This is a genomic window from Enterobacter cloacae complex sp. P2B (genome assembly GCF_014895985.1).
GTDB classification, from domain to species: domain Bacteria; phylum Pseudomonadota; class Gammaproteobacteria; order Enterobacterales; family Enterobacteriaceae; genus Enterobacter; species Enterobacter bugandensis.
The window spans coordinates 57672-115342 of sequence record NZ_JADBQQ010000006.1 but is presented as its reverse complement, the minus strand read 5'-3'; the positions used below and the strand labels follow the sequence as shown (position 1 = coordinate 115342).

The 57671-nt window shown below is 54.8% G+C and carries 50 protein-coding genes and 1 pseudogene (2 of these 51 cut by a window edge); 20 read left to right on the top strand and 31 right to left on the bottom strand.

Features of this window, described 5'->3' with window-relative positions; genetic code table 11:
* From hofC to nadC, 4 genes are all read right to left on the bottom strand, one after another.
* Positions 1-176, bottom strand: the 5' portion of a protein-coding gene (gene hofC / locus IM313_RS05750) for a protein transport protein HofC (protein ID WP_192971609.1). It extends 1009 nt beyond the left edge of the window; 176 of the gene's 1185 nt are visible here — the first part of the coding sequence; it begins with the start codon at positions 174-176; its stop codon lies beyond the left edge, outside the window.
* A complete protein-coding gene (gspE, locus tag IM313_RS05745; RefSeq protein ID WP_192971610.1) occupies positions 166-1548 on the bottom strand; it encodes a type II secretion system protein GspE in 1383 nt (460 codons plus the stop codon). The genes hofC and gspE overlap by 11 nt, the downstream gene beginning before the upstream one ends.
* A gap of 10 nt (positions 1549-1558) precedes the next feature.
* A complete protein-coding gene (ppdD, locus tag IM313_RS05740) occupies positions 1559-1996 on the bottom strand; it encodes a prepilin peptidase-dependent pilin (RefSeq protein ID WP_045259464.1) in 438 nt (145 codons plus the stop codon).
* Between the two features lie 174 nt (positions 1997-2170).
* Positions 2171-3064, bottom strand: a complete 894-nt coding sequence (gene nadC, locus IM313_RS05735) for a carboxylating nicotinate-nucleotide diphosphorylase (RefSeq protein ID WP_192971611.1) — start codon at positions 3062-3064, stop codon at positions 2171-2173.
* A gap of 87 nt (positions 3065-3151) precedes the next feature.
* Between nadC and ampD the strand changes: the two genes are divergently transcribed.
* Both ampD and ampE read left to right on the top strand, forming a co-directional pair.
* Positions 3152-3703, top strand: coding sequence for a 1,6-anhydro-N-acetylmuramyl-L-alanine amidase AmpD (ampD, locus tag IM313_RS05730; RefSeq protein WP_116342530.1), 552 nt, complete (start codon positions 3152-3154; stop codon positions 3701-3703).
* A gap of 9 nt (positions 3704-3712) precedes the next feature.
* Complete coding sequence (gene ampE, locus IM313_RS05725; RefSeq protein ID WP_041911235.1) at positions 3713-4567, top strand: beta-lactamase regulator AmpE; 855 nt, start codon at positions 3713-3715, stop codon at positions 4565-4567.
* A gap of 18 nt (positions 4568-4585) precedes the next feature.
* Here ampE and IM313_RS05720 read toward each other — a convergent pair whose 3' ends face one another.
* The 4 genes from IM313_RS05720 to IM313_RS05705 all read right to left on the bottom strand — a co-directional run bounded on the left by IM313_RS05720 (position 4586) and on the right by IM313_RS05705 (position 8753).
* The gene (locus tag IM313_RS05720; protein WP_049000513.1) at positions 4586-5536 is read right to left on the bottom strand and encodes a family 43 glycosylhydrolase; all 951 of its coding nucleotides are present in this window, start codon (positions 5534-5536) and stop codon (positions 4586-4588) included.
* Between the two features lie 10 nt (positions 5537-5546).
* Entirely contained in the window at positions 5547-6944 is a 1398-nt protein-coding gene (locus IM313_RS05715) for a glycoside-pentoside-hexuronide (GPH):cation symporter (protein WP_049000515.1), read from the bottom strand.
* A gap of 164 nt (positions 6945-7108) precedes the next feature.
* On the bottom strand, positions 7109-8479 hold the full coding sequence (aroP, locus tag IM313_RS05710; RefSeq protein ID WP_028015528.1) for an aromatic amino acid transporter AroP: 1371 nt from the start codon (positions 8477-8479) through the stop codon (positions 7109-7111).
* Between the two features lie 46 nt (positions 8480-8525).
* A complete protein-coding gene (locus IM313_RS05705; protein WP_192971635.1) occupies positions 8526-8753 on the bottom strand; it encodes a hypothetical protein in 228 nt (75 codons plus the stop codon).
* A gap of 263 nt (positions 8754-9016) precedes the next feature.
* Here IM313_RS05705 and pdhR point away from each other — a divergent pair, with 263 nt between their 5' ends.
* The 4 genes and pseudogenes from pdhR (at position 9017) to lpdA (ending at position 15778) form a co-directional block, all read left to right on the top strand.
* Positions 9017-9781 (top strand): pyruvate dehydrogenase complex transcriptional repressor PdhR, encoded by a 765-nt coding sequence (pdhR, locus tag IM313_RS05700; protein WP_006173806.1) that lies wholly within the window; start codon positions 9017-9019, stop codon positions 9779-9781.
* Between the two features lie 123 nt (positions 9782-9904).
* A complete protein-coding gene (gene aceE / locus IM313_RS05695; protein WP_028015529.1) occupies positions 9905-12568 on the top strand; it encodes a pyruvate dehydrogenase (acetyl-transferring), homodimeric type in 2664 nt (887 codons plus the stop codon).
* Positions 12569-12591: 23 nt separating this feature from the next.
* Positions 12592-14178, top strand: a pseudogene (gene aceF, locus IM313_RS05690) (pyruvate dehydrogenase complex dihydrolipoyllysine-residue acetyltransferase); the annotation flags it as partial.
* 175 nt (positions 14179-14353) lie between these two features.
* A complete protein-coding gene (gene lpdA / locus IM313_RS05685) occupies positions 14354-15778 on the top strand; it encodes a dihydrolipoyl dehydrogenase (protein WP_023332094.1) in 1425 nt (474 codons plus the stop codon).
* Between the two features lie 52 nt (positions 15779-15830).
* Here lpdA and IM313_RS05680 read toward each other — a convergent pair whose 3' ends face one another.
* Complete coding sequence (locus IM313_RS05680) at positions 15831-16622, bottom strand: DUF2950 family protein (protein ID WP_192971612.1); 792 nt, start codon at positions 16620-16622, stop codon at positions 15831-15833.
* Between the two features lie 10 nt (positions 16623-16632).
* Positions 16633-18189, bottom strand: coding sequence for a DUF3300 domain-containing protein (locus IM313_RS05675; RefSeq protein ID WP_192971613.1), 1557 nt, complete (start codon positions 18187-18189; stop codon positions 16633-16635).
* Positions 18190-19082: 893 nt separating this feature from the next.
* On the opposite strand from IM313_RS05675, the gene acnB reads away from it, so the two are divergent.
* Positions 19083-21680: a bifunctional aconitate hydratase 2/2-methylisocitrate dehydratase gene (gene acnB, locus IM313_RS05670; RefSeq protein WP_192971614.1), complete on the top strand. Its 2598-nt coding sequence runs from the start codon at positions 19083-19085 to the stop codon at positions 21678-21680.
* A 190-nt stretch (positions 21681-21870) separates the two neighbouring features.
* The gene (yacL, locus tag IM313_RS05665; protein ID WP_041911228.1) at positions 21871-22233 is read left to right on the top strand and encodes a protein YacL; all 363 of its coding nucleotides are present in this window, start codon (positions 21871-21873) and stop codon (positions 22231-22233) included.
* A gap of 31 nt (positions 22234-22264) precedes the next feature.
* On the opposite strand, the gene speD is transcribed toward yacL, so the two are convergent.
* The 3 genes from speD to IM313_RS05650 all read right to left on the bottom strand — a co-directional run bounded on the left by speD (position 22265) and on the right by IM313_RS05650 (position 24392).
* Complete coding sequence (speD, locus tag IM313_RS05660) at positions 22265-23059, bottom strand: adenosylmethionine decarboxylase (RefSeq protein WP_028015535.1); 795 nt, start codon at positions 23057-23059, stop codon at positions 22265-22267.
* A complete protein-coding gene (speE, locus tag IM313_RS05655) occupies positions 23060-23929 on the bottom strand; it encodes a polyamine aminopropyltransferase (protein ID WP_028015536.1) in 870 nt (289 codons plus the stop codon).
* A gap of 115 nt (positions 23930-24044) precedes the next feature.
* A complete protein-coding gene (locus IM313_RS05650) occupies positions 24045-24392 on the bottom strand; it encodes a YacC family pilotin-like protein (protein WP_014882582.1) in 348 nt (115 codons plus the stop codon).
* A 145-nt stretch (positions 24393-24537) separates the two neighbouring features.
* Here IM313_RS05650 and cueO point away from each other — a divergent pair, with 145 nt between their 5' ends.
* Complete coding sequence (cueO, locus tag IM313_RS05645; RefSeq protein ID WP_192971615.1) at positions 24538-26097, top strand: multicopper oxidase CueO; 1560 nt, start codon at positions 24538-24540, stop codon at positions 26095-26097.
* Between the two features lie 74 nt (positions 26098-26171).
* Here cueO and IM313_RS05640 read toward each other — a convergent pair whose 3' ends face one another.
* Complete coding sequence (locus tag IM313_RS05640) at positions 26172-28562, bottom strand: glucose/quinate/shikimate family membrane-bound PQQ-dependent dehydrogenase (protein ID WP_049000524.1); 2391 nt, start codon at positions 28560-28562, stop codon at positions 26172-26174.
* Positions 28563-28770: 208 nt separating this feature from the next.
* Between IM313_RS05640 and hpt the strand changes: the two genes are divergently transcribed.
* Entirely contained in the window at positions 28771-29307 is a 537-nt protein-coding gene (gene hpt / locus IM313_RS05635) for a hypoxanthine phosphoribosyltransferase (protein WP_032644976.1), read from the top strand.
* A gap of 61 nt (positions 29308-29368) precedes the next feature.
* On the opposite strand, the gene can is transcribed toward hpt, so the two are convergent.
* Positions 29369-30031 (bottom strand): carbonate dehydratase, encoded by a 663-nt coding sequence (gene can / locus IM313_RS05630; RefSeq protein WP_014882586.1) that lies wholly within the window; start codon positions 30029-30031, stop codon positions 29369-29371.
* A 107-nt stretch (positions 30032-30138) separates the two neighbouring features.
* On the opposite strand from can, the gene IM313_RS05625 reads away from it, so the two are divergent.
* The 4 genes from IM313_RS05625 (at position 30139) to IM313_RS05610 (ending at position 33688) form a co-directional block, all read left to right on the top strand.
* Complete coding sequence (locus IM313_RS05625; RefSeq protein ID WP_028015540.1) at positions 30139-31065, top strand: ABC transporter ATP-binding protein; 927 nt, start codon at positions 30139-30141, stop codon at positions 31063-31065.
* Complete coding sequence (locus tag IM313_RS05620) at positions 31062-31832, top strand: ABC transporter permease (protein ID WP_023334536.1); 771 nt, start codon at positions 31062-31064, stop codon at positions 31830-31832. Before IM313_RS05625 ends, IM313_RS05620 begins: the two co-directional genes overlap by 4 nt.
* Positions 31833-31936: 104 nt before the next feature.
* Entirely contained in the window at positions 31937-32377 is a 441-nt protein-coding gene (locus tag IM313_RS05615) for a PTS sugar transporter subunit IIA (protein ID WP_049000526.1), read from the top strand.
* A 63-nt stretch (positions 32378-32440) separates the two neighbouring features.
* The gene (locus IM313_RS05610; protein ID WP_047367341.1) at positions 32441-33688 is read left to right on the top strand and encodes a polysaccharide deacetylase family protein; all 1248 of its coding nucleotides are present in this window, start codon (positions 32441-32443) and stop codon (positions 33686-33688) included.
* 1 nt (position 33689) lies between these two features.
* Here IM313_RS05610 and IM313_RS05605 read toward each other — a convergent pair whose 3' ends face one another.
* The 16 genes from IM313_RS05605 to thpR all read right to left on the bottom strand — a co-directional run bounded on the left by IM313_RS05605 (position 33690) and on the right by thpR (position 47981).
* Positions 33690-34772, bottom strand: a complete 1083-nt coding sequence (locus IM313_RS05605; RefSeq protein ID WP_192971616.1) for a fimbrial protein StkG — start codon at positions 34770-34772, stop codon at positions 33690-33692.
* A gap of 34 nt (positions 34773-34806) precedes the next feature.
* Positions 34807-35409 (bottom strand): fimbrial-like protein, encoded by a 603-nt coding sequence (locus tag IM313_RS05600; protein WP_192971617.1) that lies wholly within the window; start codon positions 35407-35409, stop codon positions 34807-34809.
* 29 nt (positions 35410-35438) lie between these two features.
* The gene (locus IM313_RS05595) at positions 35439-35996 is read right to left on the bottom strand and encodes a fimbrial protein (protein WP_047367344.1); all 558 of its coding nucleotides are present in this window, start codon (positions 35994-35996) and stop codon (positions 35439-35441) included.
* A gap of 23 nt (positions 35997-36019) precedes the next feature.
* Entirely contained in the window at positions 36020-36598 is a 579-nt protein-coding gene (locus IM313_RS05590) for a fimbrial protein (RefSeq protein ID WP_047367345.1), read from the bottom strand.
* 13 nt (positions 36599-36611) lie between these two features.
* Positions 36612-39191, bottom strand: coding sequence for an outer membrane usher protein (locus IM313_RS05585; RefSeq protein WP_063943796.1), 2580 nt, complete (start codon positions 39189-39191; stop codon positions 36612-36614).
* A 65-nt stretch (positions 39192-39256) separates the two neighbouring features.
* A complete protein-coding gene (locus IM313_RS05580) occupies positions 39257-39994 on the bottom strand; it encodes a fimbrial chaperone (protein ID WP_047367347.1) in 738 nt (245 codons plus the stop codon).
* A gap of 62 nt (positions 39995-40056) precedes the next feature.
* Positions 40057-40644 (bottom strand): fimbrial protein, encoded by a 588-nt coding sequence (locus tag IM313_RS05575; protein WP_047367348.1) that lies wholly within the window; start codon positions 40642-40644, stop codon positions 40057-40059.
* Between the two features lie 399 nt (positions 40645-41043).
* Positions 41044-41424 carry an aspartate 1-decarboxylase gene (gene panD / locus IM313_RS05570; RefSeq protein WP_003856284.1) on the bottom strand — a complete coding sequence of 127 codons (381 nt, stop codon included), beginning with the start codon at positions 41422-41424 and terminating at the stop codon, positions 41044-41046.
* A gap of 32 nt (positions 41425-41456) precedes the next feature.
* Positions 41457-42308 (bottom strand): pantoate--beta-alanine ligase, encoded by an 852-nt coding sequence (gene panC / locus IM313_RS05565; protein WP_008501942.1) that lies wholly within the window; start codon positions 42306-42308, stop codon positions 41457-41459.
* An 11-nt stretch (positions 42309-42319) separates the two neighbouring features.
* Positions 42320-43111 carry a 3-methyl-2-oxobutanoate hydroxymethyltransferase gene (gene panB, locus IM313_RS05560; protein ID WP_045259479.1) on the bottom strand — a complete coding sequence of 264 codons (792 nt, stop codon included), beginning with the start codon at positions 43109-43111 and terminating at the stop codon, positions 42320-42322.
* A 123-nt stretch (positions 43112-43234) separates the two neighbouring features.
* Complete coding sequence (gene folK, locus IM313_RS05555; RefSeq protein ID WP_047367349.1) at positions 43235-43714, bottom strand: 2-amino-4-hydroxy-6-hydroxymethyldihydropteridine diphosphokinase; 480 nt, start codon at positions 43712-43714, stop codon at positions 43235-43237.
* Positions 43711-45108 carry a polynucleotide adenylyltransferase PcnB gene (gene pcnB / locus IM313_RS05550; RefSeq protein ID WP_028015552.1) on the bottom strand — a complete coding sequence of 466 codons (1398 nt, stop codon included), beginning with the start codon at positions 45106-45108 and terminating at the stop codon, positions 43711-43713. Before pcnB ends, folK begins: the two co-directional genes overlap by 4 nt.
* Positions 45109-45150: 42 nt before the next feature.
* Complete coding sequence (gluQRS, locus tag IM313_RS05545) at positions 45151-46041, bottom strand: tRNA glutamyl-Q(34) synthetase GluQRS (protein WP_182035193.1); 891 nt, start codon at positions 46039-46041, stop codon at positions 45151-45153.
* A 59-nt stretch (positions 46042-46100) separates the two neighbouring features.
* On the bottom strand, positions 46101-46556 hold the full coding sequence (gene dksA, locus IM313_RS05540) for an RNA polymerase-binding protein DksA (protein ID WP_013095632.1): 456 nt from the start codon (positions 46554-46556) through the stop codon (positions 46101-46103).
* Between the two features lie 176 nt (positions 46557-46732).
* Positions 46733-47437, bottom strand: coding sequence for a DNA/RNA nuclease SfsA (gene sfsA / locus IM313_RS05535; protein ID WP_126817814.1), 705 nt, complete (start codon positions 47435-47437; stop codon positions 46733-46735).
* Complete coding sequence (gene thpR, locus IM313_RS05530) at positions 47427-47981, bottom strand: RNA 2',3'-cyclic phosphodiesterase (protein WP_059357885.1); 555 nt, start codon at positions 47979-47981, stop codon at positions 47427-47429. Before thpR ends, sfsA begins: the two co-directional genes overlap by 11 nt.
* Positions 47982-48054: 73 nt before the next feature.
* Here thpR and hrpB point away from each other — a divergent pair, with 73 nt between their 5' ends.
* The 6 genes from hrpB to IM313_RS05500 form a co-directional block, all read left to right on the top strand.
* A complete protein-coding gene (gene hrpB / locus IM313_RS05525; protein WP_049000581.1) occupies positions 48055-50484 on the top strand; it encodes an ATP-dependent helicase HrpB in 2430 nt (809 codons plus the stop codon).
* A 101-nt stretch (positions 50485-50585) separates the two neighbouring features.
* On the top strand, positions 50586-53111 hold the full coding sequence (gene mrcB, locus IM313_RS05520) for a bifunctional glycosyl transferase/transpeptidase (protein WP_192971618.1): 2526 nt from the start codon (positions 50586-50588) through the stop codon (positions 53109-53111).
* A 333-nt stretch (positions 53112-53444) separates the two neighbouring features.
* Positions 53445-54017, top strand: coding sequence for a fimbrial protein (locus tag IM313_RS05515; RefSeq protein ID WP_049137781.1), 573 nt, complete (start codon positions 53445-53447; stop codon positions 54015-54017).
* 43 nt (positions 54018-54060) lie between these two features.
* Positions 54061-54774 (top strand): molecular chaperone, encoded by a 714-nt coding sequence (locus tag IM313_RS05510; RefSeq protein WP_028015559.1) that lies wholly within the window; start codon positions 54061-54063, stop codon positions 54772-54774.
* A 19-nt stretch (positions 54775-54793) separates the two neighbouring features.
* Positions 54794-57274, top strand: a complete 2481-nt coding sequence (locus IM313_RS05505) for a fimbria/pilus outer membrane usher protein (RefSeq protein ID WP_192971619.1) — start codon at positions 54794-54796, stop codon at positions 57272-57274.
* 8 nt (positions 57275-57282) lie between these two features.
* A protein-coding gene (locus IM313_RS05500; protein ID WP_192971620.1) for a fimbrial protein crosses the window boundary here: on the top strand, positions 57283-57671 show its 5' portion. Its footprint extends 616 nt past the window's final position; 389 of the gene's 1005 nt are visible here — the first part of the coding sequence; its start codon is at positions 57283-57285; its stop codon lies beyond the right edge, outside the window.

Below are 57671 nucleotides of genomic sequence, written 5' to 3'. Positions count from 1 at the left end.
CAGTGATATGGACGCCAGCGGTGCCTTTGAGCGCATCGGGTCAGGGCCAGAGGATGGAGGTCGTTACGCATCAGCCTGGTGAAGGCTGCGTTGCGGTCGGTGGCCCAGAGTACCCCGTTTCGGGGTTCTCCTTCAGCGGAGATTGCTCGCCAGCGCCAGAGTTGATTAGCAGCCATCGGGCATACCCAGAACACGCACTAACTCTTCAAGCGTGGTCATCCCTTGTTCAACGGCCATGCAGCCGTGTTCAAACAGCGAGATGAGTCCAGCCTGTCGGGCGCTGGCTTCAATCACCTCGGTGCCTGCCCCGCTGGCAATAGCCTGGCGCAGGGGATTATCGATCGCAAGTACTTCAAAAATGGCCACGCGCCCGTAAAAACCGTGATAACAACGATCGCAGCCTGCAGGCTGCCAGCGAGGAAGTTGCTGCGGCCAAACCGAGCGCGGCAGGTCCGTATGCTCCCCTGTTTTCTGTCGGCAGTGCGGGCAAAGGCGCCGAACCAGCCGCTGGGCAATCACCATCGAGAGCGCGGAAGATATCATCCAGCGCGCCACGCCCATCTGCTCCAGACGAATGAGGGTTTCCGTCGTCGAGTTGGTGTGCAGCGTCGACAATACCAGATGCCCGGTCTGCGCGGCTTTAAGGGCAATTTCTGCCGTTTCACCATCGCGAATTTCCCCTACCATAATGATGTCCGGATCCTGACGGAGCAGCGCTCTCAGTACGCTCTGGAATGTTAAGCCCGCGCGGGGGTTAACCTGCGTCTGATTTAACCCCGCAAGCGGGATCTCGATGGGATCCTCCACGCTGCAGATGTTGACGTCAGGGGTGTTACGCGCCTGCAGCGCGCTGTAGAGCGTTACGGTTTTGCCGCTGCCCGTCGGGCCGGTGACCAGAATTAGCCCCTGAGGCTGGTGGAGTACCTCATTAAAACAGGCCAGCTGTTTAGCGCTCATGCCAAGAGCGTTCGGCTCCAGCGCCTGCTGAACCTGATGTAGCAAACGCAGCACAATTTTCTCACCGCCATTGCAGGGAAGCGTGGCGATACGAAACGAGACCGGCTCGTTTGTCAGCTCAATCGTAAACTGGCCGTCCTGCGGCAAGCGTCGTTCCGCAATATCCAGATTACCCAGCACTTTTAACCGGGCGCTGAGCATCGTCGCCAGCGCGGCGGAAAGAGGAGGCTGCGGATAAAGAACCCCGTCGATACGTAAGCGGATCTGGCACGCGTGCTCCATTGGTTCGATATGGATGTCAGACGCGCGCTGGTTTACTGCCTGCTGCAGCGTGTGGTTGAGGATATCCACCGCGGAGTGGGGTTGCGAAACGACGGGCAGATGCGATTGCGCGGTTAACTGCCGGTGCTTTTCCATGCGTTCAGCGCTCCAGCATTCGATATCAATCCGCTTCTGGGTCGCGAAGCGCAGGGCCTCCATCAGTTCAGGCGCGGGGGTTCCCACGACGGCGATGCTAATCATGTCGCTGTCACTGGTGAGCAGCAGGGCATGGTGGCGAAGACAAAGCGCCACGAGTTGATCGGTGTTCATTATCCGCCCCTTAGTTAGTGTCGAAGCGGAAGACGTCTTCGCAGGCCTGCTTAAGCGCGCTGTCAGCACTGATATTGCAGTCACGCGTCCAGCCCGTCATACCGTTGCCGTTGCTCCACTGCGGCGTCATGGTTACCGTCAGCCCGTTCAGGCTCTCCTGGCCTGTTAAGGTCACGATCCCTTTCGCCACGCTCATTCCTGAAACGTAACGCGTCGTGGCAGGAGAGGGTATACCGTTACTGCCGGCATCGCAGCTTTCCACGCCGCCGCGATCGAGCGCGCAAAGCTCAATGGCAGTGCGATAGGGAACGAAAGTTTGCAGCATATCGGTGAGGGCTGCTTTACGCAGGTAGTTCTGATAGGCGGGAACGCCGATGGCGCTCAGAATCGCAATAATGCCAATGACCACCATCAGCTCAATGAGTGTGAATCCTTGTTGTCTGTCCATATCTGCTCCTTATGCAAAGTGGCGCTAGTTTGTCAGCGGGACAGGGCAGAAACGAGGGGCAAAAAAGAGAACGAGAAAGGAGCTTCAGAGAATTCATTCCGTGTTGCAGAGAAGGACAATGGATTTGCGAGCGAGGCTGAAATTCCCCTCTCCGGACAGAGAGGGGAGCGTGCGTTATTTGAAGCGCATTGAGAGATCGAGGGCGCGCACGTGCTTGGTCAGCGCGCCAACGGAGATGTAATCCACGCCGGTTTCGGCGAACTCACGGATCGTCTCGAAAGTGACGTTTCCGGACACTTCAAGCTGGGCCCGGCCGTTGGTCAGTTTCACCGCCTCGCGCATCTGCTCCGTTTCGAAGTTATCGAGCATGATGATATCGGCCCCGGCCTTAATCGCCTGCTCCAGCTCTTCCAGGCTTTCGACCTCCACCTCAACCGGCACATCCGGATGCAGCCAGAAGGCCTTTTCCACCGCCTGACGCACGGAGCCAGAAGCAATAATGTGGTTCTCTTTAATCAGGAAAGCATCGGACAGGCCCAGACGATGGTTTGCGCCGCCGCCGCAGAGCACCGCGTACTTCAGCGCAGTGCGCAGGCCCGGCAGCGTTTTGCGGGTATCAAGCAGTTGGGTACGGGTGCCGGCCAGCAGGTCAACGTAGCGGCGCACTTCACTGGCGACGCCAGAGAGCGTTTGGACAAAATTGAGCGCGGTACGCTCGCCGGTCAGTAATACGCGGGAAGGACCGTCCAGCTCGAACAGCGGCTGATTGGCGGTCACTGCATCACCATCATCAACGTGCCATGTCACCTGTACATCGTCACCCGCCAGCTGAGTAAAGACCTCTTCAACCCAACGCTTGCCGCAGAAAACGCCCTCCTCACGGGTGATAGTGACCGCGTGCGAGCGTGTCTCTTTTGGCAACAATTGTGCGGTAATATCTTTATCGGCGTTAACGTCACCCCCCAGGTCTTCTTTCAACGCATGGGCGACGCTTGCCGGAATATCCATATTAATACGTTCCAGAAGCGCTTCACGTCGGTGGTCGGGGTTGTAGCGGCGAGGCGGCATGATAAAACTCCAAATTGGTAACGAATCATAATATTGAAACATGCTACTCTGAACCGAGTCATTGCACCATACAGAAGGAGTTCCAGCATGTTGTTAGAAAACGGATGGCTGGTGGATGCGCGGCATGTGCCCTCGCCGCACCACGACTGCCGCCCGGAGGATGAAAAGCCCACACTGCTGGTGGTTCATAATATTAGCCTCCCGCCGGGTGAGTTTGGCGGCCCGTGGATCGATGCGTTATTCACGGGAACGATAGATCCCAATGCTCATCCCTTCTTCGCTGAGATTGCGCATCTGCGCGTGTCGGCTCACTGCCTGATTCGCCGTGATGGTGAGGTAGTTCAGTATGTTCCTTTTGATAAGCGCGCCTGGCATGCCGGGGTATCGATGTATCACGGGCGCGAACGGTGCAACGATTTCTCGATTGGGATTGAGCTGGAAGGCACGGATACTACCCCCTACACCGATGCCCAGTATCAGCAGCTGGTTGCTATTACCCACACGCTTATCGGACTCTACCCGGCAATCGCCGACAATATTACCGGGCACAGCGATATCGCTCCGGCGAGAAAAACCGATCCCGGCCCGGCATTTGACTGGTCGCGGTTTCGCGCCATGCTTGCCGCGTCGTCAGAATAAGGAGATACCATGACGTTGTTTACCATGCTGCTGGTTATCATCGCTGAACGCCTGTTCAAGCTCGGCGAGCACTGGCAACTGGATCACCGGCTGGAGGTGTTGTTCCGCCGCATCAAGCACTTTTCCATGCTGCGCACGCTGCTGATGATGGCGGGCGTCATGCTGATTACCTTCCTGCTGCTGCGCTCGCTGTACGGACTCTTTTTCAACGTGCCGCTGCTGGTGGTGTGGATCCTGCTCGGCGTGCTGTGCATTGGTGCGGGCAAGGTGCGTTTGCACTATCACGCCTACCTGAAAGCCGCCTCCCGTGACGATGCCCACGCGCGCGGCGCGATGGCGAGCGAGCTGACGATGATCCACGGCGTGCCACCGGACTGCGACGAGCGCGAGTTCCTGCGCGAGCTGCAAAACGCGCTGCTGTGGATTAACTTCCGCTACTACCTTGCTCCGCTGTTCTGGTTTGTGGTGGGCGGCCCGTGGGGGCCGGTACTGCTGATGGGCTATTCGTTCCTGCGCGCCTGGCAGACCTGGCTTGCCCGTTATCTGACGCCGCATGAGCGTTTGCTCTCCGGCATTGATGCCATCCTGCACGTGCTCGACTGGCTTCCGGTGCGTCTGGTGGGCGTGGTGTACGCCTTAATTGGCCACGGTGAAAAAGCGCTGCCCGCATGGTTCGCTTCTCTTGGGGACCGCCATACGTCCCAGTACCAGGTGTTGACGCGCCTGGCGCAGTTCTCGCTGGCGCGCGAACCGCATACCGACAAGATCGAAACGCCAAAAGCCGCCGTTTCAATGGCGAAGAAAACCTCGTTTGTGGTGGTGGTGATTGTGGCGCTGCTGACGATTTACGGCACGCTGGTGTAACCCAGCGCGCCGCAGACGCTATAACGTATCCGCAGGCGGGATGCCGAAATCAGGCATCCCGTTTTCGTCCCAGCGGACAAGCTTCAGGCGAGTATGACGGTTCGGATCGTAAAGCGGATCGCCTTCAATTTCGGTGTAATTTCTTGCGTGGTATACCAATACATCTTCCCCTTCCGGCGTTTGCGTAAAGCTGTTGTGGCCTGGCCCGTACTGGCGGTTCTCGTAGCTGGTGACGAAAACCGGGCGAGGGGATTTGTGCCAGTTTGCCGGGTTTTGCGGATCGGCGTTCAGGTCTATCCACAGTAATCCCATGCAGTAGTTCTCATCGGTGGCGCTGGCGGAGTAGCTGATAAACAGCTTATCGCCGTGAACCAGCACCGCCGGACCTTCGTTGACCCAGAAACCACGGCATTCCCAGTCGTATTCTGGCTTGCTGAGCATCACCGGCTCGCCTTTCAGCGTCCACGGGTTCTCCATTTCGCACAGATAGAGGTTAGAGTTACCGGAAATATCCGGGGCTTTTTGCGCCCACAGGTACCAGCGTTTGCCCTGATGAACAAAGGTGGTGGCGTCCAGGGCGAAGGTGTCGAACGGGGTGTTGATTTGCCCTTTCTCGATCCAGGTACCGCTGAGCGGATCGCGGTCCGCACACTCAATCGCAAACATGCGGTGCTGGAACATCCCGAGCGCGTCGAGCGCCTGGGTGTGCGTGGCGGCAAAATAGATGTACCACTTTCCGTCAATGTGGTGCAGTTCTGGCGCCCAGATTAGCTGGCTCATCGGGCCGGTCTCGGGTTTGCGCCAGACCACCACTTCTTCGGCATGACGTAAGCCTTCCAGCGAGTCTGCGCGGCGGATCGCCAGCCTGTCGTACTGCGGCACGGAGGCAATAAAATAGTACTGTCCCTCATGGCGTAAAATGTACGGGTCGGCGCGTTGTTCGATAAACGGGTTTGGCCAGTTATGCATGCGGCTTTCCTTATTTAGTCTCAGCGGCTTTGAGTTCCTGATAGTCATTCAGCTCGCGGTAATTGTTGCGGCGTTTTTCCAGATCGGACTGGATCTGCTTCATGGTCTCACGGTCCACTTTCAGCAGACGTACCACCCCAGCGGTAATTAAGTATCCAATGCCCGGAATGACGGTAAAGAGCAGCACGATCCCGTTAATGGCGTCCGCGCTTTGCGCTTTTGCGCCCGCGTCATAACCGTACCAGGAGAGCAGGAAGCCGACCATCGCACCGGCAATCGCCAGGCCCAGTTTCAGGAAGAAGATGTTACCCGAGAAGCTGATCCCGGTGATGCGTTTTCCGGTTTTCCACTCGCCGTAGTCGTCCACATCGGCCATTAGCGACCAGTGCAGTGGAGACGGGATCTGGTGCAGGATGTTCAGCAGGAAATAGAGCACCACGATGGTAACGGTGGCTTTCGGGTCGAAGAAATAGAAGGCGCAGGAGAATGCCGCCAGCACGATATTGGTCCAGAAGAAGACCTTCAGCTTACACCAGCGGTCGGTCAGCACTTTCGCCAGCACGCTGCCAAGCATCATGCCGACAACGCCCAGGCTGATAAACAGCGTGGCGAAGTGGGTGCTCTGGCCCATCACCCAGGTGACGTAATACATGGTCGCCGCCATGCGGATAAAGCCCGGGCAGACGTTGCACAGCGTGAGCAGCAAAATGCGCACCCACTGGTCGTTTTTCCACACGTCTTTCAGGTCGTTTTTCAGTTCGTCGTTGGTTTGCACTGCCGGACGCACGCGCTCGCGCACGGTGGCGAAGCAGAACAGGAACATACAGGTACCAATCAGCGCCAGGACAGTCATCGCCATCTGGTAGCCTTTGGCTTTGTTATCCCCGCCAAACCAGTCGGCCATCGGCAGCAGCGTTAAGGAGAGCAGCAGCGTGGCGATGCCGACCAGCACGAAGCGATACGACTGGCAGGCCACGCGCTCTTTTGGATCGTTGGTGATCACCCCACCTAACGAGCAGTAAGGGATGTTGATGGCCGTATAGGTTAACGAGAGCAGGAAGTAGGTGACAAACGCATAGATAACTTTGCTGTTATAGCTCCACTCCGGGGTGGTGAACATCAGAATGCTGAACAGCGCGTAGGGGAACGCAATCCACAGCAGCCATGGACGAAACCGGCCATATTTACTGCGGGTACGGTCGGCAATCGCCCCCATAATCGGGTCCGTTACGGCATCAATTACGCGGACGGACAGCAGCAGCACGCCGACCAGCGCAGGCGCCAGGCCAAAAATATCCGTATAGAAATAGTTAACAAACAGCATGATGGCGCCGAAGATGATGTTGCATCCCGCGTCGCCCATCCCATAGCCGATCTTTTCTTTTACTGACAGTTTGTTGTTATCCATCGACAGCTCTCCGGTTTACGGTATGGGGAGAATTATTCGCTGGCAAAGGAATATATGCGTTGCAGTATCAGGGCGGTGATATGGATAAATGTGCTGTTGGCGTGAAAGTGTGAAGGAGGTAACAACGCGCAGCACCCGCAAAAACAGGTGCCGCGGCGAGAGGTTTAGTGCGCCTTCATGGCATTACGGCTTTTCTGGCTGAAGAGATAGCCAACGCCAAGGATCGCAATCCAGACCGGGATCAGGTAGACGGAAATCGCCATGCCCGGCGTGATCAGCATGATCACCAGCACGGCCGCCATAAACAGCAGGCAAATCCAGTTACCCAGCGGATAGAGCAGGGCAGGGAAGCGCGTGGTGACGCCCTGCTGCTGTTTCGCGCGGCGGAACTTCATGTGCGCCAGGCTGATCATCGCCCAGTTGATAACCAGAGCGGAGACTACCAGCGCCATCAGCAGGCCAAACGCCGATTCCGGTGCCATGTAGTTAATCAGCACGCACAGCGCGGTCACGATGGCTGAAACAATGATGGTATTCACCGGCACGCCGCGTTTATCCACGTTGAGCAGCATCTTCGGCGCGTTGCCCTGCTGGGCCAGGCCGAACAGCATACGGCTGTTGCAGTATACGCAGCTGTTGTAAACGGAGAGCGCTGCGGTCAGCACCACGATGTTCAGGGCGTTGGCGACAAAGGTATCGCCCAGCTCGTGGAAGATGAGAACAAACGGGCTGGTGTCAGCGGTAACGCGCGTCCACGGCAGCAGGGAGAGCAGCACGGCCAGTGAGCCCACATAGAAGATCAGAATACGGTAGATAACCTGATTTGTGGCTTTCGGGATGCTTTGCTCCGGGTTATCGGCTTCGGCGGCGGTAATACCCACCAGCTCCAGGCCGCCGAAGGAGAACATAATGATTGCCATCATCATCACCAGACCGGTCATGCCGTGAGGCAGGAAGCCGCCCTGTTCCCAGAGGTTACGCACGGTAGCCTGCGGGCCGCCGTTGCCGCTGAACAGCAGCCAGCCACCGAAGATAATCATCGCCACAACGGCAATGACTTTGATAATGGCAAACCAGAACTCCATCTCGCCGAACACTTTTACGTTGGTCAGGTTAATGGCGTTGATAATCACGAAGAAGGCTGCAGCAGACGCCCATGTTGGGATCTCCGGATACCAGAACTGAATGTACTTCCCGACAGCGGTCAGCTCGGCCATAGCAACCAGAACGTACAGCACCCAGTAGTTCCAGCCGGAGGCGAAGCCCGCAAAACTGCCCCAGTATTTATAGGCAAAGTGGCTGAACGAGCCTGCGACCGGCTCTTCAACGACCATTTCGCCAAGCTGGCGCATGATCAGAAAAGCAATGAAACCCGCAATCGCGTAACCCAAAATAATACCCGGACCGGCTGACTGGATAACGGATGCGCTGCCCAGAAACAGGCCGGTACCAATCGCACCGCCCAGTGCGATGAGCTGTATATGGCGGTTTTTAAGTCCGCGCTTTAGCTGATCGCCGTGCTGTTGAGCTTCCATTTGAAACCTCGTGTGTGGTTGTTATGTTCACGCTGTGCGTGTGTAATTATGAAAGTCCATATTCTGTATTTATTTCTTTACGGTTAAACAAACCGAAAAAAGCGGAGAAGACTTCCATACGCGCCAGAATAGTGGTAAGCGCCTGCGAATGCACCTGCTTTATGAAGGGATGCTGACGACTTGAATAAAAAGAAAGCATTTGTAAATCGGCCCGCTTATTCTTCCTAACCCAACCTATAGAATAGAAATGCTTCTTAAGTGGGCGAATTTTCATTATTTGCCATGTTGAATCGCTTCAGATTGCAAAACCCCTCGTTTCATTATGGTTAAAACTCCCTCTTTGGGAGTAATCAACTCATTTGTGCAAAGTTACATTTCTGAAACGTTATTTCTGTAAGGTTGTTAAAATGTGCAGGGTTTACTGATTTCAATCAAAACCAATATGGACAGAAGGTGAATACTTTGTTACTTTAGCGATACGAACTAGAAATTGGTAAGACCAATTGACTCCGGGCAAAAAGGCGTAAGACAGGGAATATGGCCTACAGCAAAATTCGCCAACCAAAACTATCTGATGTGATTGAGCAGCAGCTGGAGTTTTTAATCCTCGAAGGGACTCTGCGCCCGGGTGAGAAACTTCCGCCAGAACGCGAGCTGGCAAAACAGTTCGACGTTTCACGTCCCTCTCTGCGTGAGGCGATTCAACGCCTCGAAGCAAAGGGCTTGCTGCTTCGTCGCCAGGGCGGCGGAACCTTTGTGCAAAACAGCCTGTGGCAGAGCTTCAGCGATCCGCTGGTAGAACTTCTCTCTGACCACCCAGAATCCCAGTTTGACCTGCTTGAGACCCGTCACGCGCTTGAAGGTATTGCGGCCTATTACGCCGCCCTTCGCAGCACTGATGAAGATCGCGTGCGTATCCGCGAACTGCATCAGGCCATTGAACGGGCACAGCAGTCCGGCGATTTAGACGCCGAGTCCAGCGCCGTTGTCCAGTATCAAATCGCCGTCACCGAAGCGGCACACAACGTGGTGCTCCTCCATCTGCTACGCTGCATGGAGCCGATGCTGGCCCAGAACGTTCGTCAGAATTTTGAATTGTTGTATGCCCGTCGGGAGATGCTCCCGCTGGTAAGCAACCATCGCACCCGAGTATTCGAGGCGATAATGGCCGGGGAGCCGGAGCAGGCGCGCGAAGCGTCGCACCGTCACCTGGCTTTCATTGAGGAAATCTTGCTGGACCGCAGCCGTGAACAATCGCGTCGCGAACGTTCATTACGCCGCATACAGCAACGAAAGGATTAAGCGCCAGGTACTTTTAGAGCGCGGCAACTAAACGCAGAACCTGTCTTATTGTGTTCTTGCCCAAGAGCACAATGGGACAGGTTCCAGACAAATCAACGTATTAGATAGATAAGGAATACCCCCATGTCAGAACGTCTCCAAAATGACGTGGATCCGATCGAAACTCGCGACTGGCTACAGGCGATCGAATCGGTCATCCGTGAAGAAGGTGTTGAGCGCGCTCAGTATCTGATTGATCAGCTGCTTTCTGAAGCCCGCAAAGGCGGCGTGAAGGTTGCTTCAGGTGCAGGGGCTAGCAACTACGTAAACACGATTGCCGTTGAAGACGAACCGGAATACCCGGGCAATCTGGATCTGGAACGTCGTATCCGTTCTGCAATCCGCTGGAACGCCATCATGACCGTTCTGCGCGCGTCCAAGAAAGACCTGGAGCTGGGTGGCCACATGGCGTCCTTCCAGTCTTCTGCGACCGTTTACGAAGTGTGCTTCAACCACTTCTTCCGTGCAGCGAACGAGAAAGACGGCGGCGATCTGGTGTACTTCCAGGGCCACATCTCTCCGGGCATCTATGCACGTGCATTCCTGGAAGGTCGTCTGACTGAAGAGCAGATGAACAACTTCCGTCAGGAAGTTCACGGTAAAGGTCTGTCTTCTTATCCGCACCCTAAACTGATGCCTGAATTCTGGCAGTTCCCGACCGTATCTATGGGTCTGGGCCCAATCGGTGCGATCTACCAGGCTAAATTCCTGAAGTATCTGGAACACCGTGGTCTGAAAGACACCTCCGAGCAGACCGTTTACGCCTTCCTGGGCGACGGCGAAATGGATGAGCCAGAATCTAAAGGTGCGATCACCATCGCAACCCGTGAGAAGCTGGACAACCTGTGCTTCATCATCAACTGTAACCTGCAGCGTCTGGATGGTCCGGTAACCGGTAACGGCAAGATCATCAACGAACTGGAAGGCATCTTCGCAGGTGCTGGCTGGAACGTGATCAAAGTCATGTGGGGTTCCCGTTGGGACGAACTGCTGCGTAAAGACACCAGCGGTAAACTGATCCAGCTGATGAACGAAACCGTTGACGGCGACTACCAGACCTTCAAATCCAAAGACGGTGCCTACGTGCGTGAGCACTTCTTCGGCAAATATCCAGAAACCGCAGCGCTGGTTGCCGACTGGACTGATGAGCAGATCTGGGCCCTGAACCGCGGTGGTCACGATCCGAAGAAAATCTACGCTGCACTGAAAAAAGCGCGTGAAACCAAAGGTAAAGCGACTGTAATCCTGGCCCACACCATCAAAGGTTACGGCATGGGTGATACCGCAGAAGGTAAAAACATCGCTCACCAGGTTAAGAAAATGAACATGGACGGCGTGCGCTATATCCGCGACCGTTTCAACGTTCCAGTGACCGATGAGCAGGTAGAAAACCTGTCTTACATCACCTTCCCGGAAGGTTCTGAAGAGCACAAGTACCTGCACGAACGTCGTCAGGCGCTGAAAGGCTACCTGCCAGCTCGTCAGCCTAACTTCACCGAGAAGCTGGAACTGCCAGCGCTGGAAGACTTCTCTCAGCTGCTGGAAGAGCAGAACAAAGAGATCTCTACCACTATCGCTTTCGTTCGTGCCCTGAACGTGATGCTGAAGAACAAGTCGATCAAAGATCGTCTGGTGCCAATCATCGCCGACGAAGCGCGTACTTTCGGTATGGAAGGTCTGTTCCGTCAGATCGGTATCTATAGCCCGAACGGCCAGCAGTACACCCCGCAGGACCGTGAGCAGGTTGCATACTACAAAGAAGACGAGAAAGGTCAGATTCTGCAGGAAGGTATCAACGAGCTGGGCGCAGGCGCATCCTGGCTGGCTGCTGCGACTTCATACAGCACCAACAACCTGCCGATGATTCCGTTCTACATTTACTACTCCATGTTCGGGTTCCAGCGTATTGGTGACCTGTGCTGGCAGGCAGGCGACCAGCAGGCTCGCGGCTTCCTGATCGGTGGTACTTCTGGACGTACGACTCTGAACGGTGAAGGTCTGCAGCACGAAGATGGCCACAGCCACATTCAGTCTCTGACTATCCCGAACTGTATCTCTTACGACCCGTCCTACGCGTACGAAGTTGCTGTCATCATGCATGACGGTCTGCAGCGCATGTACGGTGAAGCGCAGGAGAACATTTACTACTACATCACCACCCTGAACGAAAACTACCACATGCCGGCAATGCCAGCAGGTGCCGAGGAAGGTATCCGTAAAGGTATCTACAAACTCGAAACCATTGAAGGTAGCAAAGGTAAAGTTCAGCTGCTGGGCTCCGGTTCTATCCTGCGTCACGTTCGTGAAGCAGCGCAGATCCTGGCGAAAGACTACGGCGTGGGTTCCGACGTGTACTCTGTGACTTCCTTCACCGAACTGGCGCGTGATGGCCAGGATTGTGAGCGCTGGAACATGCTGCACCCAATGGAAACCCCACGCGTTCCGTACATCGCTCAGGTGATGAACGACGCGCCAGCGGTGGCGTCCACTGACTATATGAAACTGTTCGCTGAGCAGGTTCGTACATACGTTCCAGCTGATGATTATCGCGTACTGGGTACTGACGGCTTCGGTCGTTCTGACAGCCGCGAAAACCTGCGTCACCACTTCGAAGTTGATGCTTCTTACGTGGTTGTAGCAGCACTGGGCGAACTGGCTAAACGTGGCGAAATCGATAAGAAAGTGGTTGCGGACGCAATTACCAAATTCAACATCGATGCAGAAAAAGTTAACCCGCGTCTGGCGTAAGAGGTAAAAGAATAATGGCTATCGAAATCAAAGTACCGGACATCGGGGCTGATGAAGTTGAAATCACCGAGATCCTGGTCAAAGTGGGCGACAAAGTTGAAGCTGAACAGTCGCTCATCACCGTAGAAGGCGATAAAGCCTCTATGGAAGTCCCGTCTCCTCAGGCTGGCATCGTTAAGGAGATCAAAGTCTCCGTTGGCGATAAAACCGAGACCGGCAAACTGATCATGATTTTCGATTCCGCCGACGGTGCAGCAGCTGCTGCACCTGCGCAGGAAGAGAAGAAAGAAGCCGCTCCGGCCGCCGCTGCTCCAGCAGCTGCCGCAGCAGCGAAAGAAGTGAACGTGCCTGACATCGGCGGTGACGAAGTTGAAGTCACCGAAGTGATGGTAAAAGTGGGCGACAAAGTTGCCGCTGAACAGTCACTGATCACCGTTGAAGGCGACAAGGCTTCCATGGAAGTGCCTGCGCCGTTCGCCGGTACCGTTAAAGAGATCAAAATCAGCACCGGCGACAAAGTGTCTACCGGCTCCCTGATCATGGTCTTCGAAGTGGAAGGCGCTGCGCCTGCCGCAGCTCCGGCTGCCGCGGCTGCTCCAGCACCGGCTGCTGCACCGGCTCAGGCTGCTAAACCAGCCGCTGCCCCTGCTGCAAAAGCAGAAAAATCAGAGTTCGCTGAAAACGACGCTTACGTCCACGCGACTCCGCTGATTCGTCGCCTGGCGCGCGAATTCGGTGTGAACCTGGCGAAAGTGAAAGGTACCGGCCGTAAGGGGCGTATCCTGCGCGAAGACGTTCAGGCTTACGTGAAAGACGCGGTGAAACGCGCCGAAGCTGCACCTGCGGCAGCCGCTGGCGGCGGTATCCCGGGCATGCTGCCATGGCCGAAAGTGGACTTCAGCAAGTTCGGCGAAATCGAAGAAGTGGAGCTGGGCCGTATCCAGAAAATCTCTGGTGCGAACCTGAGCCGTAACTGGGTGATGATCCCGCACGTTACCCACTTCGACAAAACCGATATCACCGATCTGGAAGCGTTCCGTAAACAGCAGAACGCCGAAGCCGAGAAGCGTAAGCTGGACGTGAAATTCACCCCAGTGGTCTTCATCATGAAAGCCGTTGCCGCTGCTCTGGAGCAGATGCCACGCTTCAACAGCTCCCTGTCCGAAGACGGCCAGAAGCTGACGCTGAAGAAATACATCAACATCGGTGTTGCGGTAGATACGCCAAATGGTCTGGTTGTTCCGGTATTCAAAGACGTGAACAAGAAGAGCATCACTGAGCTGTCCCGTGAACTGACCACCATCTCCAAGAAAGCGCGTGATGGTAAGCTGACTGCCGGCGAAATGCAGGGCGGCTGCTTCACTATCTCCAGCATCGGCGGCCTGGGTACCACCCACTTCGCGCCGATTGTGAACGCGCCGGAAGTGGCTATCCTCGGTGTGTCCAAGTCCGCGATGGAGCCGGTGTGGAATGGCAAAGAGTTCGTGCCGCGTCTGATGATGCCAATCTCTCTGTCCTTCGACCACCGCGTGATCGACGGGGCTGATGGTGCGCGTTTCATCACCATCATCAACAACATGCTGAGCGACATTCGCCGCCTGGTGATGTAATCGAAAAGCCGGCCAGTCGGCCGGCTTTTTTCTGATAATCTCATGGTGTTTATGAGGTTATTGGTGAAAGCGACAATTCGTGAGCCGTTTGTTGTTTCAAAATTGTTAACAATTTTGTAAACTGCGGGCGGATAGAACGACCCGGTGGACGACGGGTATAAACTAAGAGGTCATGATGAGCACAGAAATCAAAACTCAGGTCGTAGTACTTGGGGCAGGCCCGGCAGGTTACTCCGCAGCATTCCGCGCCGCGGATTTAGGTCTGGAAACCGTCATCGTAGAGCGTTACAGCACCCTCGGCGGTGTTTGTCTGAACGTCGGCTGTATCCCTTCTAAAGCGCTGCTGCACGTAGCGAAAGTTATCGAAGAAGCCAAAGCGCTGGCTGAACACGGTATCGTCTTCGGCGAGCCGAAAACCGATATCGACAAAATTCGTACCTGGAAAGAGAAAGTTATCACTCAGCTGACCGGCGGTCTGGCGGGTATGGCCAAAGGCCGTAAAGTGAAAGTGGTAAACGGTCTGGGTAAATTCACCGGTGCGAACACCCTGGAAGTGGAAGGCGAAAACGGCAAAACCGTGATCAACTTCGACAACGCGATCATCGCGGCAGGCTCTCGCCCAATCGAACTGCCATTCATCCCACATGAAGATCCACGCGTGTGGGATTCCACCGATGCCCTGGAGCTGAAAACCGTTCCTAAGCGTCTGCTGGTTATGGGCGGCGGTATCATCGGTCTGGAAATGGGTACCGTGTACCATGCGCTGGGTTCAGACATTGACGTGGTTGAAATGTTCGACCAGGTTATCCCGGCTGCTGACAAAGATATCGTTAAAGTCTTCACCAAGCGCATCAGCAAGAAGTTTAACCTGATGCTGGAAACCAAAGTGACTGCCGTTGAAGCGAAAGAAGACGGTATTTACGTTTCCATGGAAGGCAAAAAAGCCCCATCCGAACCACAGCGTTACGACGCCGTGCTGGTGGCTATCGGTCGTGTACCGAACGGTAAAAACCTCGACGCGGGCAAGGCTGGCGTGGAAGTGGACGACCGTGGCTTCATCCGCGTTGACAAACAGCTGCGCACCAACGTGCCGCACATCTTTGCTATCGGCGACATCGTCGGTCAGCCAATGCTGGCGCACAAAGGCGTTCACGAAGGTCATGTTGCCGCTGAAGTTATCGCCGGCATGAAGCACTACTTCGATCCGAAAGTGATCCCATCTATCGCGTACACCGAGCCAGAAGTTGCATGGGTCGGTCTGACCGAGAAAGAAGCGAAAGAGAAAGGCATCAGCTACGAAACCGCCACCTTCCCGTGGGCTGCTTCTGGCCGTGCTATCGCTTCCGACTGCGCAGACGGTATGACCAAACTGATCTTCGACAAAGAGACTCACCGCGTAATCGGTGGTGCGATTGTCGGTACCAACGGCGGTGAGCTGCTGGGTGAAATCGGTCTGGCTATCGAAATGGGCTGTGACGCGGAAGACATCGCGCTGACCATCCACGCGCACCCGACTCTGCACGAGTCCGTGGGCCTGGCGGCTGAAGTGTTTGAAGGTAGCATTACTGACCTGCCAAACGCGAAAGCGAAGAAGAAATAAGTTTCTTCAGATGAAAAAAGCGGCCTGAGGCCGCTTTTTTCATGCGCGGCGTTCAGGGTGCTACAGGCTGCCAGGTGTTATCAGGTGCGTATGAGGCCAGCGCCCGGGCCTTCTGCTCCGAATCGCTGCCGAGATCGGACTGGTACACCTTGTCGTCCTGGTTTATCACAAAGCTCATGACGCCTGTCTGACCATAGCTGACAGGCCACGCCACCATCGCGAAACCGTGATTATCCGGCAGGATGCGGAAGCGATAGCCATGGTAACCCGCGCCTGGCTCTTTAGGGCTAAATGCCGGGCCAAGCGGGCTTGGCGCTTCGCCGGGCGAGACGGGCCAGTACAGACCGTCCTTCTTCCCTTCAGAACTGACAATCTTCTGCGCGTATTTCTGATTCATCGCAAAATAGCTCTGCTGAGCGGCCACGTAAGCATGCAGGGCTTCGATGGCGGCAAGTTCGTTGCGCCCAATTTCGCGGGTCAGGATCTCCTCGGCGCCTTCTTTGATGTCAAACTGCCAGCCGGAGGCGGTTTTGATCACCGGAATGGGAAGTTGCCAGCCGCTGTCTCCGACAACCAGATGCGCTTTATCGCCTTCGACAATGGTGTTATGACGGACTTTCCAGTCGCGCAGAAAGCGATCGACTGCGTCAGGATCAACGCCTTCAGATGGCAGAAAATCGCGCCAGTTTTCGCCGAGCAGGTTGTTCATCGCGCTTTCGTTTTGATCGCGGATGGCGCTTTCCAGCGCATTGGTAGCCTGTTCTGGTGAACTGAAGGATTGCTGCGCCATGACGGTCGCCGAGACCATGAACAACACCATTCCACTGAGTAATTTACGTTTCATGTCGGCTCCCTTAGCGATGACGGAATTCACGGTGTTCAGCACGTCCAGCCGCTGCCGGGCGTAGCTGCTGCTGACGAGCGGCGAGGCGTCTGCTTTGCGCCCCACGCTGCTGCTGCGCCTGCCAGTTGGCGGAACGGCTGTCGTTGCCGCTCAGTGCATTGGCCCGGAGCTGACTGTTTCGCTGCTGGAAGGGACGTTGCTGAGAAGGCTGGACCCGTTTCTCTTGTCTCTGTGCGGTGGTCTGGCGGTTTTCTCGCTGCTGCGTGGTGGCCCGCTTCGCCGTCTGCGGTTTGGTGTCATAGCCACGGTAGTTATTGCGCTGAGAAATCTGTTTCAGCTGTTCACTTGAGGCCTGTCGCTGCGCCGCTTTCGTGCCCGGGCGTGCAGTCTGTGGGAAGGTTTTACCTGTCGATTTCTCCATCTGGCTCAGCGCCGCCTCACGCTGGCTATCGCGATTAACCGGTTGTTGCGTTGCACTAAGCCCCGTGGCCGTGTTGGTGGAGTGGAAACGCGTGTTGAGCTGGTTTGTCGGGTAGGGGACACCTTCCCGATAGGCCGGGTTGTGCTGCCAGGTACGGTTGGCGTCCGTCAGACGTTGTCCGCTGATTTTATTGAAGTTCTCAACGTTAATATTGATGTTGTTATCACCGTTGCGGTTGTAGCCGCCGTGATTATCCCAGTCACCGTCATGATGATGGTCCCAGTCATCGTCATCATCCCAGTCGATATTGCTGAAGATGGCATAAGTTGTGGCGACACCGAGGCTGAAACCTAAGCCGTTGACGAAGCTGTTGCCAAACTGCTCCCCGGGTGACGGCGGGAGATAGGTTGGCGGATAAGCGGTGTTGGGCCAGGTTCCGTAAACCGTATTGGGATTATAGGTGGGGACGTAAACCACCTGCGGGTCGGCAGATTCAATTTTGATCACCGTCGGGGCCGGTGCGGACGTGGTGGTTGACGTTGACTCGGTGGTGCTGGTTTTTGCCGATGCGGGTTTCGTTACCGTGGTGACCGTCTGCTGAGGCGTAGATTGCAAGGCGCCGGTCTTCTGCGCCAGCGCGCGCAACCGTTGTACCGAATCCATTACATCTTTCGGCTGCGCGAGAAACGCATCGCCCAGATTTTGTACCCACGGCGGATTCTCTCCCATCAGCGACATAAGCTGAGGAAACGCGACCAGGGATTTTACGCTGGGATCCCAGGGCTGGCTGGCAACGGCCTGAATCGCGGCGTCCCCTTCCATTTTGGGGTTGTCTTTGGACCACTGCGCCGCTTGAATCACGTTGGCTGGATAGGTCGAGGCCATCAGGATCTGTGACAGCAGAGCATCCGGGTAGAGCGCGATGGGGGCAACCCACTGATCGATTTGCGCGGCAGTGTAGGTTGGCGCGACGACAGGGGCGGGTTGTGCTACTGCCGGCGTAGCCGGAGCAACTGGCTGTTGCGCGACGGGGGCCGACGCAACGGGTTCCGTTGCACGACTTTTGACAAACATGACGCCTGAGGCGGCAAACAGCCCGGCACTGCACAGAAGGACAAGCAGATGTGGCTTAAAGGGCAACTTCATAAAATGACTCCAACGAGACAGGCGCTGTGCCGTGAGGCGTTACGGTTGGCGTGAGTATTATTCACCCGTCTTTTACTGTTTTGACTTTTATTGGGAAGCGTCCGGTACGTCCGGATAAAGAGTGTGAGTATTTATTACACAATTATATGCGATGCGGGAAAAGGCGCCGGGAATTCAGAAGGCCGCTCTTACGAGCGGCCAGCAGCTAGTTGCCGAGGTTGACGACAAACAGCACCGTGATGTCGGATATGTTCCAGCCACCGTGCAGCGCGGTAAGCAGTAAACCGATCGCAACGATCAGCGCAGTGATTCGCATCTCCATTGCGTGCGTTCCTGTACAGGCTACGCGGGTTCCTTCTTCACCGGAAAAGGCAGAACCAGGCAAATGAGTACATTGCCGCGTAGGTTACGGAACTGCTTCCGGGCCCGGTGACTGGTTGCTACACCAGCGAAGCAGGCCGGGGGCAACAGTATTACAGCCGAAATGGACTGAAAAGAGGTGAAATGCAGTTTCATCCTTTTACATTCGAAACTGGATGGCGGCTCGTAAATACAAAATATGTGCTTGCGGATCTGCATACTCAGGAGCATTATTCATGCCGAGTGCATTGCCGCAAATCTGCCAACCCGGTGTGCTACCACCGCAAGGCAACAAAATAACCGCTATCAGGCGGTTTTTTTGTCCCCAAAATTCACCTCGCCTCCCCGCTACACCATGCTTAACGATTCAGCAAACTTTTTAATGTTGCTTTTTTGTAAACGGATTAACACTGTGCAGAAATCCTGCTATGCTGCCCGACGCGGTATCGGGCATTTACCCTACAAACTGCTGTCTCACAGGAGCGTGAAGAGAACGCCCGCCGCATATGACAATGAGAGCGAGGAGAACCGTCGTGCTAGAAGAATACCGTAAGCACGTAGCAGAACGTGCCGCCGAGGGAATTGTACCCAAACCTTTAGATGCAACCCAAATGGCCGCGCTCGTCGAGCTGCTGAAGAACCCGCCTAAGGGCGAAGAAGAATTCCTGTTAGATCTGTTGATCAACCGCGTACCGCCTGGCGTAGATGAAGCTGCCTACGTAAAAGCCGGATTCCTTGCTGCTATCGCCAAAGGCGAAGCCACCTCCCCACTGGTTACTCCTGAAAAAGCCATTGAACTGCTCGGCACCATGCAGGGTGGTTACAACATTCATCCGCTGATTGACGCGCTGGATAACGACAAGCTGGCACCGATTGCCGCTAAAGCGATCTCTTCCACGCTGCTGATGTTCGATAACTTCTACGACGTAGAAGAAAAAGCCAAAGCGGGCAACGTCTATGCGAAGCAGGTGATGCAGTCCTGGGCCGATGCCGAATGGTTCCTGAACCGCCCTGCGCTGGCGGAAAAAATTACCGTGACCGTCTTTAAGGTGACCGGTGAAACCAACACCGATGACCTGTCTCCGGCACCGGACGCGTGGTCTCGTCCAGATATCCCGCTGCACGCCCTGGCGATGCTGAAAAACGCCCGTGAAGGCATTGAGCCAGATCAGCCGGGCGTGGTGGGCCCGATCAAACAGATCGAAGCGCTGCAGAAGAAAGGTTTCCCGCTGGCCTACGTCGGTGACGTTGTGGGTACCGGCTCTTCCCGTAAGTCCGCCACCAACTCCGTACTGTGGTTCATGGGCGACGATATTCCGCACGTGCCGAACAAGCGCGGCGGCGGCCTGTGCCTCGGTGGCAAAATTGCGCCAATCTTCTTCAATACCATGGAAGATGCGGGCGCGCTGCCAATTGAAGTGGATGTGAGCAACCTGAACATGGGCGACGTGATTGACGTCTACCCGTATAAAGGCGAAGTGCGCAACCACGAAACCAACGAGCTGCTGGCAAGCTTCGAACTGAAAACCGACGTGCTGATTGACGAAGTGCGTGCCGGTGGCCGTATTCCGCTGATCATCGGGCGCGGCCTGACCACCAAAGCGCGTGAAGCGCTGGGTCTGCCGCACTCCGACGTTTTCCGTCACGCGAAAGACGTGGCAGAAAGCAACCGCGGCTTCTCGCTGGCACAGAAAATGGTGGGTCGCGCGTGCGGCGTCGCCGGTATTCGCCCTGGCGCATACTGCGAGCCGAAGATGACCTCCGTGGGCTCTCAGGACACCACTGGCCCAATGACCCGTGATGAACTGAAAGACCTGGCGTGCCTGGGCTTCTCTTCTGACCTGGTGATGCAGTCCTTCTGCCACACGGCGGCCTATCCGAAGCCGGTTGACGTGACCACGCACCACACGCTGCCAGACTTCATCATGAACCGCGGCGGTGTCTCTCTGCGTCCGGGTGACGGCGTCATCCACTCCTGGCTGAACCGCATGCTGCTGCCGGATACCGTGGGTACCGGCGGTGACTCCCATACCCGTTTCCCAATCGGGATCTCCTTCCCGGCGGGCTCCGGCCTGGTGGCGTTTGCTGCGGCGACCGGCGTAATGCCGCTGGACATGCCTGAATCTGTGCTGGTGCGCTTCAAGGGCAAAATGCAGCCGGGCATCACCCTGCGCGATCTGGTTCACGCGATCCCGCTGTATGCCATCAAACAGGGCCTGCTGACCGTTGAGAAGAAAGGCAAGAAAAACATCTTCTCTGGCCGCATCCTGGAAATTGAAGGTCTGCCGGATCTGAAAGTGGAGCAGGCGTTCGAGCTGACCGACGCCTCCGCCGAGCGTTCTGCGGCAGGCTGTACCATCAAGCTGAACAAAGAGCCGATCATTGAGTATCTGACCTCCAACATCGTGCTGCTGAAGTGGATGATTGCAGAAGGTTACGGCGACCGCCGCACGCTGGAGCGTCGTATTCAGGGTATGGAGAAATGGCTGGCGGATCCGCAGCTGCTGGAAGCTGACGCAGACGCAGAGTACGCGGCGGTGATCGACATCGATCTGGCGGATATTAAAGAGCCAATCCTGTGTGCGCCGAACGATCCGGACGATGCGCGTCTGCTCTCTGACGTGCAGGGCGATAAGATCGACGAAGTGTTCATCGGCTCCTGTATGACCAACATCGGTCACTTCCGTGCTGCCGGTAAGCTGCTGGATACCCACAAAGGCCAGCTGCCGACCCGCCTGTGGGTGGCACCGCCAACCCGTATGGACGCGGCTCAGTTGACCGAAGAGGGTTACTACAGCGTGTTCGGTAAGAGCGGAGCGCGTATCGAAATCCCTGGCTGCTCCCTGTGTATGGGTAACCAGGCGCGCGTAGCCGACGGTGCGACGGTGGTTTCCACCTCTACCCGTAACTTCCCGAACCGTTTAGGTACTGGTGCGAACGTCTACCTGGCCTCTGCGGAGCTGGCGGCGGTTGCGGCGCTGATTGGCAAACTGCCAACGCCGGAAGAGTACCAGACCTTCGTGGCGCAGGTGGATAAGACGGCGGTGGATACCTATCGCTATCTGAACTTCGACCAGCTTTCTCAGTACACCGAGAAGGCTGACGGGGTGATCTTCCAGACGGCAGTATAAACAGCAAAACCGTCTCTACGAGACGGTTTTTAGTGTTTGCACCCTCTCCCGTGGGAGAGGGACGGGGTGAGGGCATCAGGCCGCAGGGTCTTGCTCTCACCTTTTTATTTTCATTCCTCCCACCTCTCCCGCTTTTTTTCTTTCCCTCTGCTGCGATAATTACCCTAATGGCTTTGCTGAGGAAAACGCTATGGATTACGAATTTTTGCGCGACATCACCGGTGTGGTGAAAGTGCGCATGTCGATGGGGCACGAAGCCGTTGGACACTGGTTTAACGAAGAGGTGAAAGAAAATCTCGCCCTTCTTGATGAAGTCGAACAGGCGGCAAATACGGTGAAAGGCAGCGAGCGCTCCTGGCAACGCGCCGGACATGAATACACCCTGTGGATGGACGGCGAAGAGGTGATGGTGCGCGCCAACCAGCTTGAGTTTTCAGGGGATGAGATGGAAGAGGGGATGAGCTACTACGACGAAGAGAGCCTGTCGCTGTGCGGCGTGGAAGACTTCCTGCAGGTAGTGAATGCCTACCGTGAGTTTATGAAACAGAAGTAACTTCCCGAAGCGTCCCTGCTCCGGGCAACACTTACACGGCCGGAATATTGCGGCCGTAGTAGATTTCGCGCATCTCTTTCCAGAGCAGGTCGGTGATGACCTTGCGCTCTTCTTCACTTAAATCTTCCGGCTTCGTGTGGAACATGTAGTGCTTAAGGTCGAACTCCTTAAGCATCATCTTGGTATGGAAGATGTTTTCCTGGTACACGTTCACGTCCATCATGTCATACAGCGATTTCATGTCCTCGGACATAAAGTTCTGAATGGAGTTGATCTCGTGGTCGATGAAGTGCTTCATGCCGTTGATATCACGGGTAAAACCGCGCACGCGATAATCAATCGTGACGATGTCCGATTCCAGCTGGTGGATTAAATAGTTCAGCGCGTTCAGCGGGGAAATCACGCCGCAGGTCGATACTTCAATATCCGCGCGGAACGTGCACAGCCCGCCTTCCGGGTGGCTTTCCGGGTAGGTGTGAACGCAGATATGGCTTTTGTCGAGGTGGGCGACGACCACTTCCGGAAGCGGACCCGGGTGTTCAGTTTTGTCGATAAGCTGCGGGTCGACCGGCTCCTCGCTGACCAGAATGGTGACGCTGGCACCCTGGGGCTCATAATCCTGTCGGGCGATGTTCAGAATATTGGCACCGATGATCGAGCAGGTTTCTGACAGGATCTCGGTCAGACGGTTGGCGTTGTAGAGTTCATCGATATAGGCGATGTAACCATCGCGTTCTTCCGCTGTTTTGGCATAGCAGATATCGTAAATACAAAAACTCAGGCTTTTGGTCAGGTTGTTAAAGCCATGTAGTTTAAGCTTTTTCAATTAGCTCACCCCCTTAGTGGATAATGCGTCTTGCAGGTACTGCGGCAGAGCAAACGCTGCGGTATGAATAGCCGGATTGTAGTAGCGGCACGTGAGCCCGGCCTGATGGAAGCGGGCCTGGATAATTTCGGTAGAGAGATGACGCAGCACGTCGTTATCCGTTGCCCATGCAAAGGTCATGATCCCGCCGTAGTACGTCGGAATTGCCGCCTGATAGAAGCTGACGTCACCGAAATAGGTGCTGAGCTTGCGATGGCTGTCGAGGGCTTCGTCCTGCTGCAGGAAGCAGACGCCATTTTGTGCGACGAAGATCCCGCCCGGGTTCAGGCAGCGCTTGCAGCCTTCGTAGAACGAGGAGGTAAACAGCGACGCGCCGGGGCCGATGGGGTCGGTGCAGTCAGAGATAATCACGTCGAAGGTCTGCGTGGTCTGGTTAACAAAGTTAACGCCGTCGTCGATAACCAGATTAAAGCGCGGATCGTCATAGCTGCCGGCATTATGGTTGGGCAGATACTGGCGGCAGAAAGAGACCACGCCCGCATCGATCTCAACCATGGTGATGGTTTCAATGGAACGATGACGTGAAACCTCGCGCAGCATTGCGCCGTCGCCGCCGCCGATAATCAGAACATGCTTCGCGTGTCCGTGGGCCAGCAGCGGAACGTGGGTCATCATCTCATGATAGATAAACTCGTCGCGCTCGGTCGTTTGCACAACGCCATCCAGGGCCATCACGCGGCCAAAGGCGGCGTTTTCGAAGATGATCAGATCCTGGTGATCCGTTTTCTCATGATAGAGCACGTTATCAACGGCAAAGTACTGACCAAACTGGTCATGCAGTGTTTCATGCCACAACGTGTGGTCGGCCATACGCGGACTCCTCCTTTGTTAACATCCGTAACGCTCACAAAAAATGAGCGAAACATGATAGCTAACTATAACCGTGGTTGCACGGGTATAGGTTGAACAGGGGGCGTCGGGAAGGTTATTTCACGTAGGCGAGCAGGCTGAGCGAATCGCGGGCCAGCGCTTTGCATTTTTTAGCCGTGGGAATGCCAATACCGCTCAAGTCACGGTAGCTGTCTTCACCGAGCGCCTTCATGTCAAAGCTGTCATAATTGCTGAGATCCCACTGGTTCTGCTGGGCGAAAAAGACCAGCGCGCGGCGAATTTGCCCGTTGGGTAAATTCTGGTAGCCACAATCATTTTTCAGGAATACAAAAACCGCCGTTAAATCGGCCATATCTTCCGCTTCATTTTCACTGAGCGCATAGCTGTTCGCACACATTGCCATCAGGCTTCCGAACAAAATTGTCCTGAAAAACGTCTTCATTGCTTCTACCACTTCTTCACGGAAAATTAACGTTAGCACACTTGATGCCAGTGCGACGATCTTTATTATTGCCGCTTTACTTGACCTTCCGGTAAGGGGAGGGTTTATGCTCAAAAGATCGCCTGCTGGAAATAAGGAAATGAACATGCAACGTCGTGATTTTTTAAAATATTCCGCTGTGCTGGGGGTTGCCAGCGCATTACCACTCTGGAGCCGCGCGGTTTTTGCGGCTGAAAGGCCTGCCTTACCCATTCCTGACTTACTGACCGCAGACGCCCGTAGCCGTATTCAACTCGTTGTTCAGGCCGGTAAAACCTCCTTCGGCGGGCACAGCGCTACTACCTGGGGCTACAACGGCAATCTGCTCGGCCCGGCACTTCAGTTACGCAAAGGGAAAGCGGTGACGGTGGATATCCACAATACGCTTGCCGAGGAGACCACGCTGCACTGGCACGGGCTGGAAGTCCCGGGCGAAGTGGATGGTGGTCCCCAGGGCGTTATCAAGCCTGGGGGTAAACGCAGCGTAACCTTTACCCCTGACCAGCGGGCGGCAACCTGCTGGTTCCACCCGCATCAGCATGGCAAAACGGGCCATCAGGTGGCAATGGGGCTGGCCGGACTGGTGTTGATTGAGGATGACGAAAGCCGTCTCCTGCGCCTGCCGAAACAGTGGGGTATCGACGATGTGCCGGTGATTGTGCAGGACAAAAAATTCAGCGTTGACGGGCAGATTGACTACCAGCTGGACGTGATGAGCGCGGCGGTCGGCTGGTTTGGCGATACGCTGCTGGCCAACGGTGCGATCTATCCGCAGCACGCCGCCCCGAAAGGCTGGCTGCGCCTGCGCTTGCTTAACGGCTGTAACGCCCGCTCGTTGAACTTCGCCACCAGCGATAAGCGCCCGCTTTACGTGGTGGCAAGCGATGGCGGCCTGCTGCCGGAACCGGTAAAAATGAGCGAGCTGCCGATGCTGATGGGCGAACGCTTCGAAGTGCTGGTGGACATCAGCGACGGCAAGCCGTTTGACCTGGTAACGCTGCCTGTCAGCCAGATGGGGATGGCAGTGGCGCCGTTTGATAAACCGCATCCGGTGCTGCGCATTCAGCCGCTACAGGTCACGGCCTCCGGTATGCTGCCGGACACCTTAGCCACGCTGCCAGCTCTCCCGTCGCTGGATGGGCTCACGCAGCGTAAGCTTCAGCTCTCCATGGACCCGATGCTTGACATGATGGGCATGCAGGCGCTGATGAAAAAGTATGGCAATCAGGCCATGGCGGGAATGCACCACGGCCAGATGATGGGCCACATGAATATGGACCACGGCAAAATGGGCGGTATGGATCACGGCGGTCACGGGTTCGATTTCCACAACGCCAACAAGATCAACGGCAAAGCGTTCGATATGAACACGCCGATGTTTGCCGCCGCGAAGGGGCAGTTTGAGCGCTGGGTGGTTTCAGGGGAAGGGGACATGATGCTGCACCCGTTCCATATCCACGGCACGCAGTTCCGTATTCTGTCTGAGAACGGCAAAGCGCCGGAAGCGCATCGAGCAGGCTGGAAAGATACGGTGAGAGTGGAAGGCGGCGTCAGCGAGGTGCTGGTGAAGTTCGACCATGAAGCGCCTGAAGAGTTTGCCTATATGGCGCACTGTCATCTGCTGGAGCATGAAGATACGGGGATGATGCTCGGTTTTACCGTATAAAAAAAGCCGGGTGGCGGCTTCGCCTTACCCGGCCTGCATTGCAAAAAACGGCAACTTTCGTTGCCGTTTTGCTTTTATTTGCCTTCGTCCGGCAATGCATACGCGACAATATAGTCGCCCATCTTCGTACCAAACGAACCGTGACCACCCGCAGAAATGACAACGTACTGCTTGCCATTCACTTCATAGGTCATCGGCGTTGCCTGTCCACCGGCCGGCAGACGGCCTTGCCACAGTTTTTCACCGTTGGTCATGTTATACGCGCGCAGGTAGTTATCTGCGGTTGCCGCGATGAACAGCACGTTACCGGCTGTGGAGATTGGACCACCCAGCATTGGCATACCCATATTGAACGGCACCGGAACCGGCATCGGGAACGGCATGCTGTCCTGTGGGGTACCAATACGTTTTTTCCAGACGATCTGGTTGGTTTTCAGATCCAGACCGGAGATGTAACCCCAGGCTGGCTGTTTACACGGCAGACCAAACGGAGACAGGAACGGGTTCAGGGTAACGCCAAACGGTACGCCATACTGCGGCTGGATACCGGCTTCGGTCCCGCTGCCTTTCGCGTCTTTCGGCTGCTCCATCGGGTTACCCGGACCGCGTGGGATCAGACGGGAAACGAACGGCAGCGCCATTGGGTTGGCAATCGCCACCTGACGGTTAGGGTCGACGGAAATACCGCCCCACTCAAACATTCCCAGGTTGCCCGGGAAGACCAGCGTACCCTGCTCAGACGGCGGCGTGAAGATGCCTTCATAGCGCAGCTGATGGAACATCACGCGGCACACCAACTGGTCAAACATGGTGGCACCCCACATGTCTGCACCGCTGAGGTCTTTCTTCGGACGGAAGCTCAGGTCAGAGAACGGCTGGGTTTTGCTGACGTAATCGCCTTTGGCCGCACCCTGCGGAACCGGTTTTTCCGGGGCAGGCACAACCAGCTTACCGTTGCTGCGATCCAGCACGAAGATGTTGCCGGTTTTAGCCGGAGCGTAAATGACCGGTACGGTTTTGCCGTTAACGGTAATGTCCGCCAGCGTCGGCTGGGACGGCATATCCATATCCCACAGATCGTGGTGAACAGTCTGATAGCTCCACGCCAGCTTACCGGTGGTTGCGTTCAGCGCCAGGATAGCGCTCGCATAACGTTCCTGCTCCGGCGTGCGGTTACCGCCCCAGATATCCGGCGTGGATACGCCCATCGGCAGGTAGACCAGGTCCAGCTTCGCGTCATACGCGGCTGGTGCCCAGGAGTTCGGCGAGTTGAAGGTAAAGGTGTGCTCGTCAGACGGGATCGCGTTTGGATCTTTCGCGCCCGGGTCGAAAGCCCACAGCAGTTTACCGGTGTTCACGTCGAAACCACGGATAACGCCGGAGGTTTCACGCGTAGAGAAGTTATCCGTTACCGAACCGGCAATCACGATGGTTTTATCGGTGATGATTGGCGGGGAGGTTGGCTCATACAGACCCGGCGTGGTGTCCGGCATGTTGGTCTGCAGGTTCAGAATGCCTTTGTTGGCGAAGGTTTCGCACAGCTTGCCGGTCTCAGCGTTGATGGCAAACAGACGGCCATCGTTCACCGGCAGCATAATGCGGCGAGGACAGTCGGCAATGACTTCCGGGCTGGCATTATCGGCGCGCGCTTCGTGGTAAGAAACGCCGCGGCAGGTCACGTGCTGGAAGGACGGGTTGGAGTTCAGCTGTGGATCGAAGTGCCATTTCTCTTTACCGGTGGCCGCGTCGAGCGCGAACAGACGCTGGTGCGCCGTACACAGGTAGAGCATGTTGCCCACTTTAATCGGGGTCACTTCGTTGGTCAGCTCGCCCGGATCGTTCGGCATTTTCAGGTCGCCGGTACGGAATACCCAGGCTTCCTTAAGGTTCTTAACGTTGTCCGCGTTGATCTGCTTCAGCGGGGAGTAACGTTGACCTTCCTGGTTACGGCCATAAGCAGGCCAGTCACCGTCAGCGACCTGCGAGATAGCTGCCGCAGGCGTCGACTCCGCGTTCAGCGTACCGTTGATCTCCTGCGGGTCGTTAAAGCCAGCCCAGGTGAGAATGCCGCCGCTGATTAACAGAGCCACCAGCAGGGCTGCAACGGCACCGCTGGAAGGAACAATCAGGCGGCGCCAGACAAACGGCAGGATCAGCCAGATACCGAAGAAGACCAGGATGTCGCTGCGCGGCGTCAGGGCCCAGAAATCGAAACCGACTTCCCAGACGCCCCAGATCATGGTGGCAAGAAGGAGGGCGGCATACAGCCACAGTGCGGATTGTTTTCTACGCCAGAGCAGGACGGTTACGCCAAGCATAACCAGGCCCGCAATCGGGTAGTACCAGGAGCCGCCGATCGCGACCAGCCAGACGCCACCGATTAACAGGTACAGGCCGCAGAAGGCGGCGAATAGCGCTGTTAGTGTCACCAGTAGACGCGGCTGTTTAGTGTTTGTTTCAGCCATAGAAAGTGTACTCGTCAGTTTTTGTTAATAATTTGCTAGCAACTAATTATAGGTGTTAACAAGTGTGATCGGAATCACAATATTTGCTTTTTATAACTCATACGCCAGGCTTATCCATTTACTGATATAATGGCTGGCTTGCGTATCGATGCCGGAGCAAGATTCATCCGCATTGAAAGATTTTCATCAAAATCATTTGGTTAGTAATATGAAACATACTGTTGAAGTGATGATCCCGGAAGCCGAGATCAAAGCGCGTATCGCCGAACTGGGTCGTCAAATCACCGAGCATTACAAGGACAGCGGCAGCGAAATGGTGCTGGTTGGTCTGCTGCGCGGTTCTTTCATGTTCATGGCAGACCTGTGCCGTGAAGTGCAGGTACCGCACGAGGTCGATTTTATGACCGCTTCCAGCTACGGCAGCGGCATGTCCACAACCCGTGATGTGAAAATCCTGAAAGATCTGGATGAAGATATTCGTGGCAAAGATGTGTTGATCGTTGAGGACATTATCGACTCCGGCAACACCCTTTCAAAGGTGCGCGAGATCCTGAGCCTGCGCGAGCCGAAATCGCTGGCGATTTGTACGCTGCTGGATAAACCGGAGCGTCGTGAAGTGCAGGTGCCGGTAGAGTTTGTCGGTTTCTCCATCCCGGACGAGTTCGTGGTGGGTTACGGCATTGATTACGCGCAGCGTTATCGTCATCTGCCGTATGTTGGGAAAGTGGTACTGCTGGACGAGTAATTGCGGGCTGATGCCCTCACTCCTACCCTCTCCCACGGGGAGAGGGCGAAAACCCCCGGCTTTATTTATGGTTCACATGCTTAAGCTTGAGGTTGGCAATCCCCGAACGGTAACGCTGCTCCAGCGTTTCGCGGTTGGTGGCGGTGACTTCCAGATTGCGCAGCAGGCCATCGTGAATACCGTACGCCCAGCCGTGGATTGATACCTTCTGCCCGCGTTTCCACGCCGACTGCATGATGGTCGAATGCCCAAGGTTATATACCTGCTCCATCACGTTCAGCTCGCACAGCGTGTCCATGCGTCGCTCCTGCGGCATTTCGCCGAGCAGTGAACTATGTTTGAACCAGATATCGCGGATGTGCAGCAGCCAGTTATCAATTAAACCCAGTTCCGGGTTTTCAACCGCCGCCTGCACGCCGCCGCAGCCGTAGTGGCCGCAAATAATGATGTGCTCGACTTCCAGGACGTCAACGGCATACTGAACCACGGAAAGGCAGTTGAGATCGGTATGAATCACCAGGTTGGCGACGTTGCGGTGAACAAACAGTTCGCCGGGCTCAAGGCCGGTAAGACGCTCGGCAGGTACGCGGCTGTCTGAACAGCCAATCCAGAGAAAGCGCGGGTTCTGGGCTTGTGCGAGTTTTCCAAAAAATCCGGGGTCTTCCTCCACCAGCATTTTTGACCATAGTGCATTGTTGCTAATGAGTGTATCTATGTCGTTCATGGAGGTTAGCGACCTGTAACCAAGTAATTGCGTTGCGCTACTATAGGGTAACCCGACTTTTAATGAAACCACACAACGTGTGTAAGAACTGAAGGTAAGTTAAATTCATGGCAATTGCACTGGAGCTTGAGCAGCTTAAAAAAACCTATCCGGGTGGCGTTCAGGCGCTACGCGGGATAGATCTAAAAGTAGAGGCCGGGGATTTTTACGCGCTTCTGGGGCCGAACGGGGCGGGGAAATCCACCACCATCGGGATCATCAGCTCGCTGGTGAATAAAACGTCCGGACGGGTGAGCGTCTTTGGTTACGACCTGCAAAAAGATGTGGTAAACGCCAAGCGCCAGCTGGGGCTGGTACCGCAGGAGTTCAACTTCAACCCGTTTGAGACGGTGCAGCAGATTGTCGTTAACCAGGCGGGTTATTACGGCGTTGAGCGCAAAGAGGCGCTTGAGCGTAGCGAAAAGTACCTGAAACAGCTCGATCTGTGGGAAAAGCGTAACGAACGTGCGCGGATGTTGTCCGGGGGGATGAAGCGCCGCCTGATGATTGCCCGCGCGCTGATGCACGAGCCGAAGCTGCTGATCCTTGATGAACCCACCGCAGGCGTGGATATCGAACTGCGTCGTTCTATGTGGGGTTTCCTAAAGGATCTTAACGACAAAGGCACCACCATCATTTTGACCACCCACTACCTTGAAGAAGCAGAGATGCTGTGCCGCAACATCGGCATCATTCAGCACGGCGAGCTGGTGGAGAACACCTCGATGAAGGATCTGCTCTCCAAGCTGAAATCCGAAACGTTTATTCTCGATCTGGCGGCAAAAAGCCCGCTACCGAAACTTGAAGGATACCAGTATCGCCTGGTGGATACCTCAACGCTGGAAGTGGAAGTGCTGCGCGAGCAGGGAATCAACAGCGTGTTCTCCCAGCTGAGCGCGCAGGGGATTCAGGTTTTAAGCATGCGTAACAAAGCGAACCGACTGGAAGAGCTGTTTGTCTCTCTGGTGCAGGATAAACAAGGAGACAAGGCATGACGCATCTTTATTGGGTCGCGCTGAAAAGTATCTGGGCGAAAGAGATTAACCGCTTTATGCGTATCTGGGTGCAAACCCTGGTACCTCCGGTCATCACCATGACGCTCTATTTCATCATCTTCGGCAACCTGATTGGTTCCCGCATTGGTGAGATGCACGGTTTTACCTATATGCAGTTTATCGTGCCCGGCCTGATTATGATGGCGGTGATCACCAATGCCTACGCAAACGTGGCATCATCGTTCTTCAGCGCCAAGTTCCAGCGCAATATTGAAGAGCTGCTGGTGGCGCCGGTGCCAACGCACGTCATCATAGCCGGTTACGTGGGCGGCGGCGTGGCGCGCGGGCTGTGCGTGGGGATCCTGGTGACGGCGATTTCGCTGTTCTTCGTGCCGTTCCAGGTACACTCGTGGCTGTTCGTGGCGCTGACTCTGCTGCTGACGGCAATTCTGTTCTCGCTGGCCGGTCTGCTGAACGCGGTGTTCGCTAAAACGTTTGACGACATCAGCCTGATCCCGACCTTTGTGCTGACGCCGCTGACCTATCTCGGCGGGGTGTTCTACTCCCTGACGCTGCTGCCGCCGTTCTGGCAGGCGCTGTCGCATCTGAACCCGATCGTCTACATGATCAGCGGCTTCCGCTTTGGCTTCCTCGGCATTACCGATGTTCCGCTGTTTACCACGGTGGCGGTGCTGGTTGTGTTCATCATCGCCTTCTACCTGCTGTGCTGGTATCTGATCCAGCGCGGGCGCGGTCTGCGTAGTTAACCCTCTGCCCGGCGACGCTCTGGTTGCCGGGCACTTTCTTTGACGGTTATCACCGTAAGCAAACCTTCACTCCGCTAAACTACTTGCCTGCTAAGGAGAGAGTTATGCTGGGATGGGTGATCACCTGCCACGATGAACGAGCGCAGGACATGCTGGACACGCTTGAAGCCAAATTTGGCCCGCTGGCGCAATGCCGGGTGGTTAACTACTGGCGCGGGCTAAGCACTAACATGCTCAGCCGGATGATGTGCGATGCCCTGCATGAAACGGATACCGGTGATGGGGTGATTTTTCTTACCGATAAATCCGGTGCCGCACCTTACCGGGCCGCGGCGTTGCTTAGCCACAAGCATAATAACTGTGAAGTAATCTCCGGTATCAACCTGCCTTTACTCGAAACCCTGTATCCTTTTCGCGCCTCATTAAGCAGTGCTGAATTTCGAAATGCCATTGTGGCGCAGGGCTCGCCGGGCGTGAGCAGCCTGTGGCACCAGCAGCAGAAAAACCCGCCTTTCGTTCTGCTTCACGATCTGTATAAGCATTAAACATTGGTATTGATGTCGCTTTTGCTACAATGGCGACTGATTTCCTGTGTCGATTTATATCCTATGTTCATGCGCGTGTTCTTTCTCCTTTTGCTGCTGGTTTCCGGCGGGGCGTCTGCCAGCCTGATAAGTCAGCAAGGGCTTCCTGCTCAATATATGCAAACCACTGAGGATGCTGCCATCTGGGCTCAGGTAGGTAACTCCGTGGTTAACGTGGGCAATATTCGCGCAGGGCAGATCATCGCGGTCTTTCCCGCCGCGGCGGATTATTACGAATTTCGCTTCGGGTTCGGTACCGGCTTTATTGATAAAGACCACCTTGAGAAAGTGCAGGGTAAGCAACGCGTTGAGGACAGCCTGGGCGACCTGAACAAGCCGCTCAGTAACCAGAACCTCATCACCTGGAAAGATACGCCCGTCTATAACGCGCCCAGCAGCGGAAGCGCGCCCTTTGGTACTCTGAGCGCCAACCTGCGTTATCCCATTCTGAACAAACTTAAAGACCGCCTGAACCAGACCTGGTATCAGATCCGCATCGGCAACCGCCTGGCGTGGATAAGCAGCCTGGACGCGCAGGAAGATAACGGCATTCCGGTTCTGACCTATCACCATATCCTGCGCGATGAGGAGAACACCCGTTTTCGTCATACCTCCACCACCACCAGCGTGCGCGCGTTCAGCAACCAGATGACCTGGCTTCGCGACCAGGGGTACACCACGCTGACGATGTATCAGCTGGAAGGCTACGTGCGCAACAAGATGAACCTGCCCGCGAAGGCGGTGGTGATTACCTTTGACGACGGCCTGAAGTCGGTGAGCCGCTACGCGTATCCTGTGCTGAAAGAGTATGGCTTCAACGCGACGGCGTTTATCATTTCGTCACGTATTAAAGGCCATCCGCAGAAGTGGGATCCGAAATCGCTGCAGTTTATGAGCGTTCAGGAAATTAAGGGCATTCAGGATGTGTTCGACATTCAGTCGCACACTCACTTCCTGCATCGCGTTGACGGGTATAAACACCCGATCTTACTGAGCCGCAGCTATCACGTGATCCTGTTTGATTTTGAGCGTTCTCGTCGCGCGCTGTCACAGTTCAACCCGCGTGTGCTCTACCTTTCTTATCCCTTTGGCGGCTATGACAATAAGGCGATCAAGGCGGCGAATGATGCCGGTTTCCATCTGGCCGTGACCACGGTGAAGGGGAAGGTGAAGCCGGGGGATAATCCGTTCTTACTCAAACGACTCTATATCTTAAGAACGGATTCGCTGGAGACGATGTCGCGGCTGATCAGCAATCAGCCGCAGGGATAAGCTATTCGTAGGTGATCTGCAACGTGCCGATGGCGCTGAACGTGCCTGAAGTGATTTTTTCTGTACCAGACTTAACCAACTGAGCCGTGAGAGACTCGCTAAATGAAGGGATGATAGTGTTCCCTTTTGTCGCATAGTTGTTAGTTGAATTAGGCACCGCCAGGCTGTTGTCCGGCCACTTCAGCAACACGCCCACGCCTTTTGCCGCATTCGACGATGCAGTGTTCGCGAGTAAAGAGCCATCAGTCCCGGTTGTCTTGCTGGTGGTCAACTTCATCGTAATTTTGCGTGTGTTGGTGCAATTCCCTGACACGGTAGCAGAGACTTTTTGCGTGTTATCGTTCTCGACATCGGAAACATCATACTCCCCCAGATCTACGGTTTTAGGGGCCGTAAGAGTGCAGGTCGGTTTTTCAACAGGAACATTGAAGGCCATATCGGGTATCGTGATTAACGGACGTGGATGGTCCTGTTCATCTGATGTGTTGGGGTTACCTACGACAATATTGCCAATATTCCCGGCCACTGGACCAATCTGTGTGACGCTTGCGGGCACGCCAGCATATGAGGGTAATTGATAAAATTCCATACGGGCAGACCACCATACTGCTTTAACCAGATCTGAATTATCTCCCTGATTGGCCGTTACTACATAACTTCCTGTAGTCGAAGGGAAAAAGGCATTAAAAGCGTTGTTGGTCGGGTACATGGCCAGCGTATAGGCGATCCCCGTTACGTTAGTTTTAAAGAGTGCTTTTCCGTCCACGCCACCGACGACCAGTGTACTGTCCGTTTTCTGATAGACGCGCTCGCCATCATTACCCATTGAGCACCAGGAGTAGAGGCCGGGAGTCACCTGCAACTCAATAAGGCCGCTTATTTTTGTTGGCGCGCTGACGCTCTCCAGGGGAACGATCTTGGGCTTTGCACCTTTGACATCCGAAATAGGCTGAACACTGTAACTATTAAATTTGCATTCCCATAAATCGGCCGATGCAGAGAAACTTATTGCAAGAATTGACAAAGCAAGGCCTGCACCTTTTATGAAGAAATGACTTGTTCCGGCTCCTGCTATATAACACATTCAAAAATTCCTTATATCCGATGCTTGGTATATTTTAATTGTAAATAACGCTGACCAGCACGCTTGTGGTAACTTTCCCCGCGCTGACAATCCCTGTGTCTTGATAACGGGCATAGAAATTATAATTTGTTAAATACTGGCTTTCGGTTTGGTTAGATACATCAAAAATAACATCTGACGTTCCTGACGCATTGACCACATTGGTATTGTCTTTTTCTGAGAAAATCACAATGCCGACGTTCTCTGCTCCTCCCCCGGATGCGGGAATTTCATTGGCGAACACCTGTTGAGAGCTTCCGATAACTATCCCACTTTGAGGTTTAAACTCAAAATGCAGGGTTTTTGCCAGTCCAGATTCACTTTCCGCACAGCTTTTCAGCTGTATTTCGAAGCGAGTTCCCCCAGCTGCGTCACCGGGTTGTAGCCGTGGGCTGCCGTCGGAGTTATAAAACCAACCCTTGCCAACGATCGGTAAAATAACTTTGCCATCATTCGGAATACTTACCTGACACGTATTGTTGATGATGTTTGCCGTCATATCCATCTCCAGGCTCGAGGCAAAACCTGCTGCGGGAAACCCCAGACAGCAGGCGAGCCATAACATCGCACTTCTAAAGTTTAAGCGGGAGTGGAACATCCTGTTAAAGCTACCAGTCTTAATAAACATTATTGATAGGTCACGATAAAAGTCACAGGGGCGCTGACCGAACCAGTGGTCACGTCAGAAATGGTTTTATCTTTAGCAATAACGATGCGCGCATCCATTTCAAATTTTCCCGCCCCGTTAGACAGGTTGACGATAGAAGTTGGGGCCGTGGCGCAGTTCAGCAGGGAACCTGAGTCGACAGAACCTTTCCAGATTTCAAAACCAACGTTATGCCCGGCTGCATATGAGTTCCCATTTTTGGCATTGCCAGTACAGGACCCGCCAGCACCCGGCGTGGCTTGAACGGAGGCATTTTTGACCCCGGCACAGTTAGTGAACGCGATTTTGAATGCCCCTGTTCGGTTCTGGCTCACCAGATCGGACTTAAATACATCGCCAAACGGCAAAATGCTAATGGGAGCCCCGCTCGCATCCTGAATCTCGGCATTACAGGTTCCGGCTTCAATGGTGGACGTAAAGGTGGCCTGAACGCTCGTCGTACCCGTAATGGCGCTTAAACAAACGGAAGGCAGGATGGCAGTCATCGCAAACACCAGTGATGTCATTTTCTTTTTCATATTAACGCTCCGTATTGCGCCAGTTATTCATAGGTGAAATTAAACGTAGCGATACCGCTAAAGTTGCCGGTCATGCCTTGCCCGCTTGCAGTTTCCACCAGCGTCGCCAGGAGTTGAACTTCGCCAGCACTTATTTCTCCGCTCGACCAGACGAGGCGCTGAGTATCAGTGGATGAATTAATGACAAAAGGGGCATCCGGAGTGGCGGTGCGGGAAATCGCCACGCCAATATTTTCTGCGCTGCCCTCACCGGAGAGTGAATTTTTAATTGCCGTATTCAGTGGGCTGGCACTACCACTAATGGTCGTGTTCAGCTTTGTCAGACTCGAAGGGCATGAGACCATTTTGAGTTTAAAATTTGTTGTTGCTTTGGCATTTTTGAGGATGATGTAATCCAGGCGTACCTTGCCGTCGGTGCCAATGGGAATAACGTTGCTGGAGCCATCACCGCTGCCACCTTCAATTTTCATATCGCAGGTGGTGTCACGGATATTAGCGGTAAAGGTAATATCGAGATTATCGGCGTATGTTCCGAGCGACAGCGCCATCAGACTCGAACTTAATACCCATAATCCTGTTTTTTTCCCAGGTTTAAAAAGCATGCTCTAACTCCTTTTATAATACTGTGATGTGGCAGGTCTGGCCTGTCAGCAGCGTTGTTGGTCCAATCTTTTTCGCATTGGGCGGAATCTGATAGGAGACAGTACAGGATGTGCCGGACTCACTTCCCCAGACGATTTTTAACAACCCTTTATCTTCAATTCCGCGAATCCAGGCTTGCCCGGCCTGGCCTACGCTACCTACGGATACGCCTTGCTCAGTTTGAACATCGGCACCAAGCGGAATAAACCCACCGTCGTCACGCGTCAGTTCCATTAACACTGAACGCCCTTGATCGGTCTCAAAATTAACCAGCACAACGGCACCGCTACGAGGGACAGTAGTGGAACGGGTATTTTTCACTTCAACGTCAGAGCGCATATCGCTGATATCAAGACCGACGTTGTTTTCACGGTAGGCAGACAGATAGGGCATAAGGGCATAGCCTGAAGAGCCAATTTCACCGTTACCGATGGAGACTCGGGCACCTTCTGCTCCCTCAGCTTTAATCAGCGCAAGCGTATCGCTTTCGCTAATGCTGCCAGGGGCGAGTGTTATGCCACCAGAGTGCAGAATCATCCCGCCGCTATAGCTGGCGGAATATTGTCGGCTATCGTCATCGGATGCGGAGACGGAAAGACTCACCGGTCCATGCGGGCCGTTATAACTCCCGTAACCGCTTAGCTGATTTAATGTATCGTCGTTACGCGTGGTGCTTTCGGTGATGCTGTAACTGAACCGGTTATCTTCGGTGTTGCCGTTGGCGCTGGCGTTAAAACTTCCACCGCCTTTTAGATCGCTGCCGATGCCCGTGGTGAGGGATGAGAACCCGCCTGCACGCTTGCCGTTACCCATCAGCGTGTCGAAAGGAATTGTGAGGCTCAGATAGACACTATCATCTTTTTCCCCGAACTCGTTGTAGGTGCGCTGCACGGAGAGGCTGTAACTTCCCCAGCTTAACGATTGACTGTGGCCAACCGAGTACTGCGCTGATGAGCTGCTTTCATTCCAGTAATCCTGCCAGGTGGAGTTGACATACAGCGATCCCAAATCAAGGCCGTTAAAGGCCAACGGCTGGCTGATGTTCACCTGGATCTGGTTCTTCATGCGCTGGAAAGTCTGGTACACATCGCTGTTATCGCGGTCAGGGTTAAGCTCCCTGTCACGGTATTTGATCTCGTTGGTCAAGGAAGCTGCATCGCTCAGGCTGAGATAGTCAGATGTCGAAAACCGGTATGCTGCTACGTTGAAAGAGGTATTCGTGGCTTCCATGAGTTTGCTGTAGGAGATACGATAACTCTCACCCTTAAGATGCCGTAAGCCGTCGATCCGGGCATCAGAATGCGTGACATCAAAGGCGAATGCGCCAATGCGGGTGTTCATAGCCAAACCCACCAATGCGGCGTAAAAATCGCTATCGGTGTACTCCAGACCCGCATAACCTGTGAAGGTATTGGTTAATCCATAATAGCCCGTGGCGTAACCTACCTTTGGCTTGTCACGTAGGTTATCGTCACGCAGTTCACCCACGCCGACATCCCATCGGGAGTAGCCCGGGCGCAGCATTTGCGCGACCGAGGAATACGCGACCGAGAAGGAACGTTTGCTGCCATCCGCTTCTTCTACAGTGACGATAAGATCGCTGCCATAACCCGTCGTACTGAGATCTGAGATTTCAAAGGGCCCCGGCGGGACGGAGGTTTCGTAAATCGTGTTTCCGCTCTGGGCGATCGTGACTTTGGCGTTGCTGTTTGCCACACCCCGAATCACCGGCGCATAAGTCGATATGCCATTAGGAAGCATACGATCATCGTTATATAAACGCGCCCCGCGCAGACTAATGGAATCGAAAGCATCTCCACGGGTGTAGGAATCTCCCGCGATAAACTGTGCTTTCAGCGGCGTGATATCACGCTGGAGATAAATGTCCTGGCTGGCGTAATGAGTACCGGAATCCCGATCCCAGTTCAGATTACCTCGTGCCCGAAGCCGCCACGGGCCCAGGTTTGCTCCATAGCGCAACCCTGCGTAGGCCGTATCGGTGCTGTAATCAGACGTGTCCGCGTGCCAGCCGTTAAGATCCCAGGAGAGCATCGCCGCCGGGATCCCGTCTTCCCAAAGTGAAGGATCGACAAATCCCGCCGGGCGCTGAATGACGAAAGCCTGGGGAATAGAAAGGTCCAACTCCTGCGTGGAAGGATCGTAAGCCACACGTGAGCCGGGATAGGCGTCTGACACAGAGATGCACGTATCTTCGGAATCATCCCCTGCTGGTTTAAGTTGCTCGGTTGCTACATTTGTCTGGGTGAGCAGTTTACGCGTGATGCAGGGCGTGGCGCGCGGTGTACCATTCTCCTTAAATACAAGATCCGTGGTAATGGAAGGTTTCCCGTTAATAACCACCTTCACCTTATACGTCCCGGCAAGAACAGGGTTGCCTTTTGAAAAACGGCTGACATCAATTGATGTACCGGTGTTATAAAGAAACTGATCGTTAAACTGCACGTCTTCTTCTTTATTATTTTCAGCAGCAAATGCACAAAACGGCAATACCGCACTTATCGATAAACATAGTAGTGAACGTTTAAACCGCATGATGTACTCTGTCCCAGAGTTAAGCTAATTATAGTTATTCCGAATGATACGAGGCGGATAAATAATCAATTCTGTATGGATTCATACTTATCAATTCCACCGAAATCATTGATGGCTTGCCAGGTGATTTTGTTATACCCCAAGGTGTTATGATTTTTTACGTTCATAGTCTGGCTTGAGAATGGCTCAATATAATGCGTTTCAATATCGTAGCTTTTAGCACCAGCAATAAGCGTTGCCCCCGCCAGTGATACATAATAAGGTGAATCATTCTTCGCACTTAAAACGATATTTTGACCTTGCCGGGTTTCAGTCCATTTAAGATTTTTAGCCGCATCTGTCGGTTCTCCTTTCAAACCTGTAGGCCGGAAAAAGAGTTTTATGCGGGTACGGAATGCCAGCTGAAGCATGCTTTGCGTATCGCTTTCCTTTGCCTTTGGCGGAACTTCCAGAACGTTAAACCAGAACAGAGATTCTTTATCTTTTGGCAATGACTGACCAAGCCAGGTGATTCTGACCGTTTGCCCTTTTTGCGGTTCTACACGCGATACAGGAGGCGTGACAATAAAGGGAAGTTTCAGCTCTTGAGGATTAGTGGTATCTCTTCCGTCATCGAGCCAGGTTTGTACCAGTAAAGGTCTGGTGCCACGGTTATCCATAGACACCGTTACGTCTTTTGCTGATTCTGGATAAATGACACGGGTGCCGGAAATCACAATATCTGCACTGGCGTTAAGAGCAAAAACGCTCACCGAGGCCAGCAGCAGGGCTTTTAATCCGCTCTTAATATTCAGTAAGTACATGTCTACTCTCAAATAATACGAAAAAATGTGCCCGGCTGGGCACATTAACAGGACGAATAAAATTATTCGTAGCTCATGGTGAAGTAAGCGTTGGCGCTAACTTTACCTGACTGCACAGGGCTAGTATCTTTCACCCAATTGGAGCCAGGGACATAAGCAACACGGTAGAACAGTTTACCGGAGCCGGCTTTCAGGTCTGTTTTCTGCGTATTATTGTCAGGCTGGCCTACCATAATACGAGATGAAATGGTTGGGGCATTGTTAAACAGGGCAAGTGCAACGTTGGTTGCAGAGCCTTGTACGTTAGCATCGGGTTCAATAGTACCGTTCGCAATAGCGCCCATATTTTTTGACATGAAGCTTGCAGAGGCATTCTTTAATGTCTCAGGGCAATTGGTGAGCAGCAGTTCAAAGTTTTTGGAACCGACGCCAGTATCAATAGTTGTGGATTCAACTTCAGATTTTTTAACGACGGGTAAGGTAATAGTAATATTGCTTTGTGATTCACCATTAGAGGTGGAAATATTACATGTTGTGTCTGTTACCGCACCATCAAAGGTGATTAAACCAAGATCCGTATCTGCGATTGCTGAAAAAGAACCTACTGCAAACAAAGCTACAGCTGAAGCTAATAACGTTTTTTTTAACATAATTGAAATTCCATTTAAAAAACATTGTAATGATTTAATACAAGCAAAATGATGATAGGGATCTCTGTATACGTTGGGTATTTAGAATTACTAAAAGTTATAATTAGAAAAAATTAAAGATTGATAAGTCATTGAAAAAGATCTTGAAAATGATCTCAAAAAAAACACTGGGGGTTATTTTTTATTGCGTTGATATGCTATTGGCAGGCTTGGATTATTAATGACATTGATCATTTTCCCTTTGTATATAATTGAGGGGAATGTTTATTTAAGAAAGGAGACGCGAAAAGAGAGGTGAAAATAAGTGAAATGAGTAAAGAGATGCTATTTACATAATTCAGAATGATGTGTTTTTTCCTGTTAAGGAGCGGATCCAGAGGGTTCCGCTCCTTGTTGGAATCAGGCAACCTGAACCGGAATCGCCTTTGCGGTGCGCTTCATTTCATTGTCGCCTTCGAAGTAGGCCACTTTAGGCTGCCAGCGGCGGGCTTCTTCGTCAGACATCATCACGAAGCTGGCGATGATCACAATGTCGCCCACGTCCGCACAGTGCGCCGCAGCGCCGTTAACGGAGATGATTTTAGAACCGCGCTCGGCGGCAATCGCATAAGTAGAGAAGCGTTTACCGTTGTTCACGTTCCAGATATCAATCGCTTCGTTTTCAAGAATACCCGCCGCGTCGAGAAAATCCTGGTCAATGGCGCAGGAGCCTTCATAGTGCAGGTCGGCCTGCGTGACTTTCACACGGTGAAGCTTACCTTGCAGCATTTTGCGAATCATTACGTTTACCTTTAATTATCAAGGGTGAAGAACTACGCCAGCTCAACCACTTTATTGTCAATCAGGCGTGCCTGGCCGAGCCATGCCGCCACCAGGATGACTGCGCGCTTGCTGTTCTGGGTTAATTCCAGCAGCGTATCAGCATCACGAATTTGTACGTCGTCAGCACGAAGGCCCTTATCGTTAAGTGCCTGCTCGGCAAGGGCAATAATCTCTTCTGCTGTTAACTCTTTTGCCAGCATCTGCTCTGCCATGGTGTTCATAACCTTGCTCAGGCCCGGCGCGATTTTACGCTGTTCGGCGGTCAGGTAACCATTCCGCGAGCTGAGCGCCAGACCGTCTTTCGCACGCACAATCGGTACGCCGACGATCTCAATATCGTAACCCATGTCAGCAACCATCTTGCGGATCAGCGCCAGCTGCTGGAAATCTTTCTCACCGAAGCAGGCAACGTCCGGCTGCACCAGGTTAAATAGCTTGCTGACGATGGTGGAGACGCCGCGGAAGTGGCCCGGACGGCTGGCTCCTTCCAGCATGGTAGAAATGCCCGGGACGTCAACGTAGGTCGCCTCTTCGGTACCCTGCGGGTAAACGTCCGCCGGTGCAGGTGAGAAGACGATATCCGCGTGGCGTTTTTTGAGCTTCTCGCAATCTTCCTGCAGGGTGCGCGGATAGCGTGCCAGATCGTCGGCGCGGTCAAACTGCATGGGGTTCACGAAGATACTGACCACCACGATATCTGCTCGCGCACGGGCTTCGTCGACGAGCTTCATGTGGCCGTCATGCAGATTGCCCATGGTCGGGACCAGTGCGATACGTTTACCTTCCTGACGCGCGCGGCGGATATGCTGGCGAAGCAGCGGCAGGGTTTCAATGATTAGCACAACGAGACTCCTTAATGGAAACTGTGTTCTTCACCCGGGTAAACACCGGATTCAACGTCGGCAATATACTGCCTGACCGCAGCGCGCATGTCGCCCGCTTCAGTGAGGAAATTTTTGGCAAATTTCGGGATATGCCCGCCAGTAATACCAAAGGCGTCGTGCATCACCAGAATCTGACCGTCGGTCACGTTGCCTGCACCAATACCAATCACCGGAATGGAGAGTGCGTCGGTGATGCGTTTCGCCAGCTCAACCGGCACGCACTCCAGCACCAGCAGTTGTGCGCCAGCGGCTTCCAGCGCCAGGGCATCCTCAAACAGCGTCTGCGCTGCGTCGCCGCGGCCCTGCACCTTATACCCGCCAAAGATGTTGACGGACTGCGGGGTCAGGCCCAAATGACCACACACCGGCACGGCGCGTTCGGTGAGCATTTTCACCGTCTCCACCAGCCAGGCGCCGCCTTCAATTTTGACCATGTTAGCGCCAGCGCGCATCACTGCCGCCGCGTTTTCAAATGCCTGCTCTGGCGTGGCATAGGCCATAAACGGCAGGTCGGAAAGCAGAAGGCAGCCTGGCGCACCGCGGCGTACCGCACGGGTGTGATATGCAATATCTTCTACCGTGACCGGCAGGGTGGAATCATGTCCTTGTACCGTCATCCCTAACGAATCTCCGACCAGCATGACGTTGATACCCTCTTCGGCAAACAGTTTGGCGAAGCTGTAGTCATACGCGGTGATGGTGGCGAAGCGTTTTTTTTCCTGTTTGCATTTCTGCAGTAAGGAGATGGTGGTTGGTTTCATACTGTTTCCTGATAGCCCAAAAGCGAATCTTTGCGCATTCTAACAGTAACATTCGAGGGAACAATGATTTTAGGCAACCGATTAATCACAATTATTTTGTGGTCAACCGGTGAGGGAAGAGGATCACCAGCGAGCGGGTCTTTCCGCGTTCAGGTTGTCCAGAACGGCCTTGAGCGGGATGCCTTCCGGGAAGGTGAGATCGGGCGCCACTTCAAAGAGCGGCCAGAGCATAAAGCCACGATTTTTCATGTCGTAATGCGGTACGGTGAGGCGTTCAGTGTTAATCACCTCATGGCCGAACAGCATAATATCGAGATCAAGCGTGCGCGGCCCCCAGCGTTCGGCTTTGCGTACGCGCCCCTGCTGCAGTTCGATGCGCTGAGTATTGTCCAGCAGCGTTTCGGCATCGAGGGATGTTTCCAGCACCACGGCGGCGTTCAGATAATCAGGCTGATCCTGCGGGCCTAGCGGCGGCGTGCGGTAAAAGGAGGAGACCGCCACGATACGGCTTTGCGGGATCTCACCCAGCGCCTGTACGGCAGCATTCACCTGCTCCAGCGGAGAGGCTAAATTGCTGCCGATGGCGATATACGCAAGGGTCATGCTGTCCCTTCACGACGCGGTGCGCGTTTGCGCGGACGACGATGACGGCGACGCGGGGCAGGTTCTTCATCCAGCCCGGTCAGCATATCTTTCTGCTCCGGCGGGGCGGAAACCTGGAATTCGGCCCACCACTGCGCCAGGCGCTGCAGCTCCTGATTGCGTTCAGTTTCCGCACGCAGCGACAGCAGGTCGAAGGCGGCGCGGAACTTTGGATGCTCCATCAGCTTCCAGGCACGTTTGCCCTGACGGCGGGACATGCGCAGCTGAAGCTGCCAGATGTCGCGCACCAGGGTAGTAATACGTTTTGGGATAGCCAGCGTGCGGCACCCTTCGTCCAATACATCGTTCGCGGCCAGCGCGAAGGCATCGTAATAGGCGAGGCCGCTCTCCTGGGTGATTCTTTGAGCCGTTTCCAGCAGCGGGTACCAGAACATTGCCGCAAACAGGAATGCCGGGTTCACGCGCATATCGTTGTGGATGCGGGTGTCGGTATTTTTCAGCACCTGCGCAATCATCCGCTCCATTGGGCTGTCGCCGTTTTCGGTGAAGTAACGGGTAATGGTCGGGAACAGTGGCTGGAACAGGTTGTATTCGCGCAGCAGATTGTAGGTTTCGAACCCGTAGCCGGCCTGCAGCAGCTTCAGCGCCTCTTCAAACAGGCGGGCAGGCGGCACGTCGTTAATCAGCGTCGCCAGACGCGGGATCGGCTCTGCGGTTTCCGGGCTGATGCGCATGTTCAGCTTGGCGGCAAAACGCACGGCGCGCAGCATGCGCACCGGATCTTCGCGATAGCGCGTTTCCGGCGTGCCGATCAGGCGGATCAGACCCTCTTTCAGGTCCTGCATGCCGCCGACGTAATCACGCACGGTGAAATCCGCCACGCTGTAATAAAGGCTGTTGATGGTGAAGTCGCGACGCTGGGCATCTTCTTCGATAGAGCCGAAGATATTGTCGCGCAGCAGCATACCGTTCTGGCCGCGCTGTGACGTGGTGCGGTCGGATGCACCCGCTTCGTGGTGACCGCGGAAGGTCGCCACTTCGATGATTTCCGGCCCAAACATCACGTGAGCCAGACGGAAACGGCGGCCAACGAGACGGCAGTTGCGGAATAATTTACGCACCTGCTCGGGCGTGGCGCTGGTCGTCACGTCGAAATCTTTCGGTTTTTTGCCCAGCAGTAAATCACGCACCCCACCGCCAACGAGATAGGCCTCGTAGCCCGCTTTATTCAGACGATAGAGTACCTTGAGGGCATTTTCACTGATATCTTTGCGGGAAATATTGTGCTGCTCACGCGGAATAACCGACATGTGTGGCTGTGCAATAGCGTCGTTCGCCATGCTCTCTTCGCGGCTTAGCACTTTACGGCAAAAATTAGCGACTCGGGTAAAAATGGTACACCTCGTAGTGTGTTTTGTTATGAAAAAAGCGGCTAATCATAGCTCAGCGCAACGCATTTGAGAATGCTGGATTTTTGGCACTGCCGCGAGCGTCCAGTTGGCAATGGCTATTTTCAGCAATTCGTCAATGCGCAGATCCTGCCATTCGTTGGTTACATTCTGGTTGAGAAATCGCAGCGCGTCGATCAAAACAGGACGCGGATCGCCGTCTGGCAGGGCCGGGGCGTGGTTTTGCTTGGAGAGCTTAACGCCCTGCGCATTGACCGCCAGCGGCAGATGAATGTAATCCGGCGCCGTCCAGCCAAACTGATGATAAAGCGAGATTTGCCGTACGGTCGGTTCGACCAGGTCCGCCCCGCGCACAATTTCCGTCACGCCCTGGAAATGATCGTCGATGACCACCGCCAGGTTATACGCAAACAGACCATCACGACGGTGAATAATAAAATCTTCACATGCCAGACGTTCATCTGCCCTAATCTCACCGGAGAGCCGATCGTGGAAGCGGGTGACGGGCGCGCGCTGTAGCAAGCGTACGGCGGCATTTTCCGGGGGAAGATTCAGCGTGCGGCAGTGGCCGTCATACACACCTCCCACGCTCTGGATACGCGCGCGGGTGCAGGTGCAGTTATAGGAGAGCCCCTGAGCGCTGAGCCAGGCCAGACGTTCCCGATAAGCCTCATGACGTTGTGACTGCCACAGAACGTCGCCGTCCCAGTGAAGACCGTAATGTTCCAGCTGACGCAGAATGGTGTCTGCAGCACCGGGAACTTCACGCGGAGGGTCAATATCTTCGATGCGGACGAGCCATTTACCCTGACTGGCGCGAGCCTGCAGGTAGCTGCCAAGCGCGGCAATTAATGAGCCGAAGTGTAATTCACCGGAAGGAGATGGCGCAAAGCGCCCGATATAGTGTGATTCAGACATATCAACAGTAACAAGGCGGGAGAGACTCCCGCCTTTGAAGTGTATAAACAGCGCTGGCGTTAGCCGGCCATCTGTTTTTCGCGGATTTCGGCCAGCGTTTTACAGTCGATGCACAGATCGGCGGTTGGACGCGCTTCCAGGCGACGAATACCGATTTCAACACCGCAGGATTCGCAGTAGCCAAAATCTTCGTCTTCGACTTTTTTCAGCGTTTTCTCGATCTTTTTGATCAGCTTGCGTTCGCGGTCACGGTTACGCAGTTCGAGGCTGAACTCTTCTTCCTGAGCGGCACGGTCTACCGGATCCGGGAAGTTAGCAGCTTCATCCTGCATATGCGAAACGGTGCGATCCACTTCATCCCTGAGTTGATTACGCCATGCTTCAAGAATACGCTTGAAGTGCGACAGCTGGGCTTCGTTCATATACTCTTCGCCCGGCTTCTCTTGATACGGCTCCACCCCAGCGATGGCGAGAATACTCAGGGACGATGTTTTACGGTTTTGCCCTTCTTGCATGTTGCTTCTCCTTAACACGCACTATCGATCCCCGTGTTGGGGGAAAAATCAGGTCGCTATAAATAGCAGATGCTTTTCCGTATGGCAATTATCTAAACGTAACACTTGACAAGCCTGTGAGGAAAAGCGTATTTGCGCACGCGGCCAGAACACTTATTCATCAATCGTCTAATCCCTTATAAGACAATGGGAAGAGACGATCTCAGAGTCATATTATCGGCAGAAAGTTCCGCTTTATAAGCTAAAACCTCTACCCCCTGCTTTTGTGCCTCATTCAACAGTTGTGCGTATTTAGGATCGATATGGCGGGCAGGGGAAAACCGTTCAATCGCTGTATGCAACACCGCAAACAGCAATACGGCGCGTTTGCCCGCCGCCGCAACACTCATTAGCTCTCGCAGATGCTTCTGCCCGCGTAGCGTTACCGCATCCGGAAAGAAGCCGTTTCCCTGTTCCGCTAACGTCACTGATTTTACTTCAATATAGCACTCAGGACGGCCTTCCGCCTGTAACATGAAGTCAATTCTGCTGCCTTCATCGCCGTATTTCACTTCTGTTTTATGCGTACCGTAACCCACCAGTTCGGGAATGGCGCCATTCGTCAGCGCTTCCTTAACCAGCTGATTTGCACGCAGAGTATTAACACAAATAAACGCCCCGTTTTGCGTTTCGGTTATTTCCCAGGTATGGGGATATTTGCGTTTAGTATTTTCTGAAGTGGAATACCAGACCGTGTCACCCGGCGCGGCGCAACCGGTCATGGCGCCGGTGTTGGGGCAGTGCAGGGTGAGCTCTTCGCCTTCCGGCGTCACCACGTCGGCGAGGAAGCGTTTGTAGCGTTGGATCAGCGTGGCGGACTGGAGTGCAGGACTAAACTTCATCGGAATTCCTTGTGGTGTCGCCCAACGTCCAGCGCTGTAGCGGCCTGTAGCGGGTGCGTCCCCGTGCAAAGACGGATTCATAAAGCGCGAATTCATTAACCGGAAAAGCCCAGTGAAAACCCGGCGGCGGAATGGCAACAGCCTGACCGGCATCGCGCAGCAGCGTGACATGCGGATGAAACGGCTGCGGGCTCTGGTAACAGCCGCTGCGCGCTGCCTGCGCGCGCAACATATTGGCGAGCTGTAACAACCCGCGCGGCGGCTGGCGCGTACCCAGCCAGACCACGCGCGAACGCAGCCACTGACCCGCATCGTCAAGGTGCAGCGTAAACGCCGGCTGGACAATACGCCCGGCCATGGCGGCTAATGCCCGCTGTTTTTCGGCGCTCACGTCACCCAAAAAGGCCAGCGTCAGGTGCAGGTTTGCCGCCGCAACGGGTCGGCCCGCTTCCGGTGGAAAATGTTCCGCGCGCCAGCGAACGATTTGCCGCTGAAGGGGGGTGGGCAATTCAATGGCAAAAAACAGCCGTTTCGAATCAGACATACGGGGGACTCGGTAATGATATGCGCCGATGCTACAATGTACGCCGACTAATGTTAACCCTCTGGAGCTGTTAGTGTCCTCATTGCCGGTCGCCGTCGTTCTTCCTGAGCTTCTCGCTGCCTTACAACATGCCCCGCAGGTTTTGCTTAACGCGCCTACGGGGGCGGGTAAATCTACCTGGCTGCCGCTGCAGATCCTTAAAGAGGGGAAGATTGCCGGGAAAATTATCCTGCTGGAGCCGCGCAGGCTGGCCGCGCGCAACGTGGCGCAGCGCCTGGCGGAACTGCTGAATGAAAAACCGGGCGAAACGGTAGGCTACCGGATGCGCGCCGAAACCTGCGTCGGCCCGTCCACGCGGCTTGAGGTGGTCACCGAGGGCATTCTTACCCGCATGCTGCAAAACGACCCGGAGTTGAACGGTGTCGGGCTGGTGATCCTGGATGAATTCCACGAGCGCAGCCTGCAGGCCGATCTGGCCCTCGCGCTGTTGCTCGACGTTCAGCAGGGGCTGCGCGACGATCTGCGGCTGCTGATTATGTCGGCGACGCTGGATAACGAGCGGCTACGACAGGTATTACCCGATGCGCCGGTCATCAGCTCAGAAGGACGGGCATTTCCTGTTGAGCGTCGCTATCAGCCGCTTCCTGCCCATCAGCGCTTTGACGAAGCGGTAGCTATTGCTACTGCTGACCTGCTTCGCCAGGCGCCCGGCTCGCTGCTGCTGTTTTTGCCCGGCGTGGGGGAGATTCAGCGCGTGCAGGAGCGGCTGGCCTCCAGGGTGGGCAGTGACGTACTGCTTTGCCCGCTCTATGGCGCCCTGTCGTTGACCGAGCAGCGTAAAGCCATCCTTCCCGCCCCGGCGGGGCAGCGTAAAGTCGTGCTGGCAACCAACATTGCCGAAACCAGTTTAACCATCGAAGGCATTCGCCTGGTGGTGGATAGCGCGCAGGAGAGGGTGGCGAGCTTTGATCCGCGCACCGGGCTGACTAAATTGCTGACACAACGCATCAGTCAGGCGTCAATGGTGCAGCGCGCGGGCCGTGCGGGGCGTCTAGAGCCGGGTATTTGCCTGCATTTGACCAGCGCGGAGCAGGCTGAACGCGTGGCACAGCAAAGCACGCCGGAGATTTTACAAAGCGATCTCTCCGGGCTGGTGATGGATCTCCTGCTGTGGGGCTGCCCGGATCCTGAACAGCTCACCTGGCTTAATCCACCGCCTGTCGTGAATCTCGCCGCCGCGCGCAGCCTGCTCACCCAGCTTGGCGCGCTGGAAGGGGAACGTCTGACGGCGCGCGGTCAGAAAATGGCGGCGCTGGGCAACGATCCGCGTCTGGCGGCGATGCTGGTGGCCGCTCAGGGCGAAGATGAAATTGCCACAGCGGCGAAACTGGTGGCTATTCTTGAGGAGCCGCCGCGCGGAGGCAGCAGCGATCTGGGGCAGGCGTTTTCGCGCAATCAGGGAAACTGGCAGCAGCGGGCGCAGCAGCTGTGCAAACGCCTGAACTGCCGGGGCGGTTCACCTGACGGCGATAAGATTGCCTCCCTTCTGGCGCTGGCCTTCCCGGACAGGATTGCGCGCCGCCGCGGGCTGGATGGACGCTACCAGCTGGCAAACGGCATGGGGGCGATGCTGGACAGCGATGATGCCCTGACGCGACATGAATGGCTGATCGCGCCGCTCCTGCTTCAGGGCAGCCAGTCTCCTGATGCCCGTATTTTACAGGCGATTGCCGTGGACATAGATGCCCTGACGCGTACCTGCCCGCAGCTGCTCCAGCAATCGGACATCGTGGAATGGGATGACGCTCAGGGGACGCTAAAGGCGTTTCGGCGTAGTCAGATTGGCAAACTGATCCTCGGGACGAAACCGCTGGCGAAGCCGTCGGAAGAAGAGTTACACCAGGCAATGCTGAACGGCATTCGGGAAAAGGGCCTTAACGTCCTGAACTGGACGCCGGAAGCTGAACAGTATCGCATTCGTCTGCACTGCGCCGCGAAGTGGCTACCGGAATACGGCTGGCCCGCGGTGGATGATGAGACGCTGCTCGCGACGCTTGAGCAGTGGCTGCTGCCGCAAATGAGCGGCGTGCACTCTCTGCGCGCCCTTAAGACGCTTGATGTTAAGACCGCGTTACAGAATTTACTGGACTGGTCATTACGTCAACGTCTGGATAGTGAGCTTCCTGGGCATTACACTGTGCCCACCGGGAGCCGGATTGCCATTCGTTATCATGAGGATAATCCTCCGGCGCTGGCGGTTCGGATGCAGGAGATGTTTGGTGAGGCAACCACGCCGTCTATTGCGGAAGGGCGGGTGCCGTTGGTGCTTGAGCTGCTCTCGCCTGCGCATCGTCCGTTGCAGATCACCCGCGATCTGGGGGCGTTCTGGGCGGGAAGCTACCGTGAAGTGCAGAAAGAGATGAAGGGACGGTATCCCAAACACGTCTGGCCGGACGATCCGGCGAATACGGCGCCGACGCGGCGGACGAAGAAGTATTCCTGACAGGAAAGTCTTGCTGTTTATTTTGAGAGATTTCTTCTTCCACAGACCTGTGAAAGAAAAGAAAATCTGGCCTTTGCGCCTGAAAGTTGCGGAGAAAAAGCATGGCGGGGAATGACCGCGAGCCAATAGGACGTAAGGGAAAACCCGCGCGTCCGGCGAAAGAAAAGGTAAGCCGTCGTCGCCTCAGAGATGAGGAGTATGACGATGACTATGAAGACGATTATGAGGATGAAGAACCCATGCCGCGTAAAGGAAAAGGCAAAGGGCGTAAGCCTCGTGGGAAGCGCGGCTGGTTCTGGCTGCTGCTGAAGCTGTTCATTGTTTTTGTTGTGCTGATCGCGATTTACGGCGTTTATCTGGATCAGAAGATCCGCAGCCGTATCGACGGGAAAGTCTGGCAATTGCCGGCGGCAGTGTATGGTCGCATGGTGAACCTTGAGCCGGACATGTCCATCAGCAAGAACGAGATGGTGAAACTGCTGCAAGCTACGCAGTATCGTCAGGTCACGAAAATGACCCGCCCGGGCGAATTTACCGTCCAGGCGAAAAGCATTGAGATGATCCGCCGCCCGTTCGACTTCCCGGACAGCAAAGAGGGGCAGGTGCGCGCGCGTCTGACTTTTGACGGCGATCGGCTGGAAACCATTGAGAACATGGACAATAACCGCCAGTTCGGTTTCTTCCGTCTTGATCCGCGTCTGATCACCATGCTCTCGTCCGCCAATGGCGAACAGCGCCTGTTCGTGGCGCGTAACGGCTTCCCGGATCTGCTGGTGGATACCCTGCTGGCAACCGAAGACCGCCATTTCTACGAGCACGACGGTATCAGTCTCTACTCCATCGGCCGTGCGGTGCTGGCGAACCTGACTGCGGGCCGTACCGTGCAGGGGGCGAGTACGCTTACCCAGCAGTTGGTGAAGAACCTGTTCCTCTCCAGCGAGCGTTCTTACTGGCGTAAAGCCAACGAAGCGTACATGGCCGTGCTGATGGATGCGCGCTACAGCAAGGATCGTATCCTTGAGCTGTACATGAACGAGGTGTACCTCGGCCAGAGCGGCGATAACGAGATCCGCGGCTTCCCGCTGGCGAGCCTGTACTACTTTGGCCGTCCGGTGGAAGAGCTGAGCCTCGATCAGCAGGCGCTGCTGGTGGGCATGGTAAAAGGGGCGTCCATTTATAACCCGTGGCGTAACCCGAAACTGGCGCTGGAGCGTCGTAACCTGGTACTGCGTCTGCTGCAACAGCAGCAGGTGATTGACCAGGAATTATACGACATGCTTAGCGCACGTCCGCTGGGCGTGCAGCCGCGCGGTGGGGTGATCTCTCCGCAGCCTGCTTTCATGCAGATGGTGCGCCAGGAGCTGCAAAGCAAGCTCGGTGATAAGGTCAAAGATCTCTCCGGCGTGAAGATTTTCACAACCTTTGACTCGGTAGCCCAGGACGCTGCAGAAAAAGCGGCGGTGGAAGGCATTCCGGCGCTGAAGAAACAGCGCAAGCTGAGCGATCTGGAAACCGCGATGGTGGTGGTTGACCGCAATACCGGCGAAGTGCGCGCGATGGTGGGCGGCGCAGAGCCGCAGTATGCGGGCTACAACCGCGCGATGCAGGCGCGTCGTTCGATTGGCTCTCTGGCTAAACCGGCGACCTATCTCACCGCGCTGAGCCAGCCGAATTTGTATCGCCTGAACACCTGGATCGCCGATGCGCCAATCTCCCTGCGTCAGCCTAACGGCCAGGTCTGGTCACCGCAGAACGATGATAAACAGTTCAGCGGCCAGGTGATGCTGGTGGATGCGTTAACCCGCTCCATGAACGTACCTACGGTTAACCTCGGTATGGCGCTGGGTCTGCCGGCCATTGTCGATACCTGGCAGAAGCTGGGCGTACCGAAAGATCAGCTGCACCCTGTTCCGGCGATGATTCTGGGGGCGCTTAACCTGACGCCGATCGAAGTGGCGCAGGCGTTCCAGACCATTGCCAGCGGGGGTAACCGCGCACCGCTCTCTGCCCTGCGTTCGGTGATTGCCGAAGATGGCTCCGTGCTGTATCAGAGCTTCCCGCAGGCTGAACGTGCCGTTCCTGCGCAGGCGGCCTACATGACGCTGTGGACGATGCAGCAGGTTGTGCAGCGCGGTACCGGTCGTCAGCTTGGGGCGAAGTATCCTGGTCTGCATCTGGCGGGTAAAACCGGGACCACCAACAACAACGTCGATACCTGGTTTGCCGGTATTGATGGCCGTGAAGTGGTGATCACCTGGGTAGGTCGTGACAACAACCAGCCGACCAAACTTTACGGGGCGAGCGGGGCGATGTCGATTTACCAGCGCTACCTGGCGAACCAGTCACCTGTGCCGCTGAACCTGGTCGCGCCGGAAGATATCGTCGATATGGGCGTGGATGGTTCCGGGAACTTTATCTGCGGCGGCGGGATGCGAACCCTGCCGGTCTGGACGACCAACCCGGACTCACTGTGCCAGCAGAGCCAGCCTGAACAGCCAACGGGCAACCCGTTCGATCAATCTTCTCAGCCGCAGCAGCCGCCGCAACAACCGGCCCAGCAGCAGAACGAGAAGAAAGACAGTGATGGCGTGGCCGGCTGGATCAAGGATATGTTTGGTGGGAATTAATTAATTCCCTGAATAAAAAGCCGCTTTAATATAAAGCGGCTTTTTTGTTTTTTACATTCTGCAATTTTTAAAAAAATTAAATATCTAATTTAGAATTTTTAAGTTCTCATTTTTTTCATCTAAAACATGCATTTGAAATCTTCTACATGTTGCGTAACTTTATCCTCTCTGGACAAAATGAAGAATAATCTGATGTAATCGCCATAAGAAATTCACTGGCTCAAAGGATATTCCTATTTAGTCAGTCATGTGTAACATGCTGGATAACATTTCGACTCAAAATATTTGTAGTGCGAATGGATGCCACAATTGTCAAATATAAGGATATTTTTCATGAACAAAAAAGTTGTCGCTACATTTTTAGCCGGAAGCGTTATGGCCGCGCTGTCTCTGCCTGTATTTGCATCAAACGATTCCGGTACGGTGAACTTCGCCGGAAAAATTGTTGCCGATACCTGTGAAATTAACGTTGATGGCACAGGAACTAACGCTTCCACCGTCACTTTCGCAGATACCTATCCTTCGGATTTTGGCGCTGACGGTACGGTTGGCACCTCAAAAGCCTTTAAGATTGAAGTGAAAAAATGTGACCCGCTGGTCGCTAAACTGAACCTCAAGTTTAGCGGCACGACAACAGACGCCGCTAACAAGCGCTTGAAGAACGATCTGACTGGCGCAGGCAATGCGACCAACGTTGGCATCATCGTCAGCAATGAGAACGGCGCTAAAGGCGATGTTGTTTTCGACGGTTCAGTACCGGATGCGGGTACCGATGTGAATAACGACGCGACCGGGGCAACGGCTTCTGTCTTTAACTACACCGCGAAAGTGATTCAGGTGGGGGATACCGCGCCAACCGCGGGCCATTACTCCTCCTCTGCAACATTCGAGGTTGTCTATCGCTAAGCAATGACGGGCAGCCTGAACGGCTGCCTTTTTGGAACAGTGTATGAAGACTTTATTTAAATTGTTATGTGGTTGTTTAATTATTTCCTGCTGTTCAGTACAGGCAAGTGTTGTTCTCGGTGGTACGCGAATTATTTATCCATCGAATAAATCAGAAGTTCAGATAGCACTTAAAAATAAAGATCCGCATACACGTTATCTGGTGCAAAGCTGGGTAAGTTACCCCAATGATGCGAAAGCGCCATTTATTATTACTCCTCCTGTTTACAAATTGCAGGAAAATCGTCAAACCCTTTTGCACGTTATTTTTACCGGCGATAAAAAAAGCCTGCCCGCAGACCGGGAATCTCTGTTTCTGGCAAACGTTAAATCCGTATCGGCACTCTCGCCGGAGCTGAAAGAGAAAAATACGCTGCAATTTGCGATGAAAACGCGCCTGAAGCTTTTCTGGCGTCCGGCTCAGCTGAAGGAAAGCGATGCCCTGGAAGCCTACACAAAAATCACATTCCAGCGTCAGGGCGACACGCTAATTGCAAACAACCCGACCCCGTTTTACGTCTCGTTTGGCGAGCTGGCCGTTGGTGGGAAAAGTGTTCCGGTGAAAGAGACCAAAACCACGCCAGGCGCCATTTCAATGATGGTGGCTCCGTTCAGCGAGCAGCGTTTCGCGTTACCGAATTCAGCAAAGGGCGCGGTGACCTGGACGGCAATCAATGATTTCGGTGGGCAAACCCCGCAGCGCAAGCAGGCTCTTTAAATCATCATGTTGGTGTTTTATGTCGTCATCTCTGCTTCACAAACAGGTACTGTACGGGATCGCGCTGACGCTGCTCGCCGCGATCCAGCCTGCAAGTGCTGATGACGAATTTAACCTGCGGATCCTTGAGCTGGATACGCCCCTCGAAAATACCTCTACGCTAGAAAACTTCATCAATGATAACGGGCTACTTGCCGGAAGCTATCTTACGACTGTTATGTGGGATCGGGATGTAGTGGATAAACGTCCCATCGCTTTCGTGCTGTCTGACGATAAACAGCGCCTGCTGCCGGAGCTGACGAAAGCGGATCTGCGCGATTACGGCGTGAAAGTCGACACGATCCCGGACTTAAAAGATCTGGATGACGGCGCTTATGTCCGCGATATCTCCCATTTCATTGAAAATGCCCGTTACGAATACAATCAGGATGACCAGACCCTGAAGCTGGTCATCCCGCAGGCGTATCGCGACCATGCTGCCGCTGGCGCGATACATCCAAAATTCTGGGATGACGGCGCGCCTGCCGCCTGGACAAGCTATCAACTCAGCGGTTCTCAGCAGCACTACAGTTCGGGCAAAACCTCTTCGACCTGGCTTGGCCTGGAGTCGGGGATTAACCTTGGGGCGTGGCGGCTGCGAAATAACAGCACCTGGAGCGACGCTTCCGGCTGGGAGGCCATTGCCAGCACGTTACAACGCGACATCAAAACGCTGAAAAGCCAGCTTGAGATTGGTCAGACATATACCAATGGTGAGCTTTTTGACAGCGTCCAGATGACCGGCGTGAAGCTGGAAACGGATACTTCTATGCTGCCTGTTAGTCAGCAGGGCTTTGCGCCCGTCGTGCGCGGTATTGCCAATAGCGATGCGAAAGTCACTATCAAGCAAAACGGTTACACCATCTATCAGACAAACGTCTCACCGGGGCCGTTCGAGATCCGCGATTTAAGCCAGGTAACATCCGGAGCCGATCTGGAAGTGACTGTCGAAGAGGCGGACGGCAGCGAGCATAGCTTCATCCAGGCCAGCGCGTCGGTGCCAGTGTTACAGCGGGAAGGCGGCTTTAAGTATTCGCTGGCCGCAGGGCGCTATCGCGGTAATGAAGGTGAAGACGAACCCACCTTTGCGCAAGGCACGGCCATCTATGGTCTGCCTTACGGCGTCACGGCGTATACCGGCGCGCTGGGTTCATCACTGTATCACGCGCTGCTGCTGGGGCTCGGTGCCGATCTGGGGCATTTCGGCTCCGCCTCTGTCGACCTCACGGCCGCGCGTACCGCGTTTGATGACGGGCGTGACGATGCCAGCGGTTTATCCTGGCGGGCGCAGTATTCAAAAGATATTCCCGACACGGATACCACCATTACGCTTGCCAGCTATCGCTACTCCACATCGGGGTTCTATACCTTTCAGGAAGCTATCGATCAGCGTGACAGCGAAATCGATGACGGCATTTATACCTACCGCAGAACTAATAACCGCCGTAGCCGCATGCAGCTCAACCTTTCCCAGCGGGTTTCTGACTGGGGCTCGGCCTATCTCAACGGCTATCAGCAGGACTACTGGGATATGGACGGCCATGAGCGTAGCGTCAGCGCGGGGTTCAGCTCCAGCTGGCGCGACATCACCTGGTCGATAAGTTACAACCTGACCCGCACGCCAGATGCCGATACCGACCGGCAAATGGCGTTGACGGTCAACATTCCGTTATCAAAGTGGCTGCCGAATTCCTGGGCAACCTACAGTGCCAATACCTCCAGTGGCGGATTTGTCTCGCATCAGGTTGGGCTTGGCGGTACCGCGCTGGAAGACAATAAGCTGAGCTACAACCTCCAGCAGACCTATGCCAACCAGGATACGGGCTACGGCGGCAGCCTGTCCGGGCGTTATCGCGGGGCTTCCGGTGAGGTAGGGATGGGGTACAGCTACGGTGGTAACAATCGGCAGTGGAACTACAGCGCTCAGGGGTCAATCGTTGCTCACGAGCATGGCGTGACGCTGGGTCAACCCGTACGCGACGCCTTCGCCATTGTGCACATTAAAGATGGTGATAACGTCAAAGTGCAAAACGGGCGCGGTATCGCGACGGACCGTTTTGGTAACGCGATTGTTCCTTCTCTGACGGCCTACCGGCACAACATCATCACCGTGAATACGCAGGATCGGGAAGATATTGATATCGACGCGGCAACGCTGGATCTCGTGCCGACGAAAGGGGCGGCAGTGCCGGCCACGTTCGACGCGCGCGTGGGACGACGCGCGCTGGTGACCTTGCTCTACGCGGGTAAGCCCGTGCCGTTTGGTGCCCTGGTGGCGCTGGACAACACCACGGCCATCGTGGGCGATGACGGGGAGGTTTACCTGACCGGGCTGTCCGGCAAAACAACGTTTAGCGTGCAGTGGGGAGAAGAGCGCGATCGGCAGTGTCAGGGGACGCTGGATCTTCCCTCGCACAGCCCGGCAGGGATTGTAAAAGCCACGGTCAACTGCCTTAACTGAGGTATTTCATGAATCTACGTCGTATCGTTAACACTTTCCTGCCACCGATACTGCTTGTGCTGGCGGGGGCATTTTGCCATTCAGCCAGGGCAGATTGTACCTTCAACGGCAGCGCTGACGCGGATGCCGTGGTGACGTTCCAGCTTCCTCCGGTCATTATTGTCGCCCCCGACACGCCCGTCGGCACCGTGCTTTATGACGCCAGCGTCGAGAGTAAAGCGGTAACGGTGGATTGTAGCGGTGACGCGCAAATTCGACGCGGGTATTTGTACCTCACGGATGCGGATGCGCGCGAAGGTGTGATGAGCGGGGTTTATCAGACCAACGTGCCTGGTATTGGCATCCGCGCGGCGTCGTCGACCGAACGGCTTCCCGGTTACACTGAACAGGATTTAGT

Coding starts and splice junctions, on each gene's coding strand:
- IM313_RS05625 (WP_028015540.1), top strand. CDS start 30,139: ATGGCAATTGCACTGGAGCTTGAGCAGCTTAAAAAAACCTATCCGGGT.
- thpR (WP_059357885.1), bottom strand. CDS start 47,981: ATGTCTGATTCGAAACGGCTGTTTTTTGCCATTGAATTGCCCACCCCC.
- IM313_RS05595 (WP_047367344.1), bottom strand. CDS start 35,996: ATGAAAAAGAAAATGACATCACTGGTGTTTGCGATGACTGCCATCCTG.
- gspE (WP_192971610.1), bottom strand. CDS start 1,548: ATGAACACCGATCAACTCGTGGCGCTTTGTCTTCGCCACCATGCCCTG.
- IM313_RS05505 (WP_192971619.1), top strand. CDS start 54,794: ATGTCGTCATCTCTGCTTCACAAACAGGTACTGTACGGGATCGCGCTG.
- sfsA (WP_126817814.1), bottom strand. CDS start 47,437: ATGAAGTTTAGTCCTGCACTCCAGTCCGCCACGCTGATCCAACGCTAC.
- IM313_RS05585 (WP_063943796.1), bottom strand. CDS start 39,191: ATGCGGTTTAAACGTTCACTACTATGTTTATCGATAAGTGCGGTATTG.
- IM313_RS05680 (WP_192971612.1), bottom strand. CDS start 16,622: ATGAAACGTAAATTACTCAGTGGAATGGTGTTGTTCATGGTCTCGGCG.
- lpdA (WP_023332094.1), top strand. CDS start 14,354: ATGAGCACAGAAATCAAAACTCAGGTCGTAGTACTTGGGGCAGGCCCG.
- panB (WP_045259479.1), bottom strand. CDS start 43,111: ATGAAACCAACCACCATCTCCTTACTGCAGAAATGCAAACAGGAAAAA.
- speE (WP_028015536.1), bottom strand. CDS start 23,929: ATGGCCGACCACACGTTGTGGCATGAAACACTGCATGACCAGTTTGGT.
- cueO (WP_192971615.1), top strand. CDS start 24,538: ATGCAACGTCGTGATTTTTTAAAATATTCCGCTGTGCTGGGGGTTGCC.
- IM313_RS05515 (WP_049137781.1), top strand. CDS start 53,445: ATGAACAAAAAAGTTGTCGCTACATTTTTAGCCGGAAGCGTTATGGCC.
- IM313_RS05720 (WP_049000513.1), bottom strand. CDS start 5,536: ATGCATAACTGGCCAAACCCGTTTATCGAACAACGCGCCGACCCGTAC.
- ampE (WP_041911235.1), top strand. CDS start 3,713: ATGACGTTGTTTACCATGCTGCTGGTTATCATCGCTGAACGCCTGTTC.
- yacL (WP_041911228.1), top strand. CDS start 21,871: ATGGATTACGAATTTTTGCGCGACATCACCGGTGTGGTGAAAGTGCGC.
- gluQRS (WP_182035193.1), bottom strand. CDS start 46,041: ATGTCTGAATCACACTATATCGGGCGCTTTGCGCCATCTCCTTCCGGT.
- panD (WP_003856284.1), bottom strand. CDS start 41,424: ATGATTCGCAAAATGCTGCAAGGTAAGCTTCACCGTGTGAAAGTCACG.
- IM313_RS05510 (WP_028015559.1), top strand. CDS start 54,061: ATGAAGACTTTATTTAAATTGTTATGTGGTTGTTTAATTATTTCCTGC.
- IM313_RS05575 (WP_047367348.1), bottom strand. CDS start 40,644: ATGTTAAAAAAAACGTTATTAGCTTCAGCTGTAGCTTTGTTTGCAGTA.
- IM313_RS05615 (WP_049000526.1), top strand. CDS start 31,937: ATGCTGGGATGGGTGATCACCTGCCACGATGAACGAGCGCAGGACATG.
- IM313_RS05650 (WP_014882582.1), bottom strand. CDS start 24,392: ATGAAGACGTTTTTCAGGACAATTTTGTTCGGAAGCCTGATGGCAATG.
- pdhR (WP_006173806.1), top strand. CDS start 9,017: ATGGCCTACAGCAAAATTCGCCAACCAAAACTATCTGATGTGATTGAG.
- IM313_RS05590 (WP_047367345.1), bottom strand. CDS start 36,598: ATGCTTTTTAAACCTGGGAAAAAAACAGGATTATGGGTATTAAGTTCG.
- IM313_RS05620 (WP_023334536.1), top strand. CDS start 31,062: ATGACGCATCTTTATTGGGTCGCGCTGAAAAGTATCTGGGCGAAAGAG.
- folK (WP_047367349.1), bottom strand. CDS start 43,714: ATGACCCTTGCGTATATCGCCATCGGCAGCAATTTAGCCTCTCCGCTG.
- hpt (WP_032644976.1), top strand. CDS start 28,771: ATGAAACATACTGTTGAAGTGATGATCCCGGAAGCCGAGATCAAAGCG.
- aroP (WP_028015528.1), bottom strand. CDS start 8,479: ATGGAAGCTCAACAGCACGGCGATCAGCTAAAGCGCGGACTTAAAAAC.
- IM313_RS05580 (WP_047367347.1), bottom strand. CDS start 39,994: ATGTACTTACTGAATATTAAGAGCGGATTAAAAGCCCTGCTGCTGGCC.
- aceE (WP_028015529.1), top strand. CDS start 9,905: ATGTCAGAACGTCTCCAAAATGACGTGGATCCGATCGAAACTCGCGAC.
- ampD (WP_116342530.1), top strand. CDS start 3,152: ATGTTGTTAGAAAACGGATGGCTGGTGGATGCGCGGCATGTGCCCTCG.
- dksA (WP_013095632.1), bottom strand. CDS start 46,556: ATGCAAGAAGGGCAAAACCGTAAAACATCGTCCCTGAGTATTCTCGCC.
- IM313_RS05600 (WP_192971617.1), bottom strand. CDS start 35,409: ATGTTCCACTCCCGCTTAAACTTTAGAAGTGCGATGTTATGGCTCGCC.
- IM313_RS05705 (WP_192971635.1), bottom strand. CDS start 8,753: ATGAAAATTCGCCCACTTAAGAAGCATTTCTATTCTATAGGTTGGGTT.
- IM313_RS05605 (WP_192971616.1), bottom strand. CDS start 34,772: ATGTGTTATATAGCAGGAGCCGGAACAAGTCATTTCTTCATAAAAGGT.
- IM313_RS05640 (WP_049000524.1), bottom strand. CDS start 28,562: ATGGCTGAAACAAACACTAAACAGCCGCGTCTACTGGTGACACTAACA.
- can (WP_014882586.1), bottom strand. CDS start 30,031: ATGAACGACATAGATACACTCATTAGCAACAATGCACTATGGTCAAAA.
- ppdD (WP_045259464.1), bottom strand. CDS start 1,996: ATGGACAGACAACAAGGATTCACACTCATTGAGCTGATGGTGGTCATT.
- IM313_RS05715 (WP_049000515.1), bottom strand. CDS start 6,944: ATGGATAACAACAAACTGTCAGTAAAAGAAAAGATCGGCTATGGGATG.
- nadC (WP_192971611.1), bottom strand. CDS start 3,064: ATGCCGCCTCGCCGCTACAACCCCGACCACCGACGTGAAGCGCTTCTG.
- IM313_RS05610 (WP_047367341.1), top strand. CDS start 32,441: ATGTTCATGCGCGTGTTCTTTCTCCTTTTGCTGCTGGTTTCCGGCGGG.
- mrcB (WP_192971618.1), top strand. CDS start 50,586: ATGGCGGGGAATGACCGCGAGCCAATAGGACGTAAGGGAAAACCCGCG.
- IM313_RS05675 (WP_192971613.1), bottom strand. CDS start 18,189: ATGAAGTTGCCCTTTAAGCCACATCTGCTTGTCCTTCTGTGCAGTGCC.